Source organism: Synechococcus sp. FACHB-909 (assembly GCF_014698945.1).
Lineage (GTDB): Bacteria > Cyanobacteriota > Cyanobacteriia > PCC-6307 > Cyanobiaceae > Cyanobium.
The window spans coordinates 1-55,213 of record NZ_JACJTY010000007.1; the positions used below are offsets into that span (position 1 = coordinate 1).

Here is a 55,213-nt window from a genome sequence, read left to right on the forward strand (position 1 = left end):
CTGGTGGACGGCGAATGCCTCAAGGGGGACCTGCGGGCCCTGCTGGAGCAGCTGCCGGAACTGCAGGGGCGGGTGCTGAAGATGCGCTACGGCATCGACGGCGAGGAGCCGATGAGCCTCACCGGCATCGCCCGAACCCTGGGGATGAGCCGGGACAAGACCCGCAACCTGGAGCGGCGGGCTCTCGAAGGTATCCGCCACCACTCACGCTCCCTGGAGGCCTACCTGGTGGCCTGAGCCTCTGGGGGGCAAGGCCGGAGGCCAAGCCAAAGGCACGGCCATGAAAACGCCCCCGTTTCCGGGGGCTGCCGACCGTTTCGGCGAAACTCAGTAGCGGGCGCGACCTCCGCCGGCGCCACCGCCGCCGCCACCACCGGTGCGGGGCTGGGCCTTGTTGACCCGGATCATCCGCCCCATCCACTCGACGTCCTGAAGGTCGTCGATGGCCTTGGTTTCATCGGCCTCATTGGCCATTTCAACAAAGGCGAAGCCGCGCTTGCGGCCGGTTTCCCGGTCGAGGGGCAGGCTGCAGTTACGCAGCGCTCCATATTGCGCAAACAGATGGTTGAGATCCTCCACCTCCGCATCGAAGGAGAGATTTCCAACGTAAATCGTCATGAACAGAGAAACAATTATGTACCGATTCGTCGATAGCCCTTGCTGGACGTTGTCACTCGCCGAAGAGAAATCTTTGAATCATCAGAAGCGTACAGCCTGGATGGGCTGGCAGGCTGGGACCCCTGCGCAGGGCGAACCATGAAGGAGCAAGCAACGGCCATCGCCCTCGTGGCGCTCTGGGTGCTGGGCTGGGGCGTGGGGGGCTCGCTGATCGATGCCGGCCTCATCGGCGCCGGCGTCTACGACCTCGAAGGCGGCCAGGTGGGGACCCTGATCACCTTCGTGCTCTGGAGCCTGCTGTGGGGCGGCGTCGGCCTGAAGCTGTGGCGCCGAAGAGGCGCCGGTGGCTCCGAAGACGGAACAGCCTGAACGCCTCGGCCTACGGGCGGATGCCGAGGGCCTGGGCGCCGTAGTGCTCGCTGAACTCGGCCTGGTGCTGCCAGGCGGAAAGGAGGGTCTTGGCGACCTTGCGGAGCTCTTCGATGTCGTTGCAGTTGTCGATGGCGCGGGAGTGGACGGCGATCGAGAACTGGCGGTTAAGGGAAAGGGAGGGCTGCATGTCCTGCTTGCGATATTTCAGAACATTACGAGCGGTTGCCAGCTGGCGGGCGGCGACTCCCGGAGCGGCTATCCGTACCGGGCTTCCCATCGGGCCCAGGGCCCTTCCCGCAACCAGGATCAGAAGAACTGGTCGAAGTTGTCGAAGTCGACCGCGCGGAAGGTGCCGTCCTGCACCTGGGCCATCAGCCGCTCCAGCTGCACCCACAGGGCACCGCCGGTCAGCAGCGACAGCACGAAGGCCACCAGCAGGGCGGCACCGGCGGCGAAGCCGAACACCTGCAGGCTGGCGCCGATGAACAGCGTCACCCCGATCACCAGCCCCGCGTAAGGCATGGTCGTCTCCAGGTTGGCGATCGGCAGCAGGGCCAGCCGGTCCTGCTTCCAGCCCTCCAGCCGGTTCTGGACCATCCGGGCGAAGGTCAGCCCGCACAGCACCGCCATGGCCAGGCCGATGCCGGCCAGCATGTAGGGAGGGTAGGTGAGCGGGGCGTACTCCAGCAGGATTTCCATGGCGTCCAGATCGCCGTAGGCGCCGCTGGCCTGGTCCAGCCCCGCCTGCCGGAGGGTCACGGGAGCAGCGTCGAGGGCGGCCAGCAGCAGGGACACGGCGGGGACGGAGACAGGCGATCGCGCCCGACCCTAGGCGCCGGAGCCGCCCCATCCGAGTGACCCGTCAGCGGAACCCCTCAGCCGAACCGGCTGCGGAAACGATGGACCAGGGCGTTCAGGGCCAGCAGCAGCAGCCCGACACCGACGAACACCAGCCCCCGCAGCCCCAGGTCGGCCTGGGCCATGTCGATGGCCAGCAGCCGCAGCAGGCAGGCCCCCAGGCCAACCAGGGCCACACGGCGGAACTGGGGCTCCCGCAGCACCACCCCCAGCAGGTAGACGGCAAAGGCCTCCGCCGTCCAGAGCAGGGTCAGCAGGGCCCGGTCGTAGCCGCTGGCCAGCACCACAGCCACGGCGATGAACAGGGGATGGCCGAGCCAGAGGTTCCGCCGGCGTGCCACCCGTCCGCCGACCCAGGCCAGGGGCGGCCATCCGCCCGGATCGGGCAGCCGCTCGAGGTCGAGCCAGCGGCGGCAGGCGAGGACAAAGGCCGTCTGCAGAGCGATCGCCACCAGCCCGGCGGTCTGGGCCGCTCCAGTGGCGGCGGGGAAGGACGGCAGGTCGATGCTGAGGCCGACCATCAGCGTCGCCACCGCCAGCCAGTAGACGATCACCCCATAGACCTGCAGGCGGATGGCGAAGCGCCGCACCAGGGCCGGGCAGACCAGGAGCAGGGCCAGCAGGGTCCAGGCGACGGGTCGCCAGGGGGCGCTGATCTCCCCCTGCAGCAGCACCATCACCCCCAGCAGGACCGCCTCGAGGAAACAGGGCTGCACCGCCTTCCAGCTGGGCAGCCGCGCCAGCTCCGGCCCCGGCCGGAAGAACCAGCCGTGCAGGCCGACGGCGATCGCCAGCAGCTCGATCAACAGGCGGCCGCGCACCTGCAGGACCCCGAGCGTCACCAGCTCCTGGCTGGGCCCGATCACCACCAGGAAGGAGGCGCCGAAGGCGGCCAGGTAGGCCAGGGACAGCCCCAGGGCCACCCGCAGGGCACCGCCCCGCAGCCAGCGGGTCCCAGCCAGGGCCGCGGCGGACAGCAGCAGCCAGGCCGCCCCCGGCAGCAGCGGCGAGATCGGCTCAAGCAGCCACAGCACGGCCAGCCCCGCATCGACGCCCAGCAGCGCCATCCCCAGGCCCTGGCGGCGGCCGTCGCCAGCGGTGACCGTCAGCAGCAGGGCCAGGACCGCCAAGGGGAGTAGGCGGGCCAGCAGAAGCAGCGGGGGCCAGGGTGCCTGGGCCAGCAGGGTCAGCCAGCCGGCGCCATGGCACAGGGCGATCGCCACGGTGATGCCGTTCAGCAGGCCGGGGGGGCGCCAGCGGCGCGCCGCCACCAGGAAGGCGCCCATCACCACCAGGCTCAGGGCCGAACGCCAGTCCTCCGGCGCCACCAGGACAGTGCCCACGGCGACCAGGCCGCCGGCGAGCCAGCCGAGCAGGGGCGGCAGGGGCAGCGACACACCGCGGCGCTCCAGCAGCACCTGCATCGCCGCCATCAGGGCCGCCCCGACCGTGAGCACCGCAGCGGTCTGCAGCTGGTTCACCGGGTCGCCGCGCAGCAGTGCGGCTCCCAGGCCGCTCAGGGTCAGCACCGACCCGGCGGCGGCACTGAGCCACCAGCCGACGCGACTGAGCGGTCCGGAGCCCTCCCGCACGGCGATGGCCAGGAACAGCAGCGACTCCAACAGCACCACGCCGGCCAGCAACGGCCCGTCGGCGATCACCGGGGCAAGGCTTAGCAGGGCCGCGAGCACCAGGGTCTGGCCCACCAGGCCATCGCCCAGGGCCAGCCAGCGCGGCCCCCGGCGCCGGGCCCCCTGACCCAGCAGCAGTGCCGCCGCGGCGGCGGCCGCCAGGGCCCCGGCGCGGACGGACGCCACAGGGGGGTAGAGCAGCAGGGCCAGAGCGAGGCCGCCCCACTGGCTGAGCAGCAACGCCGCCGGCACGGCCTGCAGCCGGGGAGGCGCGGCCCCAGGGCGGTGCAGCCGCAGCAGCCCCGGGCCGAACACCAGCACCGCCGCAAGGACCGCTCCGCCGACCAGGGCGGGGGAGGCCGCCAGGGCGGGGCCGTTGCGCAGGAACCAGGCCACCTGGAAGGCGCCGAACACCCAGCTGACCACGAGCCGGTGCCGCGGCCAGCGGTGCCGCACGGGCAGCTCCGAGCCCACCAGGGCAATGGCGGCGGCGATGGCCAGGGCTGGGCCGCCCTGGAGACCGATGGCCAGGGGCACCAGGCTCACCGCCACGTGCAGGGAGGCCATCGCGGCGGTACGGGCGATGGCGGCCAGGGCCAGGTTGGCGGCCACGCCCACGGCCAGCAGGGCCAGGGCCGGGGCCGGCTGCTCGATCCACTGGAGGCCGAGCTGGGGCAGACCGCCGGCGGCGGCGCAAGCGAACAGGACCAGGGCGCCGCCACCGCTGCGCATGGCGTCGGTGAGGTCGCGCCAGCGCGGGCGCCGGCCCCAGAGCACAGAGGGCAGGGCCAGGGCCCCGCCCACCAGCAGGGTGAGCAGGAACCGCTCGCGGGGCCCCAGCTCCAGGCCCGCGTTGATCGTCAGGAAGGTGACCCCGGCCACCACCACGAGCACCCCGAGAAGGCCGCTCCAGTTCTCCACCAGCAGCCGCTCAATCCGCTTCCAGGGCCCGCCGGTCGCCGCGCGGGGCCGGGGGGCACGGGGGAGGCCGGGGGTCGTCGGGGGGCGCTGCGCGGGGGTGGCCACCGGGGCCGCCACCGCCACGGGTTCGGTTTCAGCTACGGACCTGGCTACAGCTTCGACCGCGGGCGCCGGTGGGGAGAGCTCCTCAGCGGCGGCGAGCCTGGCCGGTTCGGGTGCGGCGTCCCCGTCGAGCCGCTTCTGGAGCACCTCGCTCCACAGCGACAGGGCGAAGAAGCGCTCGCTCAGGGAGGCGGCCTGTTGCTCCAGGCGCCGGACCCGCCGCTCCAGGGCACGGACCTGCAGGACCCAGCCCGCCACCAGCAGGGGCAGGAGGATCACCAGCAGGGCCTCGTTCAAGGCGCCGCGGGGCCGTGGGGATCAACGGGCACCGGAAGGCGTCAGGCGGCGAGCGGATTCAAGCGGGCCAGCAGGCCCGTGGCCAGCTTGCGGGCCGAGAAGGTGCGCCGCATCAGGCCCAGCAGGGCCTGGAGATCATCGGTGTGCAGCCGGTCGTGGCTCACCAGGCTCAGCAGCAGCCGCTGGCGCAGGCTGGTGCCCTCCTTGCCCAGCAGCAGGCGCAGACCATCGCGGGCCACCGGCAGCAGATCGGTGGAGGCAGAACCGTTCTCGACCACGGCCAGCAGGTTCTCCAGCCGCTCCACCCGCAGGCGACCTTCACGATCGAAGATCACCTCCAGCAGCTTCTCGCGCATCTCGGCGGTGTCGCCGGCCAGCAGACGCTTCGCCACGTAGGGGTAGGCCACGCGGATGATGCGGAAGTCGGGGTCGAGCCGCATCGCCAGGCCCTCCTGGCTCACCACCGCCCGGATGATCAGGGCGAAGCGGGCCGGCACCCGGAAGGGGTAGTCGTACATCAGCTCCGAGAAGCGATCGGTGATCGCCTTGAAATTGAAGCTGCCGACGTTCTCCCCCAGGGCACCACCCAGCACCTGCTCAAGGGCCGGCACGATCGGCCCCAGGGGGGTGCTGGGATTGAGGAAGCCCAGGGCCACGAAATCCCTGGCCAGGGCGTCGAAATCCCGGTTGATCAAGTGCACCACCGCACCGGTGAGGGTGAGCCGGTCGGCATCACTGAGGGAGTCCATCATGCCGAAATCGACATAGGCCACATGGCCCAGGCCGTTGGTCTTGCCCGGCAGGGCGAACAGGTTGCCCGGGTGGGGATCGGCATGGAAGTAGCCGAACTCCAGCAGCTGCTGCAGGCCGGCGATCACGCCGGTGCGGATCAGGGCCGCCGGATCCAGGTGGTGGGCCTCCAGCTCGCGGCGACTCTGCAGCTTGGTGCCGTTGATCCAGCTGGTGGTCAGCACCCGGCGGCTGCTGAGATTGCGGACGACCGCCGGAACGGTCACCTCCGGATGGTCCTGAAAGAGGGTGGCGAAGCGTTCGGCATTGTCGGCCTCGCGCCGGTAGTCGATCTCCTCGAACAGGGTGGAGCCGAACTCATCGATGATCGCCCCGAGCCCGAAGCCCAGATTCAGCGGCAGGAACGGGGCCGCCAGCACCGCCAGCGATCGGATGATGACCAGGTCGCGGCGCAGGATGAAGGGCAGGTCGGGCCGCTGCACCTTCACCGCCACCCAGTGGCCCTCGCTCAGGCGGGCCCGGTACACCTGGCCCAGGCTGGCGGCCGCCATCGGGTAGTCGGGGAACTCCTCGTACAGCTGGTGGGCCGGGGCCCCCAGCTCCGCCTCGATCAGCGCCAGGGCGACCTTGTGGGGGAAGGGGGGCAGATCGTCCTGGAGGCGGGCCAGTTCCTCCAGCCAGTCGCGCCGCACCAGGTCCGGACGGGTGGAAAGGGCCTGGCCCACCTTGATGAAGCAGGGGCCCAGGTCGTTGAGGGTTTCGAGGATGGCGCGGGCGAGCCGCTGCTGCACCCGGGCATCGGTGCTGCTGGACTGGACCGCCAGCCGCAGGCCCAGGCCCGCCAGGCGCCACAGCACCACGATCAGCCGGCTGACCAGGACCCAGGGCCGCAGCAGCAGCCAGCGCAGGTCCGCGTTGGGGTCGTAGCGCGGGGTGGGGGTGACGTCTTCGGCCAGGGTCCTGCCCCATCGATGGCCAGACTCTAGGAACTGTGTTCCCCGGTCCATGGGCCCCTTCTGGCGGTCAGCGCCGCTGGCCCTGCACCTGCCGGCCCATGGCCGGGGCCGGGCCCTGGCCCCCGATCTGCGGCGCCTGCTGCGCCAGCCGCCGGGGAGCTGGGATCTGCCCGAACTGCCCGGCTTCGGGGGGCCGCTGGAGCAGGAGGGAACGGTGGCCGAGGCCCAGCAACGGGCGGCGGCCCTGCTGGGGGCAGAACGCTGCTGGTTCGGGGTGAACGGGGCCTCGGGGCTGCTGCAGGCGGCCCTGCTCGCCCTGGGCCCGCCGGGCTCCCGGGTGCTGCTGCCCCGCAACCTGCATCGCAGCCTGCTGCACGCCTGCGTGCTGGGGGGCTTCGAGCCCCTGCTGTACGACCTCAGCAGCGATCCGCTCACGGGCCTCTGGCAACCGCCGGAGCCCCGGCGGCTGGAGCGGGTGCTGGCGGCGACCACCGCGGACGCCGGCAGCCCCGCGGTGGCCCTGGTGCTGGTGGATCCCACCTACCAGGGGCTGGCGGCCGATCTGCCGGCCCTGGTGGCCCTGGCCCACCGGGCGGGGCTGCCGGTGCTGGTGGACCAGGCCCACGGCGGCGGCGAGGCCCTGGCCGCGGGCGCCGATCTGGTGGTGCTCTCCGTCCAGAAGAGCGGCACCGGCCTGGCCCAGAGCGCCGCCCTGCTGGCCCAGGGAGAACGGGTGGCACCGGCCGCCATCGAGCGCGCCCTGCTGTGGCTGCAGACCTCCAGCCCCAGCGCCCTGCTGCTGGCCTCGACGTCCGCGGCCCTGGAGCACTGCGCCAGCGCCGCCGGCCGGCGCCAGCGCCAGCGGGCCATGGCCCGGGCCTGCCAGCTGCGGCGGCGGCTGGAGGACCTGGGCCTGCCGCTGGTGACCAACGGCGATCCCCTGCGCCTGGTGCTGGCCACGGCCCCGCTGGGGATCAACGGCCTGGAGGCCGACACCTGGCTGCTGGAGCGGGGGGTGATCGCGGAGCTGCCGGAACCCGGCGCCCTCACCTTCTGCCTGGGGCTCAACCCTCCCCGGGGCGTGGAGCGGCGCCTGCCGCGCCAGCTGGAGGCCCTGCGCCGGGCCCTCGGCGGGCCGCCGCTGCCCCCGTTCACGCCGCCCCCCCTGCCGCTGCTGGCGGCACCGGAGCTGCCGATCGGCGTGGCCTGGCGGAGCCCCGCCGAGGCCATCCCCCTGGAGGAGGCCGCCGGCCGGGTGGCGGCGGCGCCGATCTGTCCCTATCCGCCGGGGATCCCGCTGCTGGTGCCCGGGGAGCGGATCGATCCGGCCCGCGCCGACTGGCTGCTGGCGCAACGGCGTCTCTGGCCCGGTCAGATCGCTGATACGGTGAGCGTCGTGGCCGGTTCGTGAGCCCGTTGCCGAACCCCTTCCACTGGGATTTCGTCACCCCCGGACTGCCGGACAGCGCCTTCGAGGACGCCCCGGGCTTCAGCCCCACACCGCTGGAGCTGCGGGTGATGCTGCTCGCCCACCTGCGGCCCCGGGCCGATTCCCTCGTCTGGGACGTGGGCGGCGGCACCGGCGCCCTGGCCCTGGAGATCGCCCGGCTGATGCCCGGCGGTGCGGTGCACACCCTGGAACGGGATCCGGAGGCGATCGAGCTGCTGGAACGCAACCGGCAGCGTTTCGACATCCACAACCTTCACATCCACGCCGGCGAGGCCCCGGAGGGCCTGGCCCTGCTCCCCCCCAACCCCGACCGGGTGCTGCTGGAGGTGGGGCGACCCCTGGAGGACGTGCTGCGGTCCGTCTGGGGGGCGCTGCAGCCCTCAGGACGGCTGGTGATCAGCACCGTCAACCTCGAGGGCCTGGTGAAGGCCACCGACACCCTCGCCCAGCTGGGCGCCCACGATGTGCAGGTGGTGCAGGCCACCGTGCACCGCATGCAGCGCCGCGGCAGCCAGGCCAAGCTGGCGGCCGCCGAGCCGCTGTTCGTGATCGCCGCCGAGCGCTGAGTCCGAACCCTTGCCTCCCGCCCCTCGCCCCGCCACGTCCCTCTCCCGCCTGCTGAGCGGCTGGCTGGCGGGTGGCTTCGGGCTGGTGGTGGTGGGCCTGGGCGGCTGGTGGTTCACCGTCGCCGTGGGGGTGATCGTGCACCTGGGCCTGCTGGAGTTCTTCCGCATGGCCCAGTTCAAGGGCATCCGGCCGGCCGTGAAGACCACCCTGGTGGCGGTGCAGCTGCTGCTGGTGTCCACCCAGGTGGCCGCCGGCAGCCTCTGGGGAGGGAGCGGCATGGCGGGCGACGTGGCGGCGGCCGTGCTGCCCGCCTCCGGGGCGGTGATCTGCGGCTGGCTGCTGCTCCAGCCCGTCACCGGCACCATCGCCGACATCGCCGCCTCGGTGTTCGGCCTGTTCTATCTGGGCTTCCTGCCCAGCCACTGGATCAAGCTGCGGGACCTCACAGATCCCGCCCTGGCCCCCGCCCTCGACGACCTGGGCTGGCCCTGGAGTCCGGGCATGGCCCTCACCCTGCTGGCCTGCCTGATGATCGTGGCCACCGACATCGGCTCCTACGTGATCGGCCGGCGCCTGGGGCGCCACGCCCTCTCGCCGATCTCCCCCGGCAAGACGGTGGAGGGGGCCCTGGGCGGGGTGGCCTGCGCCCTGCTGGTGGGGGGCCTGGGCGGGGTGCTGCTGGGTTGGCGCTGGGGCTGGCTGATCGGGGCGGTGCTGGGGGCGGTGGTCTCCCTGTTCGCCCTGGTGGGTGACCTGACCGAATCGATGATGAAACGGGATGCGGGCCTCAAGGACTCCGGCGATGCGATCCCCGGCCACGGCGGCATCCTCGACCGGATCGACAGCTACCTGTTCGTGCCGGCGGTGGTCTATTCCCTGGTGACCCTGGTGCTGCCCCTGCTGCAGCGGGGCTGAGGGCCCCTCAGGGAGAGACCCGCGCCTCTCCCTCCAGGTGAAGCAGTCCGGCGCCGAGCTCGGCCCGCTCGATGCGGATGCTGGGATCCATCGGCAGCCGGGCGTGGGGGGTGCCCTCGGCGCAGCGCAGTTCCACGGTGCCGCTATCGGCCCGCACCGCCACCTCCCGCTCCACCGGCTCCCGGTCGCCGCTGGCGAAGGCCCGCAGCAGCAGCCGGTCCTCCCGGATGCGCAGCCCCGCCAGGGGGGTGAGGCCCAGCAGGTCGTCGGCCAGGCCGTCGCCGAGGCTGCGCCAGGCCGGGGTGCTCAGGGAGCGGCTCAGCCCATCGCCGCTGAAGCTCACCTGTCCCTGGATGCGGAAGGGCGACTCCAGCTTCACCGCCTGGTTGCGCACCAGGGAACCCATGCGCACCTGGATGCCATCGCAGCGCAGCTCCACCTCCTCGATCTCCATCGCCTGGTAGACCACCCGCCGGGCCCGCAGCCGCACGCCGTCGAGCCGCCCCCGCAGCAGCCGCAGCCCGGAGCCCTCCAGGCGGATCTCCAGCCGTTCGATGGCGTCGCACTGCTGGCGCAGCCACAGCTCCAGCCCCCGGGCCAGCAGGCCCATCACCGGGCCGCCGGTGGTCTCGGAGGCTTCGGGCGCCATCTCCTCGCTGGGGCGCTCGCTGGGTCGCTCGCCGTCCGGGGTCTCGCTCATCCGCCACCAGGGGACAGGGCTCCCCAGATTCTCACTCCGTCCGGGCCTGGCGGGCGGCGCGGAAGGCCTCGGCGGCCGTGACCGCCGCCAGCAGCAGCAGCCCCCCCAGGCCGATCAGCTGGTCGGTGGGATCGGCGGTCGACGGGTCCGCCACGGTGCCGGCGCCCCCCAGCACCGCCCCCAGCAGGAACCAGCCCGTGGCCAGGGCCGTGGTGATCCAGTAGGCACGCCAGCGGCGCTGGTAGATGTAGCCGGTGCCCAGGCCGGGCACGACGTTGAGCAGGGCCCCCAGCCAGGGGGCGGACGCCGCCAGGATGGCTTTGTCGTCAGGCGTCATCGGGGTCGCTCCATGGCTGGATCCAGCGCTGAGTCTGGCCAGCCCCAGGGGCGACCTGCGCCCTCGCTGGCGGTGATCGGTGCCGGGGTGGCCGGCTGCGCCCTGGCCGCGGGGCTGCGCCGGGGCGGCTGGGGAGGGTCGATCGTGCTCTGGGAGGCGGGTCGGGGTCCCGGTGGCCGGGCCGCCACCCGCCGCTCCCGCCACGACCCCGGCTGGCAGATCGACCACGGGGCACCCCTGGTCAACCTGCTCGAGGGCCCCGAACCGGAGCTGGTGGCGCCCCTGCTCGCGGGGGGCTGGATCGAGCCCTGGCGGGAGCCGGCGGCCGTGCTGGACAGCGCAGGGAACCTGGGGCCGGCCGATGGGGATCCCCTGCTGCGCGGCCGCCTCTACCGGGGCCGCCAGGGCATGGACGACCTCGCCCGGGGGCTGCTGGCCCTGGCGGAGGCCCAGGGACCGGCCGGGAACCTTGATGGCCGCTACGGCACCCTGGTGCGCCACCTGGAGGCCCGGCCCGGAGGGGGCTGGCGCCTGGCCGATGCCACCGGGGCGGTGCTGGGGGAGGCCGACTGGCTGGTGCTGACCGGCACCCTGCTGGCCCATCCCCGGGCCCTTGAGCGGTTCGGCTGGCCGCAGGTGCCGCTGCTGCAGGCGTCGCAGGGCCTGGGCGACGCCGAGCTGGAGGTCGCCCTGGCGGCCATCGCCAGCATGGACATGGACGTGCGCACCAACCTGATGCTGACGATCGAGCCCGGCGCGGCGGCCCGCTGGATGGCCCTGCCCTTCCGGCTGCTGGGCATGGACGGCCCCGCCCAGCGGCGCTGGGGACTGCGGCGGCTGTCGATCCAGCCCCTGGCCGATGGCCGCTGCGCCGTCGTGGCCCATGGGGTTCTGGAGGAGGAGCCCGATGACGCTGCAGCGATCACCGCGCTGGAGGCGGCCGTCGCGGCGGCCCTAGCCCCCTGGCTGGGGGAACGGCACGGCGGCGGCGAGGCGCTGGCGGGGGTGGAGCGACGTCAGCTGATGCGCTGGGGGGCCGCCTTCCCCACGGCCCCCGGCCTGCCGGCCGCCGCCACGGTCTGCCCCCGCAGCCGGGTGGCCTTCTGCGGCGACTTCATCGCGGGGCCGGGCTTCGGCCGGATCGAGGGGGCCCTGCGCAGTGCCCAGTCCCTGACGGGCCGGCTGCTGGCCCTGGTGCTGCTGCTCTGCCTCGCCCTGGGAAGCCCGGCGACGGCGGCGGCGGCCACGGCCGTCCCCTACCGCTGCGACGGCGACCTGCTGCTGGCGACCAGCGACAACGGGGCGGTGGATGCGCCGGGGATCCCCAACACCGCCGCCGGCACGGTGCCCGGCGCCACGGTGCTGCTGGAGTGGCGCGACCTGCGGCTGCAGCTGCCGCGCACCAACAACGCCGGTCCGCCCAGCTACACCGACGGAATCTGGTGGTGGAGCCTCGAGGATCCGGCCCAGCCCCGCTTTCTGCACCGCCGCGGCGCCATCGAGAGCTTCAGCTGCCAGGCAGTTCCTGCCGCAGGGCCGCCAGCCGGCGGCCGTTGACGCCCAGGTCCGAATCCCCCAGCCGGGAGATGGAGCGAGCCTGCAGGATGCCGGCGGCGGGCTGGGCGTACAACTCGAGGTCGTCGACGAAGCCGAACAGCCGGCTGGTGGCGGTGGCGTGCAGGTAGCGGCCGTCCCGCTCGAGGATCCGCACCCCCTCGGTGGTTTCCAGGATCGGCACCAGGGCGCTCAGGGCCGCTTCCGGATCGGCGATCGGCCAGTCGGCCCGGGCGCAGTGGGCCGGCGCCGCACAGGGGGAGAGGGAGCCGCCGTGCAGGCCGAGATCCTCCGGCACCGGTCCCTCCAGGTGCAGCAGGGAGGCCTCGGCCCGGCCGGGAAGCGCCAGGGCGGGGACCCCGAGCAGCAGCACGAGCAGCAGGCCGGCGAGAAGACGCGGCAGGCAGAGGCGGGAGGCAGGGGTCATGGGTGGTGGGTGGGGATGGGGGCGCAGGGGGCGCCCAGCCAGGCGGCGGCGACCTGCTCGGGCTGGTCGATGTGGGGCAGGTGGCCGCAGGCCGCCAGCTCGGTGATGCGGGGGCCCAGCAGGGCCTGGGCGGCGCGCTTCTGCGGAGCCCGCAGGATCCGGTCGTCGGCGCCCCAGAGCACCGCCAGGGGCTGGGGGGGCAGGGGGTCGCCGCAGCCGGCGAAGCCGCCGCTGCGGGCGAAACGGCCCAGGGCGCCGGCCCAGCCCGGCGACTTCAGGTGCAGCGAGGCGATCTCCAGCTCCGCCGGACCCACATCCCGGTCGGGGTCGGCGAAGGCGCTGCGGCAGAGGCCCTTACGCACCGAGGGCAGGGCCAGGAAACGCACCCCCAGCCCGTCCAGCAGGGGCGGCAGGGGCATGGGCCGGCCCGTGAGACCGGCCGGGGCCAGCAGCAGCAGGCGCTCGAAGCGCTCGGGATGGCGACGGGCCAGGGCCACGGCCACCGCACCCCCCATCGAGGCGCCGATCAGGCCCAGCCTGCACCCGCCCGCGGGCTCCCGCTGCTCCAGCGCCTCCAGCAGCGCATCGAGGTGGGCCAGCACGGCCTGGGGCGTGTAGGCGCGCTCCGCGGGCCTGGGACAGAAGCCGAAACCGTGCAGGTCCGGGATCAGCAGCCGGTGCCGCTGGGCCAGCAGGGGGGCCAGGCGGCGGAACTCCAGGAAGGAGCTGTCAAAGCCATGCAGGAGCAGCAGGGGCGGTCCCTCCCCCAGCACGGCCACGGGCCACTGCCCGGGGTGCTGTGGCAGCTCCCACCACTGCACCTGGGCGGCCAGGTCGCGGCCCAGGGGATCGAGCAGCGACGCGGCGGCGGCCGTGACCAGGTCGCGGCCGCTGGAGGGGCCGTCCGTCACGCCTGCTGCCGCTCGGCGGTGGCGCCCACCATGGCGGCGAGCAGATCCTCGGGGGCGACCGCGAAGGGCAGCCGGTGCAGGTCGGAGCCCTCCCGGCAGGCAAAGCGACAGACCTGGCGGAGCTGGTCGAGGCTGGCGCCGGCCAGCCCCAGGGCCTCGAGATCGGTGGGCAGCCCCAGTGTGCGGAAGAAAGGCAGCAGCTGGCGGCGGGCCTGGGCCGCCAGGCGGTTGCCCGCCAGCTGCTCCTCCAGCCACAGCTGCACCAGCACCCCGAAGCCCACCTTCTCGCCGTGCAGGCAGCCGTGGGTGGCGGCGAGCTGGGTGAGTCCGTTATGGACGGCATGGGCGGCCACCGTGCGGCAGCGGGCACCACCGATGCCGCCGATCAGACCGGCGGTGAGGGCACAGCCCTCGGCCACCCGCACCCAGGCCTCCCCATGGGGGTCGGCCAGGGCGGCTTGCCCCTCCAGCAGCAGCAGATCCCGCAGCAGGCGGGCCATCTGCACCGCCTGCTGCACCAGCCCATCGCCGCTGGCGCCGCTGCTCACCGAGGCCTCGTACCACTTGGCCACCGCATCGGCGATGCCGCTGGCCAGGGTGCGGGCCGGCGCCTGCCGCACTAGGGCGTGGTCGAAGACGAGCAGGTCCGGGCAGCGGTCGAGGGCGACATCGCCCAGGAAGGCCCCCTCGGGGGTGTAGAGGTTGGCCAGGGCCGTCCAGCCGGCGCAGGTGGCGGCGCTGGTGGGCACTGTGATGCAGGGGAGACCGAGCCGCTGGGCCAGCAGCTTGCCCGCATCCAGCACCTTGCCGCCACCGGCAGCGATCACCGCATCACAGCCGGCGGCGGCGGCGTCCAGGGCCAGGGGGCCGAGGTCCTCCTCGCAGCAGTCGCGCAGACCCTGGCTGGCCACGGGGCGGGCACCGGCCTGTTCCAGATCGACCGCCAGCTGCTGGCGCAGCCCGAAGGTGGAGGCACTGCGGCCGAGCAGCAGGGGGCGGCGGCCCAGGGCGACGATGCGGGGAAGGGCCTGCGGCCAGGCACCCTCCCCACGGAGCACCACCGCCGGGGCGATGGCCTGGGTCTGCAGGGGATCCGTCATGGCCGCCATCTCATGGATGAAATGTAGAAGTCGGCCGATCCGGGTCGCGATCGATCAGGCGCTGGCGCTGGCCAGCTCCGGCAGCGGCGGGGTGATGGTCTGCTTGCGGATCACCACCTGCTTGTCGTCGTCGACATCCACCAGGCAGGCATCGCCCTCGCCGATCCGGCCGGAGAGGAATTCCTCCGCCAGCGAATCCTCGAGCAGGCGCATCACGGCACGGCGCAGGGGACGGGCGCCGTAGCTGGGGTTGTAGCCCTCCTCCACGAGGCGCTCCTTGAAGGCCTCGGTGACGGACATGCCGATGCCCTTGTCCTGCATGCGGGCGAAGACCTCCCGCAGCATGATCTCGGCGATCAGCTTCACCTCGTCGCGGGTGAGCTGACGGAAGACGATGATCTCGTCGAGACGGTTGAGGAATTCGGGGCGGAAGTACTGCTTGAGCTCCTCGTTGACCAGGGAGCGGATGCGGTTGTACTGGGTTTCCTCCACGTCGCCGCCGCCGAACTCGAAGCCGAGGCCGCCGCCGCCCTTCTCGATCACCTTCGAACCGATGTTCGAAGTCATGATGATCAGGGTGTTCTTGAAGTCGACCGTGCGGCCCTTGGAATCGGTGAGCCGGCCGTCCTCCAGCAGCTGCAGCAGCAGGTTGAAGACATCGGGGTGGGCCTTCTCGATCTCGTCGAACAGCACGACGGTGTAGGGACGACGGCGCACGGCCTCGGTGAGCTGGCCGCCCTCGTTGAAGCCCACGTAGCCCGGAGGCGAACCGATCAGCTTGCTGACGGTGTGGCGCTCCATGAACTCGCTCATGTCGAGCCGGATCATGGCGTCCTCGCTTCCGAAGAAGTAGGCGGCGAGAGCCTTGGTGAGTTCCGTCTTGCCGACGCCGGTGGGGCCGGAGAAGATGAAGCTGGCGATGGGGCGGTTGGGGTTCTTGAGGCCGACCCGCGCCCGGCGGATGGCCCGGGACACGGCCTTGACGGCCTCGTCCTGGCCGATGAGGCGCTGGTGGAGGGTTTCCTCCATGTTCAGCAGCTTCACCGACTCGCTCTCGGTCAGCTTCTGGACGGGCACGCCGGTCCAGGAGGCGACGATCTGGGCGATGTCCTCCTCGGTGACCAGGGGCGAGCGGCTTTCCTCGCTGGCGTCGTCGGTCACGGGGCCGCCCAGCAGGGCCGGGGTGTCGGTCTCGCCGGAGGAGGTGCCGGCGGGTTCGTCGTCGCGACGGGCCTGGAGGATCGTGCGGATCTGGTCGCGCAGCTCCACCTCCTTGTCACGCAGTTCACCGGCCTTGGTGAAGTCCTGCTGGCGGACGGCGTCCTCCTTCTCCTTCTGGACGCCGCGCAGCTGCTTGTCGACCTCCTTGGCCGCCGGCGGCAGCTTGGAGTTGAGCAGGCGCACGCGGCTGCCGGCCTCGTCGATCAGGTCGATGGCCTTGTCGGGCAGGAAGCGGTCGCTGATGTAGCGGTCGCCCAGGGTGGCGGCGGCGACGAGGGCCTCATCGCTGATCTTGAGGCGGTGGTGCTGCTCGTAGCGCTCCCGCAGCCCCTTGAGGATCTCGATCGTGTCGACGACGGAGGGCTCGCCCACCATCACCGGCTGGAAGCGGCGTTCCAGGGCCGCATCGCGCTCGATGTGCTTGCGGTATTCATCGAGGGTGGTGGCGCCGATGCACTGCAGTTCGCCCCGGGCCAGGGCCGGCTTGAGGATGTTGGCGGCGTCGATGGCGCCTTCTGCGGCACCGGCGCCGATCAGGGTGTGGACCTCGTCGATCACCAGGATCACGTTCCCGGCGGAGCGGATCTCCTCCATGATCTTCTTGAGCCGTTCCTCGAACTCACCCCGGTACTTGGTGCCGGCCACCAGCAGGCCGATGTCGAGGGTGAGGACGCGCTTGTCCTCGAGGATGTCGGGGATCTCGCCCTGGGTGATGCGCTGGGCCAGGCCCTCGGCGATGGCGGTCTTGCCGACGCCCGGCTCACCGATCAGGACGGGGTTGTTCTTGGTGCGGCGGCCGAGGATCTGGATCACCCGGTCGATCTCGTTCTGGCGGCCCACCACGGGGTCGAGCTTGGACTCGGCCGCCAGCTGGGTGAGGTTGCTGCCGAACTCATCGAGGGTGGGGGTCTTCGTGGAGCCCTTGCCCGAGCTGCCGGAGGCCACTTCAGCCGTCTCGCCCAGCATGCGGATCACCTGGGTGCGGACCTTGGCCAGGTCGACGCCGAGGTTTTCGAGCACCCGGGCCGCCACGCCCTCGCCCTCGCGGATCAGGCCCAGCAGCAGGTGCTCGGTGCCGATGTAGTTGTGCCCCAGCTGGCGGGCCTCCTCCAGGGAGAGCTCCAGCACCCGCTTGGCCCGGGGGGTGAAGGGGATCTCGACGGCGACGAAGCCGGAGCCGCGGCCGATGATCTTCTCGACCTCGACCCGGGCGTCCTTCAGGTTGACCCCCATCGACTTGAGGACCTTGGCGGCGACACCGGTGCCCTCGCCGATCAGGCCCAGCAGGATCTGCTCGGTGCCGACGAAGTTGTGGCCGAGGCGGCGGGCCTCTTCCTGGGCCAGCATGATCACCTTGATGGCCTTCTCGGTAAACCGCTCGAACATGGGGCGGGACCTGATGCAAGTGGATCCAACCTATCAGGATTGAAGGGCCCTGTGGGAGCTGGGGAGCACTCTCAGGCGAAACCCATGTGCCGCAGGCGCTCAGACGGACCAGAACACAAACGAAACGCCGGGAATCAGCAGAAATAGGTATAGCAATCTACGGTTATCCACACCCCTGTCACATTGTCAGGAGCACATTGTCAGGTTGATCCATTGGATCAGGGCATCCTCTCCATTGCGGTAGTAACCATGACGGATGCCGGCGGTGCGGAACCCCAGGGCCCCGTACAGCGCGATCCCAGGCCCGTTTCCGGCCGCCACCTCCAGGGTGGCGCGGGTGGCACCGCGCGCGCGGCCGGTGGCCATCAGTTCCTGCAGCACCCGGCGCCCCAGCCCCCGACGGCGCTGGTCCGGGGCCACCGCCACCAGGGTGATGTGGAGCTCGTCGACCACGAGCCAGCCACTGGCCATGGCCAGCAGCTCGGGGCCCCGGCGCAGCCCCAGGCCCGGCCGGCCCTCCTCCTCCAGCTCCCGCTGCCACTGCTCCAGGTTCCAGAGGCCGCCGAGGGCGGCCCGGTCGAGGGCCAGGCAGTCCACGGCATCGGCCGGGACCAGCGGACACAGGGTCGGGGCGGGCAGCGGTGGCGTAGGTGGTGCCGGCACGGCCGTTGGACACGAACATCCTTACGATCGGACATCCTGACCCCCTCCCCGCACAGGCCGCCATGGTGACCAGCGCCTCCCCGGCGACCGATCCGGTCGCTCCCGTCCCCGCGGCGCCGATCGCCCCCGGGGGGCCCTTCGAGCACGGCGGCGATCCGCTCAGCCCCAACCGCAACCTGGCCCCGCTCACCGCCCGCCTCGACGCCCTGGGCCGGCTGGAGGTGGGGGGCTGCCTGCTGAGCGACCTGGCCCGCACCTACGGCACCCCGCTCTACGTGCTCGACGAGGCCACCCTGCGGATCACCTGCCGGGCCTACCGGGAGGCCCTTGCCGCCCACTACCCCGGCGAGGCCCTGGCCCTCTACGCCTCCAAGGCGAACAGTTCCCTCGCCATCACGGCCCTGGTGGCCTCGGAGGGTCTTGGCCTCGATGCCGTCTCGGCCGGGGAGCTGCTCACCGCCCTGCAGGGCGGCATGCCCGCCGAGCGGGTCGTCTTCCACGGCAACAACAAATCGGCCGAGGAGCTCCAGCTCGCCGTCGACCGGGGCGTGACGGTGATCCTGGACAACTGGAACGACATCACCCTGCTCGGCACCCTGGCGGCGGGACGGCCCGCGCCGGTGCGGGTGCTGGTGCGGTTCACCCCGGGCATCGAGTGCCACACCCACGAGTACATCCGCACCGGCCACCTCGACAGCAAGTTCGGCTTCGACCCCGACCAGCTGGAGGCGGTGCTGCGGCACCTGGCCGCCTGCCCCTGGGCCCGGGTGGATGGCCTGCACGCCCACATCGGCTCCCAGATCTTCGAACTCGAACCCCACCGCGACCTGGCCGGGGTGATGGCCGAGGCCCTCGGCCTGGCCCGCTCCCTGGGCCACCCCTGCGGCGACCTCAACGTCGGCGGCGGCCTCGGCATCCGCTACGTGGGCTCCGATGACCCGCCGAGCATCCAGGAGTGGGTGCGGGTGGTGGCCACGGCGGTGGCCGAGGCCTGCGGCCAGCGCCAGCTGGCGCTGCCGCGGCTGCTGTGCGAACCCGGCCGCTCCCTGGTGGCGACGGCGGGGATGACGCTCTACACGCTGGGCAGCCGCAAGGAGATCCCCGGCCTGCGCACCTACATCTCGGTGGATGGTGGAATGAGCGACAACCCCCGGCCGATCACCTACCAGTCGCTGTACACGGCCGCCCTGGCCGACCGCCCGCTGGCGGAGGCCACCGAGGCGGTCACCGTGGCCGGCAAGCACTGCGAGTCCGGCGACGTTCTGCTCCACGACGTCCGCCTGCCGCTCACCAGCCCCGGCGACGTGCTCGCCGTGTTCGCCACCGGGGCCTACAACGCGGCGATGGGGTCCAACTACAACCGCATCCCCAGGCCGGCGGCGGTGCTCGTCCACGACGGCGTGGCGGACCTGGTGCAGCGGCGCGAGCAGCCGGAAGACCTACTGCGCTACGACGTCCTGCCCCACCGGCTCCTGCCGGTATCCTGAGCCGGTCAGGCGGCCACCCGTTGAACCGGCCTGCCCCTCCCTTGTCTTGTGATCTGGCTGCGGCTCATCGACTTCCGCCTGCTGCTGGATCTTCTGTTCGCCTCCCTGCTCGGGCTCCTGCTGCTCGGCAGGGTCACGGAGGCGCGCACCCTGTGGCTGCTGCGCGGCTACCTGTTTCTGGTGGCGCTGGCCTGGTTCGTGCAGCGCTACGCCAACCTGCCGCTGACCAGCAGCCTGGTGGATGCGCTGGTGCTGGCCTGCAGCCTGGCCTTGGCGATCCTGTGGCAGGGGGAACTGCGGCGCCTGATGGAACTGCTGGGCACCGGACGCCTCGGGGTGCTGTTCGCCGACCGCAGCCGGGACCAGCTGGCCTCGGGGTCGGTGAGCCTGCTGACCGAGGCCGCCGGCCGCCTCTCCCAGGCCCGCTGCGGCGCCCTGATCGTCCTCGACCTGGGCAGTGATCTGCGCCCGGAGGACTTCCTCAACCCCGGCATCCGCATCGACGCCCAGCTTTCCGTCGACCTGCTGCTCAACCTCTTCGCGGTGGACACGCCCCTGCACGACGGAGCCGTGCTGGTCCAGAAGAACCGCATCGTGGCCGCCGGCGTGATCCTGCCCCTCTCGCGCCAGGGCCTGAACCGCTACGGCACCCGCCACCTGGCCGCCATGGGGCTGACCGAGCGCCACGACGGCTGCTTCTGCATCGTCGTCTCGGAGGAGACAGGCACCCTCTCCCTCGCCTCCCAGGGGCGGCTGGAGCGGCCGATCACCAGCAGCCGGCTTCACGACCTGCTCACCGACGCCCTGGCCACCGCTCCCACGGGGCGTAGCGTGGCTGCGGACCCGCCGGAACATCGCGGATGAGTCGCGCCCTGGCGACCACTCCATCGTCCGATCCCGATCAGCTGCCCGCCCAGCTCGATCCGGCTCGGCTGCCCCGTCACGTGGCGGTGATCATGGACGGCAACGGCCGCTGGGCCCGTCAGCGCGGTCTGCCCAGGGCCATGGGACACCGGGCCGGGGTGGAAGTGCTCAAGCGCACCCTGCGCCACTGCAGCGACTGGGGCATCGGCGCCCTCACCGCCTATGCGTTCTCCACCGAGAACTGGACCCGGCCCGGGGAGGAGGTGGCCTTTCTGATGGCCCTGTTCGAACGGGTGTTGGCCAAGGAGCTCGAGGCGCTCGAGCGCCAGCAGGTGCGGATCCGCTTCCTCGGCGACCTCGACCCCCTGCCGGAGGGTCTCAGGGTCCTGATCAACGACGCCACCGAGCGCACGGCCGGCAACACCGGCATCCATTTCAACGTCTGCACCAACTACGGCGGCCGCAGTGAGCTGGTCCGGGCGGCCCGCCGTCTGGCCGAGCAGGCGGCCCGCGGCGAGCTCGATCCGGCCCGCATCGACGAGGAGATCTTCGCCGCCGAGCTGTTCACCGCCGGCGATGCCGACCCCGATCTGCTGATCCGCACCAGCGGCGAGCAGCGCATCAGCAACTTCCTGCTCTGGCAGCTGGCCTACGCCGAGCTGCACATCACCGACGTGCTCTGGCCCGACTTCGACACCGAGGCCCTGCTGGCGGCGCTGCTGGATTATCAGGGGCGCCAGCGCCGCTTCGGTGGCGTGCAGAGTGGCGTCCAGAACGGTGTGGAGACCACCCCATGAGCGTGCGCCACGACTGGTCCCGCCAGGAGATACAGGACCTGCTCGACCTGCCCCTGATGGATCTGCTGTGGCAGGCCCAGGCGGCGCACCGCAGCGCCAATCCCGGCTACCACGTCCAGCTGGCGTCGCTGCTGAGCGTCAAGACCGGGGGCTGCGAGGAGGACTGCGCCTACTGCCCCCAGTCGATGCACAACCCCAGCGACGTGGGCGGCCGGCCGGAGCTGGCGGTGGAGCCGGTGCTGGAGCGCGCCCGGCAGGCCAAGGCGGCCGGCGCCCACCGCTTCTGCATGGGCTGGGCCTGGCGGGAGATCCGTGATGGTGCCCCCTTCGACGCCATGCTCGCCATGGTGCGGGGGGTGCGGGAGCTCGGCCTTGAGGCCTGTGTCACCGCCGGCATGCTCACAGACGGCCAGGCGGCCCGACTGGCGGAAGCGGGACTCACCGCCTACAACCACAACCTCGACACCAGCCCCGAGCACTACGACCGGATCATCACCACCCGCACCTACCAGGAGCGGCTCGACACCCTGCAGCGGGTGCGGGGCGCCGGCATCGACCTCTGCTGCGGCGGCATCATCGGCATGGGCGAGACGCCGGACGACCGGGCCGGGCTGCTGCAGGTGCTGGCCACCATGGATCCCCACCCCGAGAGCGTGCCGATCAACGCCTTGGTGGCGGTGGAGGGCACCCCCCTGGAAGGTCTACCAGCGGTCGACCCCCTGGAGCTGGTGCGGATGGTGGCCGCAGCCCGCATCCTCATGCCCCACAGCCGGGTGCGCCTCAGCGCCGGGCGCGAGCAGCTGGGGCGGGAGGCCCAGATCCTCTGCCTGCTGGCGGGGGCCGATTCGATCTTCTACGGCGACACCCTGCTCACCACCTCCAACCCGGCGGTGGCCAGCGACCAGGAGCTGCTGCGGGCCGCCGGGGTGCGGGTGCAGCTGGCGGCCGCCGCAGGCCGCTGAGGGTGCAGGTCGCCGCCTTCTACAGGTTCGTCCCCCTGGCCAGAGAGGAATTGCCCGACTGGCAAACCAGGCTGCTGGCGCTGGGCAGCGAGGCCGGCCTGCTGGGCACCATCCTGCTGGCCACCGAGGGCATCAACGGCACGGTCGCCGGATCCGCCTCCGGCGTGGCCGCCCTGCTGGAGCTGCTGCAGGCCGACCCACGCCTGGCGCACCTGGAGGTGAAGCGCAGTGAGGCCGAAGGGCGGGTGTTTCACCGCTTCAAGGTGCGCCTGAAGGCCGAGATCGTGACCATGGCCGAGCCCTCGGCCCAGCCGTCCCGGGGAACAGGGGTTCCGGTGCCCCCCGAGCACTGGAATGCCCTGCTGGACGATCCCGGCACCCTGACCATCGACACCCGCAACCACTACGAGGTGGCCCTGGGCAGCTTCGCTGGCGCCATCGACCCCGGCACCGAGCACTTCCGGGATTTTCCCGCCTGGGTGGAGCAGCACCTGCGGCCCCTCGTGGCCCAGCAGCGGCCGCAGCGGCTGGCCCTGTTCTGCACCGGTGGCATCCGCTGCGAGAAGGCCACCGCCCACCTGCTGAACCAGGGCTTCGACAACGTGCTGCAGCTGCAGGGGGGGATCCTCAACTACCTCGAACAGGTGCCGGAGGCCGAGAGCCGCTGGCACGGCGAGTGCTACGTGTTCGACCAGCGGGTGGCCCTCGACCACCGGCTCCAGCCGGGGACGTATCACGTGTGCCATGCCTGCGGCCTGCCCCTGGCCCCCGCCGACCTGGCCCTGGAGAGCTACGTGGCCGGGGTGAGCTGCCGCCACTGCATCGGTCGCTTCTCCGACGCCGACCGGGAGCGGTTCGCCGAACGCCAGCGCCAGATGGGACGGGCGAAGGCTTCCGGCGAGACCCACATCGGCCGGGTGATGCCCGGCGTGGGCGGCTGAGCGGATGGCGCCGCGCCTGCCCATCCTGTACAGCTTCCGGCGCTGCCCCTATGCGATCCGGGCACGGCTGGCCCTGGCGGCGGCGGGGCTGACGCCGGGGGTGGATCTCGAACTGCGGGAGGTGCACCTGGGCCGCAAGCCCCCCGAACTGCTGGAGGCCTCCGCCGCCGCCACCGTGCCGGCCCTGGTGCTGCCGCCCGACGCCGGCAACGATCCCCAGGGGGCCGCCCGGGTGCTGCCGGACAGCCTGTCGGTGATGGCGTGGGCCCTGGAGCGCCACGACCCCGGCGACCTGCGGCGCCAGGGGAGCACCGAAGCCGCTGCGCGGGAGCGGGCCCGGATCGCCGCCCTGATCGCTGAGAACGACGATTCGTTCAAGCACCATCTCGATCGCTTCAAGTACCCCGAGCGCCACCCCGGCGGCGACCGGGAGCAGCACCGCCCCGAGGCGCTGGCGATCCTGCGCGGCTGGAGCGCCGCCCTGGAGGCCGGCGGCTGGCTGGTGGGGGGGCGGCCATCCCTGGCCGATGTGGCCCTGCTGCCCTTCGTGCGCCAGTTCCGGCTCGCCGATCCGGAGGGGTTCGACCGGCAGGAGGATCTGGTGCCGCTGCAGGACTGGCTGCAGCGCTTCCTGCAGGGGCCCGAACTGGCGGCGGTGATGGCCGGGCCCTGGGCGCCCCGCCGGCCCTGGCGCTCCGAGCACTGGATCTATCACCTTGCCCTGGCCAACGAATGGCGGGACGCCAAAGCCCGCGGTGTGTACGAGCGCTCGACCCGCGGCCAGTCGCTGCAGGAGGTGGGCTTCATCCATGCCAGCGGCGCCGACCAGGTGGAGGCCACCTACGGGCGCTTCTATGCCGATGCGGGGGAAGTGCTGCTGCTGACCATCGACCCCCGGCGCCTGAGCGCGCCGCTGCTCTGGGAGCCGGCCCCGGAGAGCGGCGAATGCTTCCCCCACATCCACGGACCGCTGCCGCTGGAGGCGGTGCTGGCCGCCGAGCTCTTTGCGCCACCGCCGCCGGGCGGCGCACCATGCTGAACCTGGAGGTTCTGGAGCGGCAGGCCCGGGAGCGCGGCCTGCTGCTGCGGCTCCAGGTGCAGGGGCTGGCGGGGGTGCGGGGGCTGCGGGTGGGGGTGGCCCGGGCCCGGGCGGAGCAGCCGCCCCTGCTGCTGGGGGAGCTCAAGGGCTGGTGCCTGCCGCTGGCCGATGGCCTGCGCCTCGACACGATGCGGGTGCAGGGGGAGCGCAGCGAAGCCGTGGGGCCGCTGATCTGGGCGGCCACCTTCGCCTGGGCCCTCGAGGAGACGCCCTGCCGCTCGGCGCGCCTGCTGGCGATCCGCGATGGGGAGCAGCAGCACCGGCGGCTGGTGCGCTACTTCCGGCGGCTCGGCTTCACGCCGCTGCGGGAGCTGGCTGGCGGCCCGCTGGATCTGGCCCCGCGGCTGCTGTGGGGTGGGGCGGGCCTGCTGATGCAGGGCGACTGCGACGAAGGACTGCAACGCAGCGCCCGCTGGCTGACGTCCATCCGGTGACACCTACGTTGGATCCGGGTATCGAGCTGGACCATGGCCACCGCCTCCCTGACCATCAACAACCAGTCAGGAGGCAGCCTCTATTACTACGTCGTCGGCCCAGGGTTCAGCGTTGAGCCGCTCCAGCCCGGCCAGAGCAACACCCTCTCCCCGGGTCTGAACAGCGTTCAGATCCTGGCGGCTCCTCAGATGAGGATCTATGTCTCGAGCTCCGCCACGCTGTTCGCCAACCCTGGCCAGGAACCGATCGGCTGGAACATCACAGCGCCCTTCTCCTTCTACGAATACACGATCGATGGCAGCGGTTTTTCCGCTGATATGTCGTACATCGATGACTGGGCCTATCCGATCCAGACCAACATCACCGACAGCAGCGGAAGCCTCCACAATTTCGGCTTCCTGAACGCGGCGGCGATCGCCATGGACTTCGCCGCTCTGCCGCCGGGTGGATTCGTCACCAGTGCCGCCTCGGGAACAGGTGTCGGGACGGCCTCGAATCTCTGGGATGCCCCGAACCGGCGGTTCGTCGGCCCGATGCGGCTCTGGCAGCAGCAGGTGATCATGGCCAATGCCGTTCAGTTGGGGCAACCCGCCTACTGGCCGCCGAATGCCCCCGCAGGCTGGATCCAGTTCCTCGAGGAGGTGCCCTACGGGCCCTCCCCCTTCGGGTACCCGCTCGCCGCCGGCGCCAGCAGCCTGAATCCCCAGCAGACCTATCCGGCCTTCGGTTTCGACTTCTCCACCAACACCTCCTGGACCGCCATGAATGGCAAGCAGGGGGCACTGGTGCCCCAGCCAACGGGCGAGAAATTTTATGCCCACAACTGGAATGTATGGAACTACGGCTACACGACGGCCGACCCAAGCGCGGACAAACCCAATCCGAACTATTCATTTGAATCGAATGCCTATACGACCATCCTCCGCTCCCAGGCGGCGCGGGACAAGGCGGCCGGGCAACTCCCCGACACGGCCGGAACATCACCGACGGCCGGCAACCCGAACTTCGTCGGTTTCTATACCGCTTCCAAGGACGATTACTACGGCACCTTCACAGTTGCCGCCATCGCCAATGTCAGCCTCACGATCGGAGCGCTGGCCCCGTCCAGCATCGGCACCAGCGGCAATGACGGCATCGTCGGCAGCGGCAGCGACGACATCATCTCGGGTGGCTACGGAGCTGACTGGCTGGCTGGCGCCCCTCTGGCCCCGAACTGGTCCGCCCCCAACAGCTTCCGCGACCTGGCGTTCTTCGGTCTGCCCGGCGCGCCGGCCCAGTGGAAAGGTCTGGTCGGAGGCGGCCGGGACACCTTCGTCTACGTCCGCGCCGACAGCAGCCTGAGCAGCCCGGAGCGGCGTGATGTCATCACCGACTTCGCCGCCGACGACAGGATCGACCTCTCGAGGGTGGACGCCGACAGCCGCCGAGCTGGCCTTCAGTCCTTCACCTGGATCGGCTCCAGGGCGTTCTACGGGGAGGCGGGCCAGCTGCGGCTGGAACAGAATCGCTGGCAGACCAACGCCCTCCTGCAGGGAGATCTCGACGGCAACGGCACCAGCGACTTCGAAGTGATGCTGATGGGACCCGTCCAGTTCTCGGCCTCCAACCTGATCCTGTCCTGACCCCCTGCCGAGACAGCCGATGGCCAGTTTCACCCTGATGTGCTGGAACGTGGAGAACCTGTTCCTCCCCGAGGCCGGCGCCAGCGAGCAGGTGCATGCCCGTTTCCAGGCCAAGCTCGCCACGCTCGCCGCCGTGATCGACAGCCAGCGGCCCGACGTGCTCGCCCTGCAGGAAATCGGCCCGGACGGGGCCCTGCAGGCACTGCAGGGGGCGCTGACCAACCCCCTGCCCCATGCCATCGAGGGCAGACCCGACGGCCGGGGCATCCGCGTGGCCGTCCTGTCCCGCCATCCCTTCAGCACCAGCCGCTCGATCGTGGCCTTTCCGGAGATGATCTTCCCCGTCCAGGCCAGGGATCCGGTGTTTGATGATCCCGCCACCCCCGCGGATGAGTCCCTCACCGCCTCACTGGGACGCGGCGCCCTGGAGGTGGTGGTGGAGATCGAGGGGCACCCGGTGCGGATCATCACCGCCCACTTCAAGTCGAAGCTGATCTCCTACGCACGCCAGAAGGGGCTGGTGGACGGCAGCCAGTTCGCCCCGAACGACGAGAACGAACGCTATCGCTATGCCGCCTACGGCCTGTACCGGCGCACCACCGAAGCGCTGACGCTGCGGGATCGGGTCAACCAGATTCTCTCCGGCTGCGCCGGATCATCGGATCCGGAGGAAGGGCTGGGTCGCCAGAAGGCGGTGGTGGTCTGCGGCGATCTCAACGATGCGACCGACGCCGCCACCACCCAGATCCTGCAGGGGCCGAGCGGCTCCGAACTGGGCACCGAGGGATTCCGGCGGGGCGACAAGGGCGATGGCTACCGCCTCTGGAACCTGGCACCGCTCCTCAATGTCGGGCCGAACGGAGAACCCCCGGGCGAGGCCCCCTTCAGCCGCCGCTTCCAGGGACGGGGCGAACTGATCGACCACATCCTGGCCAGCCACCGGCTGGTGAATCCCGGCAACATCCCCGTGGCGCGGACGGTGCTGGCGGGCGACCATCTGCCGTCGATCTCCGAATCACCGTCGGACCGGGTCGCCGATCCGGGCTCGGATCATGCGGCGCTGGTGGCGGAATTCGAGATCTGAGGGCCTTCGATGGAATCCGGGCGGGCGCGGTTGCGGTGGCGCCGGCAGCGTTCGGAGCAATAGCGCACCTCCTCCCAGACCTGCTTCCACTTCCGGCGCCACTGGAAGGGTCGGCCGCAGACCGGGCAGGTCTTGGTGGGGCGATCGACGTGGTGGGGCATCCGGTCAGGGAGCGAAGCAGCCAGCCTGCCAAAACCGAAGCCGTTTCCGTGACACGATGGAGCCGATGTCTGACGCCAGCTTCTATCGGATCGGCCGTACGGGCCCGGTGAAGCGGGTGGCGTCGGCGATCGAGGCGGTGAGCGTCAGCGATTTGGATGGTTTCGCCTGGTTGCATTACCGCGAGGCCAGCAGGGACGATCTGGACCAGCTCGTCGGCCTGCTGGGCCTGCATGCGCTCTCGATCGAGGATTGCTTCGATGATCATCAGATTCCCAAGATCGACGATTATCCAGATAACACCTTCATCCTGTTCAACACATTTCAGTACGGCCACCGTGTCCTTGAGGTGGGTGAAATCAACCTGTTCCTCGGTCAGCGGTTTCTTGTCAGCATCAGCCACCTGGATTCCAGTCACCGCTCCTACCTCGATGGGGTGGAAAAGATGGTCGAGAGGGGCATCGAAGAGGCCCGCCAGGGCCCGTCCCATCTCATGCACCTGATCCTCGATCAGGTCGTCGATCAGAAGTTCTTGGCCATCGAGGCCCTCGAGGATGAGCTGAATGGAGTGGAAGAAGCCCTGATGGCGGATCCGGCGAGTTTTCAGCCGGTCGAGCTGATCCGGTTCCGGCGCTACCTGCTGCGGCTGCGCAAGAGCCTGTTTCATGAACGGGAGATCCTCAGCAAGATCTGCCGGGGAGATTTCCCCCTGGTATCCAAGAAGGCGATCTACCACTATCGCGATATCTACGACCATCTGGTTCGCTTCTATGAAGTCACCGAGTCGTACCGGGACATCGTCACCAGCCTGATGGAGATGTACCTGTCGATGCTCAATAATCAGATGGCCAAGGCCGCCAACGACACCAACGCCACCGTCCGGCGCCTGACACTGATCACGACGATCTTCATGCCGCTGACCCTGCTGGCGGGCATCGGCGGCATGTCCGAGTGGACGATGATCACAGGCCCCCGCAACTGGCACATCTCCTATCCGGCCTTCATGCTCGCCATGGTGGTGATCGGCTTCGCCAGTTACCGCTTCCTCAGCCGAATGGACCGGGACCACCCCCCCCCGCGGCGTGCTCAGTTGAGCCGGCGCTGGCGCGCCTGACGGCGGGAGGCGGCCTGGACAGTCCTGAGCTCGTCGTAGTTGGTGCACTCATGCCGCAGCACCTGGGTCGGCACATGCTCCTGCGCGCCGATGCGCGGCAGGTTCTTCAGCCGGACACGGTCGTGCCAGTCATCAAAAAGCGCCTTCTGGTCGACAGCTTCGAGCATGGCGCCCACTCCCTCGTGCGTGGCCGATCGCTGAAAGACTTTAGGAACCTGATCCGTCTGGCCGGTCACGGCTGGGAGGCAAAGGTGTCACGGCGTTTCTCGAGCCGCAGGAGGCGCTGGGCGTGGAGGTCGGTCTCCGCCGACCAGCCACCCGGCAACGGCTCAGGCGGTTCCGGCTCCCTGGGAGGCGGTTCCTGGGCGGGTTCCACCGGCGGCGGGCCATCCAGGGTGGCGACCACGAACAGGGCCACCAGCAGTTGCGCCAGAAAGGGGAGATCGATCATCGGGATGGACATGGGCGGCAAGGACATGACGTCGTTCTGCAGCCACCTTCCACCGGGCATGGGGAGTTGGGGTCCATTCTCCTGCGAAGAACGAATGGACCCGCTCATCCCAGCACGCCACCCAGCCGGATCAGGGCACCCACCACCACGAAGGCGATCGCCAGGGCGGTGATGCCGCGGATGTGCCAGGCCAGGCCGCCGAGGTTGGTGTCCGTGAGGTTGGGGATCAGCAGCAGCCGGGCATGCACGGCCAGGGCGGCAGTGGCGCCCAGCAGCAGCAGCTTGGTGCCCACCAGCACACCGATCGGGCTCGCCGGGTCGAACAATCCATCGAAGCCAGGCAGCAGGATCGAGCCCATCCAGAGGCCCGTGATCACCTGGATGGCGAGGGCCGTGAGGCCGAGGGGCTCGAAGATCGCCTCGAAATCACGGATGCGTTCAGCGCTCTGCTCCCGCAGGGCCCTCGGCAGCACACCCAGATCCAGCACCAGGTGGCCGCCGGTCCACACCGTGGCGGCCAGGGCGTGGACGATCACCAGCCATGGGAAGGGGGACATGGCCTCAACGCAGGAGGAACTCCCACCCTGGTGACGCGGGCGCCCGCGGGCGAGGACCGGCAGGGCAGTGGCGTCAGAATCTGTAGCAGCAGATACAGTTGAAAGCAGAACTCCAGCAGCAGGGCACCCCCCATGGCCAGCGGTTGCTTCCCCCATCAGTTCGAGGGCAGTTTCTCCGCCTTCAAGGAGCGTCAGCTGGTGTTCTCGCTCACCCGACAGCTGGCCGACGCCCAGTTCCGGCGGGGCGACCGTTGCCTGAGCGAGCGCCTCTGGCAGGAAGCCGCCGCGGAGGCCATGGACCCGGAGCGCATCACCGGCCTGCTCTACGGCGTCCATGACCATGACGACCCGGCGGCCATGGAAGCGGTGGATCGCCCCTGGCGCGAGCTGCAGCGCGAGGCCTCGCGACGCGCCGGCACGCCCCTGGCCCGGCTGGCGCGACTCACCGGGCGTCGCCCGGCAGGTACGTCATGCGCAGTCACCGCTCATCAGAGCCTTCAGGCCACGAACCGTCCGTAGAGCCAGCGCACGAAACCTCCCACCAGCGGCACCGGGGTGAAGGTGGGGCCGACGAAGTCGAAGTAGTCACGATGGTCGACGATCCGGCCGTCGGCGCCGAGGCGGAGACGGCTGGTGCCGGGATAGATGAATTCGATGCCCCTGATCTTCAGGCCCATCGTCCATTCCACGAAGGCCACATCGCCGCTGAGGGCCACGGCACCAGGCTCGAGGAAGACGTCATCGCAGCGCTGCAGCAACCCCTCCTGGGCCACGATGTAGGCCTCGAGGCCCTGCCGTTCCTGGGTGGGGTCGGTGAAGTGGACGTTCTCGTCGTATAGCGCCCGCCACTGCTCCGGCGTGGGCCCCGGAGCGCCGTAGGGCTTGGTGAACAGGGCCCGGAGGACGTCTTCCCCCAGCGGTGGCTGCTGCACGGCGGTCATGGCGGGGTGACCTCAGGCGGCGGCCGAGCGGGGACGGGTCAGGGCCAGGGCCGCTCCGCCGATGGCCACCAGGCCCAGGGCTCCGGCTGCGGCCAGGAACACCAGGGTCTGTAGGGCCAGCAGGAACAGGCCCAGGGCCGAAGCCGCCTTGATCTGCACCCGGGCCTTGATCAGCAGGGTGAGCAGCAGAAGCACCGTGGCCTGCAAACCGGCGATCCGGGCCGCCGTGAAGGGACACAAGGGGGGAGGGAGCAGCATCGGCAGCGGAACGATCAGAAGCAGAAGGGCAGGAACTGAGTGCGGCAGGCGGCGTAGCCGTCGGTCAGGGCGCCGAGGCCGATCTGGTGGGCGATGCCGGAGCCGGTGATGGCTTCGGTGAGCACACCGATCACCAGACCGAGCATGGCAGCACGGCCGTTGAAGAGCTCCACGCGCTTGAGCTGCTCCATGTGGATGGAACGCTCACTGTCGCCCTGGAGGAAGGCGTCGTTGGCGGGGGTGTTGGTCATGGGTCGGGCAGGGAAAGGAAAGGAAAGGAAAGGAAAGGGGCTGGGCCGTCGCTTGATCAGCCGAGACCGATCTGGGTGAGGATCCCCTGGCCGGTGAGCAGCTCGGTGCCGAGGCCGATCACGAAGCCGAGCATGGCGAGACGGCCGTTCCAGGTTTCGGCGAAGGCGACGAAGCCGAAGCGGGCGGAGGAGTCGGTCATGAGTGTTTCAGTTTGTTTCGTGGATTGTAACAGGTTGTAACGGTTGGCGTCAACCATGGCCGCAGGGGCAGGCAGCGGCAGCCAGAGGCGCAGGCAGCGGCGGCCCCGTACCATCGAGATCCTCTGCGGCCCGGTGGATGTCGAGCGTCTCCCTGCCGGCCGAGCTGATGCGGCGCTACCGGCGGCTGTTCAGCTTCTACGACCGCGACGGCGACGGCCGCCACACCATCGAGGGCGACTTTGAACCGGTGGCGGTGCGGATGGCGCGGCGCTGGCAGGGCCGGCCCAGCCGCTTCCCGGATCTGCTGGGGCTGCTGCTCGACACCTACCGGCACGAGAACGCTCGCCGCGACCAGAACCACGACGGCACGGTGGATGAGGACGAGTTCCTGGCCTCCCATGGCCGGGTGTTGGCCGCCTTCGGTGCCGATCCCCAGGCCGCCCGGGAGTTCATGGCCCGCTCCGCCGGCGGCTTCTTCGATGTGCTCGACCTCGATGGCGACGGCCAGCTCGAGCTCGACGACCTGGCCGCCTTCGCCGCCGCCTACGGCCATCCCACCGCTGGCATCGCCGCCAACCTCGAGCGGATGCTGGCCGCGCTGGGGCTGCCCCCGGGCCGCTTGCCGCGGCAGGCCTTCCTGACGCTGGTGGAGCAGTACTGGTTCGATCCCTCGCCGGAGGCCCCCGGCCGCCACCTGTTCGACGGGGTGGAGCTGGGCTGACGTCAGTCCGGCAGCACAAAGCCATCCAGGCGGGTGCTGACTCCCTGCTCGCCAATCCTGGCGGCCACCGGATCGTCGTAGGCCACCCAGGCCAGCAGCTGGTCGCCATGGCGCTGCACATCCAGGCCCTCCGGTTTGTCGCTGCCCTGGCCGGGGCGACCGGGGCGGCCATCCCGGATCCACAGCAGGGGCTCCGTGGTCTCCAGGGTGATGCCGTCCTGCTGGGGTGAACCCTGCGGGCTAAGGGCGTTGCGCCAGCGGTGCAGGTAGCAGGGGCCGGCCAGGTCCATCGTCGGCCCGGCCAGCACCAGCACGTCGTCGCTGCCGGGGACCACTGCCAGATCACGCACCGCCAGGCCGCTGAGGGAGAGGTAGCGGCAGCGATGGGCCTCCAGGCTGAGGGTGGGGCCGTCGCCATCGAGGCCACCCAGGCGCAGGTCGAGCACCAGGGCGATGCCCCGCAGGACGGGCCCGCGCAGCCCCACCAGCACCCGCTCGCCACGGGCGGCGATGCCTTCGATGTCGAGTCCGTTGTCCTTGCTGGGGATCGCCAGAAACGGGGCGATCCGCCGGTCGCTCGCCAGGGCCTCGGTGAGGGCATCGCGGCCCTCGGCGGCATCGAAGGCCAGCCGCTGCCCTGCCACGGGCCGGCCCTCCCCATCCAGCCGCAGGCAGCCGAGCACATGGGCGTTGCGGCTCTGCCTGTCGTGGAGCTTCAGGGGGCCTGCCTTGGCGTCGTGCTTCCGACGCCGCAGGGAATGGGAGCCCACCATCCAAAGGCGATCGGCGTCACGGGCCAGCCCCTCGATGTCCGATTCGCCGTCGTCCTTGCCACCGGCAAGACCGAACTCCCTGAGCTTCACGGCGCTGAGGTTGCCGTAGTGGTGATCGCCGAGGCGGTCCAACCGGTACAGGCTGCGTCCCTCATCACCCCCCAGCCACAGCACCCGGTCAAGGGCCACCAGGGCGGAGAGGTTCTGCCGCAGTTCCTCGGCTTCCGTGTCCTTGGCGGGGGACACCTCCAGGAGGCGCTGGTGGGTCGGGACGGCCAGGGGCAGGTCGGCGGCCGGCTCGGGCATGGGGAAAAGGCGGGAGATTCTTTCCTTGGTAGTGGGGCGTTGGGGAGTGTCAACGTCAGCTCCCGGCGTTCGCTAGGGAGGCGGCGGGGGCAGGGGCGGCGATGTAGCTCCGCGAACCCCGGGGCCGCCAGGCTCCTGCCGACGGGGGCCCAGCATCTGGGCCAGCCCGGCGATGCGCTCGGTGGGCGGCTCGGGGCCCAGGCTCCACAGGCTCTCGAAGTAGAAGAAAGCCACCCCCAGGCCCCGGGCCCGGTTGGCGGCGACTTTCTGCGCCATCAGCGCCAGGGGGGTGGGGCGGTTGCGCTGGCCGCTCATCACGGCGATGGCGGTGGGGATGCGCTGGCGGGCCTCCTGCACCTCCGGCCGGATGAGGTGGGGCCCGTAGCTCTCCAGATCGGGCCGGTAGATCTGCACCAGCAGTTCATCGGCGATGCCGCGCCGCACCCATTCGCGCCAGTCCTGCAGCTGCAGCTTGTAGGCGAAGTCGTAGTAGTTGGGGGAGATCGAGATCAGGGCGCCGGGGCGGGCGGCGCGTATTGCCCTGGCCAGCTGGTCGAGGAAGGCGGTGATGCGGTCGGCGCGCCACTTCACCCAGGCCGGGTCCTCGGGGTTGGCCGGTGGATCCTTGCCCGTGTCCTTGCGGTAAAGCGCCCTGGTGAAGGGGTCGTAGCCGAACTCCCGCGGCAGGCTCATGTGGTCGTCGAACTGGATGCCATCGGCGCCCCAGTCGTTCACCACCTCCAGCACCAGGTCGGTGATCAGCTGCTGCACCTCCGGCCGGAAGGGATTGAGCCACAGCACCCGGCCGGCGGCACTGGTGGAGGTGAGCCCGCCGTCGCGGGTCTGGGTGAGCCAGCTGCGGTGCCGTTGCGCCAGCGGCGACTCCGGTGGCGCCATGAAGCCGAACTCGAACCAGGGGATCACCTTGAGCCCGCGGTTGCGGCCGGCGCTGATCAGCTCGGCCAGGATGTCCTGGCCCTGCAGGCCGCGGAAGCTGAAGTCCTGCAGCTGGCGCGCCTCGCTCACCCGGCTGGGGTAGTACGCGAAGCCGCCGTTCCAGACCACCGGATAGAGCCGGTTGAAGCCCAGCTCCGCCAGCTGATCCACGGCGGCCTGCATGCGGCTGCGGTCCCGCAGCACGGGCATGTCGTTGGCGGTGAGCCACACCCCCCGCAGCTCCTCCGGCTGGTCCTGGGCTTTCGCCGCTGGCGACAGCAGCGGCAGGCACGCCAACACCCAAGCCAACAGAACCCCGCAGAGGACCAGGGCGATCCCGCGGAGGGGGTCGCGTCGGTTCAAACCGGCCATGGCATCCAGGGATCGGCGCCGCTCATCCCTCCACGATGGGGGCGATTTCCCGCCCTAGCGCCCAGGGTCCGCCGGGTGAACAGGTGGCGCAGGAGGCCCGTTAGGGTCCGCGGGCGTCATGGCGACCGTGATGGGCCTGCTGGTGGACGGGGTCTGGAGAGACCAGTGGTACGACACGGGCAGCAGCGCCGGCCGCTTCGAGCGCTCGCGGGCGGCGTTCCGCAACTGGATCACCCCGGATGGATCGGCCGGTCCGAGCGGGGAGGCCGGCTTTGCCGCCGAAGCCGGCCGCTATCACCTCTATGTGTCACTGGCCTGTCCCTGGGCCCACCGCACCCTGATCCTGCGCGCCCTCAAGGGGCTGGAGGACCTGATCCCGCTCTCTGTCGTGCACTGGCTCATGGGCGAGCGGGGCTGGACGTTCCAGGCGGCGGAGGGGGTGGTACCGGACCCCAACGAGGGCGCCGAAGCCCTGCACCAGCTGTACATCGTGGCCGATCCCCACTACTCCGGGCGCGTCACCGTGCCGGTGCTCTGGGACCGGCAACGGCGCACGATCGTGAGCAATGAATCCTCCGAGATCCTGCGGATGTTCAACAGCGCCTTCGATCACCTGGGCGCCCGGGAGGGGGACGTCTATCCAACGGCGCTGCGCGAGGACATCGACCGCCTCAATGAGCGGATCTACGCCACCGTCAACAACGGGGTGTACCGCTGTGGCTTCGCCACCACCCAGGAGGCGTACGAGGAGGCGCTGGGTCCCCTGTTCGCCACGCTCGACTGGCTGGAGGGGCACCTGGCCGGCCAGCGCTATCTGCTGGGATCGGCGATCACCGAGGCGGACTGGCGCCTGTTCACCACCCTGCTGCGCTTTGATCCGGTCTATGTGGGGCACTTCAAGTGCAACCTGAAACGGCTGGTGGACTACCCCCACCTGTTCGCCTACACCCGCGATCTCTACCAGGTGCCGGGGGTGGCGGAGACGGTGAACATGGCGCACATCAAACGGCACTATTACCAGAGCCACACCATGATCAACCCCACGGGTGTTGTGCCGGTGGGTCCGGCGATCGACTATCTCCTTCCCCATGGCCGGGAGCCTGTGTGAGCCGCAGGTCGGCCGCCCCGTAGCTGCAGCGAAAGGCGCCCCAGCTGAGCCACCTTGCACACCAATAAGAAATGTGGGACCGCCTCCTGGGCGCTCTGAGGTGCCATTGAGACTGGGCCCCAGATGACGGCCTCAGACAACGCGAATGGCAGATTCCGAACGGGGCAGAACATTCAACAATATCGTCTCAGGCATCGCCGCCATCGCCGGCACCATCGGCTTGATTGTCGCCACGATCACCTCCAACGAAGTCAACAAACTGTCGCAGCAATCACGGACGGCGGGACTGGTTGGTGATCTCACCGATAAACTCACATCAAAGCAACTTGGCAGAGATATCTCCCTGCTGGCCATCGAGCACATGCTCAACACGGAGCCGGGGAAGGATAAGGCCCCGAGGGACAAGTTACTGCTCGCACGCATCTCGATCCTGCTGATCGAGGGGTCATCCGGGGAAGAGTCGATCAATGCCCAGAATAACAATTCCCGCCACGCCTCCGCCACCCAGACCCAGTTCAACCATGGCGTTGACCAGGCCGCGAGGGTGCTGAATCGTCTGGTTCAGAGTTCCGGCGAGGCCTGCAATGACTACTACCAGCAGCAGGTGTTCAACCTCCATCTGAAACTTGGTGGCCAGGATCTGACGCCGGCTGCTGACATCCAGGCCGATTGCGGTGAGGCCGGGGCGCTGGCGATCGACGCGCTGCGCAAGCAGGTGGAAGGCAAGGACAGCAATGGCGAACAGTCGGTCAGCGTCTCCCAGCTGGCCCAGGATCCGATCGTCGATCCCAGGCTGGTGGCGGGCTCCCTGGCCCAGGCCAGGGTGGTCAACCAGCTCAATGCCGTCAGGCTCGAAACGGCTCGGGCCAAAAGTGCCTACACCGAACCAAGTCTGGCCGTCGTCACCGTCCATCTGGACAATCCGTCCATCGCCGAGCAACTGAAACCCATCCTGGTCCAGCTTTCCGCCAAGCGCTGGTACATCGTCTCTGGCGTGCGCTTCGTGGAACCGTCATCGAGCAGCTGCGGTCCATACAACTCCGTTCGTTTCTTCCACAAGGCCGACAACGACCTGGCCGAGAAGCTGATCGCCCAGATCAGCGCCCTCAAGACAACCTCGCCATCGGTCCGCGCCCTTCTTGCCGGAACCGGGAATACAAAGCCCGGCATCTCTCCCATCGACCTGAGCACATGGAGGTACGCACGCTCCGTCCCCCAGGGCACCGTGGAGCTGTGGCTGGCCTCCAAAGGCACCCGCTGCCAATCGGCGCCGGCCGGTGCGTGACGGGGTCAAAGTGAGGGATGGCTGGTCATCGCTCACCCTTGGACCGCCCCCAACTGCTGAGCGCCGCCGGCCTCGAGCGGCGACTGGGGGATCGGCTGCTCTGGAGCCAGCTGGATCTCGCGCTGGCCGGTGGTGATCGCCTGGGGCTGGTGGCGCCCTCGGGGGCGGGGAAAACCCTGCTGCTGCGCACCCTGGCCCTGCTCGATCCCCCCGAGGCGGGAACATTTCACCTGCTCGGGCGTTCGCCGGCGGCCTGGGGTCTGCCGCGCTGGCGGGCCATGGTGCTGTATCTGGCCCAGCGGCCCGTCGCCGGTGGGGGAACCGTGGCGGCGAACCTTCGCGCGCCCTGGCGGTTCCGGGAGCGGCGCGGGCAGGGCAGCTGGAGCCACGGGCGCATCACCGGCTGGCTGGCGGCCCTGGGGCGCGATCCCTCGTTCCTGGACTACGACGCCGAGCGACTGTCCGGCGGTGAGCTGCAGTTGCTGGCCCTGCTGCGGGGCCTGCAGTTCGATCCCACCGTGCTGCTGCTGGATGAACCCACCGCCTCCCTGGACGGGGCCACCACCGCCGCCGTCGAGGCCCTGCTGAGCGACTGGCTGGCCACCGGTGCGCGCGCCTGCGTGCTCATCAGCCATGACGGCGAGCAGATCGAACGCTTCGCCACCCGCACCCTGGAGCTGCAGCGATGACCCCCTCGAGCGCCGGCGCCCTGACGATCAGTGATGGCCGCCTGGCCCTGTCCGGCCTGCTGATCCTGGTGAACGTGGGGCTATCGGCGGCGCTGCGCCTGGGCCTGGGCCGCAGCCTGCTGGTGGCCTCCATCCGGATGGTGGTGCAGCTGCTGCTGGTGGGGTTCGTGCTCGAGTGGCTGTTCCAGCAGGACCAGGCGCCCCTGATCCTGCTGGTGGGGGCGGCCATGGCGATGATCGCCGGCGTGTCCGCCGTCCAGCGCACCCGGCACCGCTTTGCCGGCATCTACCTCAACAGCCTGCTGTCGGTGATGGCCTCCTCGGCGCTGGTCACGGGCTTGGCGGTGACGGGGCTGATCCGGCCCCAGCCCTGGTACAACCCCCAATATCTGATCCCCCTGCTGGGGATGGTGCTGGGCAACACGCTCAACGGCATCTCCCTGGGACTCGATCGCTTCATGGACGGCCTGCGCAGCGGTCGCGATCAGGTCGAAACGGATCTGGCCCTCGGGGCGACCCGCTGGGAGGCCTGCCAGGCGGTGGTGCGCGAGGCGATGATCCCGACGATCAACTCGATGATGGTGATGGGCCTGGTGAGCCTGCCCGGGATGATGACCGGCCAGATCCTCCAGGGGGCGGCACCGGCGGCGGCGGTTCGCTACCAGATCGTGATCCTGTTCATGATCGCGTCGGCGACGGCGCTGGGGGTGTTCGGCGTCGTGGGCCTGGCCTACGCACGGCTCACCAGCGCCGACCACCAGCTGCGGCTCGACCGCCTGGTGCGGCCTCGCGGCGGCCGATGACGAGGCTGCGTAGAGTCAAACCAGCAATTGATCAGACTTGAAACAGCTCATCGGGCCACTGCGCAGGGCATCCATCTATGGCGTCATCAGCTATCTGGGTCTTGTTCTGATCAACAACTCGGAGCTGAACCTTCCCAATATGTGGATCGCCTATCTTCCGATGTTCATCGGTGTCTATGTGGCGACTCAATGGCTGGACAAGACGTTTGGGGACTGACGATCTAAGAACCGGCAGCGTTGATTCGGCGGTGTGGGCGCACCAGCAGGCCATCCCTCGGGGAGGGGCTGGGAATGACCAGCAGCGTCAGGTCCTGATCCGGCTCCAGGGCAAGACTCAGCTGCTTGAGCAGCCCCACTGCCAATAGACGGATGTCCAGCTCCGCCAGCGCCTTGCCCAGGCAGACGCGCTCACCGCCTCCATAGGGCAGCAGGGTCACCGGTTCGGCTCCCCCCAGATGCCGCTGGGGCCGAAAGGCCGCCAGATCCTCCGGGTCTGCGCCATGGCGATGGCTGGCGGTGATGCTCACCTGCACCACGCGATCGGCCGGCACCAGCACACCCGCCAATGCAATGGGCTCCAGGGTGCGGCGAAAGAAGCCCCCCACCGGCGGGGTCAGCCGCATCACCTCCTTCACCACCGCATCCAGCCGCGGGGCCCGCAGGGCGTCATAGGCGCTCACGGCGTCCCCCTCGGCAGGGGGCCAGGACAGGCCGTCGAGTTCCTCCAGCAGCCAGGCCAGCTCGGCGGGATGCAGCAGCAGGGTGAGCAGCAGGCAACTGAGGGCTGAGGCGGTGGTTTCGTAGCCGGCGAACAGCAGCAGGAGCAGCTGCTCCGCCACGTCGTCGTCGGCCTGGGGGATGCCGGCTTCATCCAGGCCGCCGGCCAGCAGATCGAGGCCGCCTGCCGCAAGGGGAGCACCGGAGGCCGAGGCGATCTGGGCCTTGCGCAGCACGGAGCCGAGGCGCTGCAGCAGGCGCTGCCGAGCCTGGCGGGCGCGGGCAAAGGGACTGCCGGGCAGGGCGAGCGGAAAGGAGAACAGGCCCCGGCAACAGATTTCGAAATCCTCGAACAGGGCGTCGCGGTCGGCGCCATCGAGCCCGAGCACCGTGGTGGCGATTACGGCAAAGGCGAAGCGCCGCAACCGGGGCACCAGGGCCACGGGCGCTGGCGCAGCCGCCAGTTCCTGGTTGAGACCCTCCACCAACGCCACGATCGCCGGGCTGTAGCGCCTCAGGGCGGCGGCGGCGAACAGCTGGCCCACCACCCGACGGCGCGCCTTGTGGTCGGCGCCGTTGCGATTGGCCAGCGACAGCAGCCCCAGCAGTTGCCTCACGCTGTCCGGCCACCAGCCCTCGACCGCGTCAGCCTGGGCGAACAGGTCGGCGATGGCCGGCCCACCACGGATGAACACGGTGCGCTGCCCGAGCAGGCTGGTTTCGTAGACATCGCCGTAACGCTCGAAACGGGCGCGGGCGAAATCCGGGTCACGAAAGAAGGCGAGGGTTTCGAGCACCCCGCTCACCGCAGCTGTGCTGGGGACGGGCCGAAGGGTGGCGGGGTCGGGGAGCAAGCAGCGTCATCCGGGGCGGTCCCCAGGCTGGCAGCCAGGTGATCGCGGAGCGACGCCGTTGGCGGCAAGCCCAGCGGCCTGCCGCCGTGGTGGCGGGTGGAAAGGCGGGCCAGAGGTACCGGGAAACGTGACGAAATGGGCAAGGAGAGTGCCAAGACATGCGTATCAGCGGTAATGCAATGGATGGAAAGGTTGATGTTCACGATGCATGATCGCCGCAGTTCATTCCGCAGCACCAGGGATCGGCAGTACGGTTAAGGAGCCCATCCCATGAGAGTTGCGATGAAAACCTTATTGATGTCTTTCCTTACGTTGGCCTTGTTGCTGGCTTCACTGTTGATCCCATCTCCAGTGATGGCTCTTTCGAATCCAATCGCTTCACCGCAGACACTGCTTGGAGCCAAAACAGAGAGCGTTCCCGCCTCAACACAGGAGACTGACAGCAAGCTTCAGTCCGCCATTGGTTCTGTGACAGATGGGGGCGGCCAGACGGAGAAGAAAGGAAACACACAGGAGCGGGCCAAGGATGGCGCGAAGATCGATCAGATGACCCAAGGCCTGATGAAGGAGAAAGGCACCTGATGGGGTTTGGCGTTTAACCCGTGGGTCGGCAACGGCTGAGTCGGCGGCGTGGATCTCAGGCACCAGCCGGCCAGCACCCTGGCCAGGGCAATGGGGCGACCAGGTGGGAAAGCGCGGCTAACCTCTGTCGGGCCTCCACCACCTGGTCGCCCCGTTCCGCCCATCCGCATCGCGCCATGAGCCCACTGACCCCTCTCAGCCAAACTCTGCTGAGCGCCAAGCGCCGTAAGGGCGTGAGCTTCGCCGCGCTGGAAACACTTCTCCAGCGCGATGAGGTCTGGATCGCCAGCTTGCTGTACGGACAGGCCACGGCCTCTCCAGAGGAGGCGGAGAAGCTGCTGGCGGCCCTGGATCTGGATCCAAACCTGGCCAGCGAGCTGACAGTCCCGCCCGTGAAGGGCTGCCTGGATCCGGAAGTTCCGACCGATCCATTGATTTATCGCTTCTATGAAATCATGCAGGTGTACGGCCTGCCACTGAAAGATGTGATCCAGGAAAAGTTTGGTGATGGCATCATGAGCGCCATCGACTTCACCATGGAGGTGGACAAAGTGGAGGATCCAGCCGGCAACAGGGTCAAAGTCACCATGTGCGGAAAGTTTCTGCCCTACAAGAAGTGGTGATCAGAACCTCGTTGGTGCTGCTCTGACGCCGCGGCAGGGGGGGGGGGGGGGGCCTTGGGAGGCCCCCCGACGATTGGCCAAGCCTTCCTTCAACGATGACCGTGGATTGAAACTTTCACCCCTTTGCGCAGATAGGGATCAGTTCCTATTGGGTGGATCGGGAGAAGTCAATCGGGGCAACAGGATTCGAACCTGCGACCTAATGCTCCCAAAGCGACAGGAGAGCATCTGATCCTATCTGTTCCAAAGTGCTCCTATCTGCTCTAAGATTTTTCATAGTCTAGGATTTCGGCATTCAACCTCGGGGCGCGGCTGCTCAGGAGTGCTCGCTTCTTCTCCGTTCCGTCCAACCCCTGTCCAACCTCTGACCAACCGGTGGCCAACCACGCACCTGCTCAAGCGACGAGGGAGCCCCTTGTTCGGGCCCATTTGCGGAAGCACCTGCCCGCTCGATGCAACCTCGGTCCCGACAAAACCGGCTAGGCACGGTTACAACAGCGATTCGCCCAAGAGGACGGGCGGATCAAAAGCGTTTAGGTCTCACTTCCCTACGCCTGGTCCATTGAGAACGAACACGATCTAATCCAGCGACCACTGGTGATTGCGAGTTATGTGACCCAGGGGGAAGAGCTTCGACCTGCAGCGACCCTCGCCAACGGGGCAAGCAGCAAAGCGTCTTACAACTGGCCGGCTACAGCCACCGCGATTGAGAAGCACAAGAGGGAGCACGGTCCTGGGGTCAATGAAACGACCTAGCACATGAAATACGCTCCCGCTGTTTGGCGCATGGTCGATGTGATGCAACGTCAGGTAGCACCGGCCGATAGTCCCAACCTGCTATGAGCAGCCGTCCGTCAATGGGATTTGGATAGCCGTAGTCGCCAGATTGCAACCCAGAACGCTGCTGCCTTTCTCCGCTATGCGGTTGAGCGGCAAAGTGTCAGCGCAAGGACCTGGGCGCTCCCGCACAACCTCGCTACGGTCGTAAAACGTCGGGCCCCCACTCGCGAAGAGTTTGCTCTTTCCGACGGCCAGGTCATACGGCTGCGGAGGCTTCGCAGGTCATTGGCTGTAAACGATTTTGAGGGTAAAGCATCTCCTGATGGCGACAACAGAACACCTGGACGTGGTTGCCGGTCAAGGGTTCGATCCGTTCGAGGTGCAAGCCCTCAGGATTTTTGTACCGGAGGTAACGGTACATGAGCAGAGGGCTTGGCAGCCTTCAGGGTTCCCGGCGCTCACCGCTCCAGTACAGCCTCACGTTCCTGCGATCCCGGTGCTGAGGCCCTGCCATCTTCGGACAAGGCATGGAGCTAGTCCATCAGCTCGACGAGGCGGGTGACGCGGATGTCGGGTCTGTAGCTGGTAAGGGGATACAGACCGAAGGTGCGGATGGTGGCATTGAGACGGTGCTGGCACATCGAGACTTGGAAGTAATAGACAGGTTGCCAGCGGAACGTATGTTAGCTAGGGTTGTATGACATCCGCTAAAGGGGCGTCACTTATCCTGAAAGCCGCTGAGAACTTATTAACAACAATATCAGCTGAAATCATTCCTAGAGGTATTTCAAATGACTAACCAACAGTTTCTACTCCTCATTAGCATTGAATGCATTTCTACCGATGATCTAACAGGAAGCGATGAGCTCATTGGAAGGTTTGCTAATTTTTCGGCTTTTGACTTTACAATCGGAAGTTTCAAGGCAAATGACAAGGTAAACCTAGATCGGCAAGTAGCTCTTCCAGTAGATTTCTCAACTCTACAAATAATTGAGAGAGATTTAACGGGAGACGATTTAATTGATACAATAGATTTAAGACAGAATATGAATGCGCAAAGGGTAGTCACTTTGAGCAATGGTGCTGCCAATTATGTATTGCGTTTCATTGTTACCTAGAGAACATCTAATCATTAGAGAACATCTAATCAAAAGAAGGAACGTAAATCCAGGCTCAAGAATGGGAATTGAAAGGATGGCCAACCCCCTCCAGTTGGGGTTTACTGAGTACACGCAGACTTACGCTAGATGATTTAAGCGTCGCTAGTGCTTCTTGTACATGACTGATGTCACGGTTTCTTGGGAGGATTTTTTGGCACTCATCCAGCCTCCGTATCACAAGCTGACCAGCAAAGAGGCTTTCCCTCTGATTTCTTTGGGTCTGGTGGTGCTGGGGTAGCGTGGCTCGATCAGCATTGACCAATACTTCCCACAGCTTCATTGCATTGCCTCAATCTCAATTAAGAACTTCTCGCGTCTCATGCGTTTCTTGGCTGTGGTCTGCTGGCAGTCGGCAAGCCAAGCTGTTTGCCACCCATAGACGGAGGCTTAGCCTGTAATCAATAGGGCAGTTTTGCTCCAAGATAAGCTAGTATTTTCCAGATTCTCCCTAGATTTCTCTTTTTTGGGGTAAGATCTTCTGAAATCTTCGGTTACGGTGGGCGGGCAGTTCCTAGGGTTGGGCGAGGCCGTGGTGCCTCTAAGATAAGTTGTCGAGTAAGCGAAAAGCGGCTCTCACTGACTTTAACCTATGATGATGACTCTAAACTTCTATGATGGTATTAAACTTTTATCCATGTAGTGCTTTCTGTAAAGTCCATTGGTAAATCACACTTTCCATCACTACTCGTCAACTCTACTTTTAAGGTGCTTTGACTAACAGCAGTTAGCCTTCCAAACATTTGGGTAACGCATCCATTCTGGTTGTTGCGTCGAGTTACAGTGTACTCAAAAAAGCTGCCATTCCATACCCCTTCAGCAATATGGTCAAATGCAGCATCTAGATGACTGGTGGTAACAAGACGATCGTCTTGTTCAAACCTAACAGCAGTGCTGCCGCCAAATTGCTTATAGAAGCCTGCAATCATTGGCCAATCTCGTTTTTTTAGAATTGGAAGATCAAATTTGGAAGTATCAAACTTTGTGAACTCGCATTCGTCTGGATCACGTGTACAAGCAGAAGCTTGTGTTTGCATGGCATTAATCGCATCTACGACATTGTCGAAATCTGCCTTCAGTTTCCCGCGATCTACTGGGGTACCATCAGTATTTTCAAAATCATCACCATTTTTCAAAATATATTTAATATCATCTCTCAAGGCTAAGAACTCAAATCGTTTCCTTGCTAAGTCCTCTAAGACTTGTTGTCGTTTTTCGATGTCAATAAAGGGAAACTCATCGCTAGGGCTTTTTAAGCCCTTATAGTCTTGCAATAAAACAGAGAACGGGAAAGCCTTATCGCCTGCTACTGAAATGGGAAATTCTCGTGCGGTTTTAATAATGTCGAGAAAGTTTTGGTCGACTGTGCTGATAGCGCCCTGCCTAGATACAAAACATTGCACTTCTAAATGAGATTTAGAGTTAGTCATTGCTGTTTGAATATCGACATCCAAGCTAGCCCCTGCTGGAGACAAAGGAGCCTTAAAAGCCGCACTCACTTTGACACCTACGCTTTCCCTCTCGATCTGATCTGTTCCTGAGATCTGATAGATCGCAAAATACTCACCACCCCTAACAATACCTGAGATAAAGCTATCTCCAAAACGTTCGTGAAAGCGTTTTGGGTTATCAAGAACTAACAACTGGTTCGCGTCTGGAGTAAAAACTGGAGAATCAATGGTTTCAATAGCGTTCTCAACGCTTACTTGGACAACGACATATGTTGAGAAACTTGAAAAGTCACATTTATTAAGGTAATCAGTCTTTGCACTTGCTGAGAAGCCCATATACGAGCCCCCTGCATCAACTGAGACTCCCAGAGTTTTGTGCAAGGCCTCTACGTCAGTTATCTTAGTCAATGAGCTCTTGACATCCTGACCACCTCCACCTTGCACTGACGAAATTGATGGACCCTCAACAGCAGGTGAGGGCCGAACAGCACCACTCAACCGGTCGTAACCAAGGCCAAACTTCATTCCTTTTGTGAACGGAACTAGATGATTTGCCACAAAACCCTCAGCAATCTAATGAAATTGATAGCACCTTGATTAGAGGGCAATGGTTACGATCTGTAGATCTTTACATTTACTGTGTCAGATTGTTGGATCTGATACGTTTCGGGTGGATCGCGGCGATCCCCAAGCATCATGCCTCCCTCTTCCTCCGGGAGCTCCTGCGCAGCCGGGAGCCGGAACGATCGATTCCGCTCACGCTGCGGCGGCAGATCACCCTCACGCAGCGACAGCGCCGACGCAACCTGCACCTCGCGCTCAACTCGCGACCCAGGGCAACGACCACAGCAGCGCCCTCCTTTTGGTGAGTGGAGCGACTCCTGGGCCCGCCAGTGAAGACCAGGACATGCTCGCCGGTGAGGGTGTCAATGCGTTCGAGGGCCATCCGTCGGCATCGAAGTGTTGCGGTAGCGGGTCATGGGAGGCTGAGCGACTGGCTAAAGCCTTCACGAGGGCGGTCAAGGTGAAGGATTCCGTCCAGTCACCCCGGAGTACGCTATCCATTTTAAGCCAGCCGTCACCCCGTGTCCCCGTGACCCCCAAGGAAGGCTGGCTGATCCATGACAGCCAGGTGCTGCGCTTTCGCCCGACCCGCTGGGAGCGCTTGGTCCAACTCCTGGAGATCACCACCGGAGAGCTGATCCCGGGACAGGAGATCCCGCTGCTGAAATCACGCCGGGAGGTGAGCCGGGCTGAGGTCCTGAAGCTCTGGGGTGAGAAGCGCAAGGAGGGATGGGCGCTCAGCAGCCCTCAGTGGTGATCTGGCTCTCTTGAAGTTGAGGCCCCAACACCTCTTTCGGCTTGCTGTACTGACAACCACGGCTGGCAGATCTATCAATGAATCAGAGGCCACGACCAGGGCAGCGCGAGCCAAGACCCTGCAACCGGCCAAAGGGCGCTCGATACGGGGCGCCCTTTTCATTGAATACGGGTTCGACCCCTGAGAAGGGACCGGACGTGCCGCTGGTGATGGCAGCGCTGCTGGAGGTCTTGGAACGCTGCAGCTCCAATGGGGTGATCTGATCAACTACCACAATTCGACGCGACTACACACCTCCTTCTGAAGCATCTTCCACTGCTCAACTGCTTGATTCAGATGGGGATGCTGCGTAGCCCATCAGGGACTGGGCGTTGCTCCAGCCTGACAAGGCTTCTCTCCAACCTCTGTCCAACCGTGGGTTGAAGCCAATCCCTGGAAAGTCAATCGGGGCGACAGGATTCGAACCTGCGACCTAGTGCTCCCAAAGCACCCGCGCTACCAAGCTGCGCCACGCCCCGCCAACAACACCCTAGTCCATGAAGTGACGACCTCCCCTCCAGTGACAGGCAGTCAGGCCCTGAGAAGGACCTTGGAGCGGCCCTGGTGGAGAGGACTGAACGGCAGCCAGATGCGGTCGAGGTGGCAGGTGTACGTCAATGGTCCCCGATCCCACAGGCTCTTTGACGGATCCGCTTCGCCGCGCTGTTGCGCTTCAGGCGTCCATGGATCGGGGCGCCATCAGAGCTCTGTCAAAGTATTGATCCAGGATGGTTCCAGGCAGCAGTGGGCCCTCGGTGAAGGCAAGACCGACAAGAGTCTTGTGATTCCAGATGTTCATCCATTGAACACAGGCAGACAAATAGACATTTCGGAACAGTCCGTAATCGCTGATATTCAGGAAGACCTGATCACTGGGCTTGACCTCAAGCAGTCCGCGACGAACGATGCAGGCTCCGGCCCTGCTGATGTCAGCCAGCGTCACGAAGCCCGTGCCTCCTGAGGACAGGTGGATGCTGGCGGGAACGCCCGACGGCAGAACCTGGCGAAGCGAACTGCGTCGATCCTTGTGCCGCTGCTGAAATTCGGAAACCTTCGGCGACATGGATCCTCTGTCAGCCATGTGACGTCAAGCCTAACTGGCAGCCCCTGCACCGTCAACGGCATGGTGTAAGCATAAATACACCATTGAGGGTCGAATAAATCCCGGCCAAGAAATGGTTAAGCCTCTGCATGGGAATCGCGGCAAAGAAGGAGCGTTCGGCATCGTGATTGGCCGCCGCTTTCCCGAAAAGAACCAAGCCCAGTCAGAAAAGGATGGAGAATGATGTCATGACCCTGACGTATCCGGAGTCCGACTTATGCAAAACACAGCAGAAAGGCATTCATGGCAAGCATTCTGCATCGAAGTCGGATCCCTGAGTCCTGGCCCCAGCTCCGAAAGTGTTCACCCCAGCAGCTTGCGACCAGTGCACTCACTCTGCTGATTCCAGGCCTGTTGAGCATGGGCCTGGTGCAACCAGCCACAGCGCAGGAGGGAAGAAGGGCGGTGAAGGTGGCTGCTGCCCAGTGACACGAAGGTTCCTCCCAACTGGGCCGCAGCCAGCCCCGCAGCAATGAACTGATGGTGCTGCCTGCGCTTTCGGGGCTGCCATCAGGTCTTGGGGCCGAAGCGATCAGGGCCCGGGCGGAGCGGCGCGGCACCATCCTTGGCCGCTACCGCGCCACCCAGCTCAGCGACTCGGTGATGGCCTGGGCCAGCCCCGGGGACGCCCCCCCTTGTGGTTCCCACACCGCTGGGCAGCATCGGGCTGGTCACGGTGGGGGATCTCGCCGTGCCGGAGCTGGTGGGCCCCACCAGACCCTGCGCACTGACCTGCTGGCCGCTCCAGCGGGTGAGCCTTCAGCGCTCAAGGGGGAGATCGACCCACGCCTGTACGCGGTGAGTGATCCGCCGACGGGCCGAGCCGGTGGTGTTCACCCTCAAGCTCACGGCGGCCGCGGGAGCTGATGCGGTGCGCCACCGCACGGTGATGCCGGCGACTGGCACCTGGATCAACCAACGGCTGCTGATCATTGGTCAGCGCAACGACCTCTACCGCCCTTTGGTCCTGGATGCTCAGAACAGCTGCTTCCAGACGTGGAAGCAAGCCGGCCACGGGATCGTGAGCTGCCCCTGACGACAAGGGCTAGAACCTCACCTTCACGCCACCTCCGTAGGTGAACTGGGAGCCATTGGAGAAGGCTTCGTAGCCGAGGTTGGCATACAGCGACGTTGTGCTGGAAACCTTGAGGTCAACACCTCCTTCAACAGCCAAGGTGTTGACGCCACGATTCTCCCCCTGGGTCTGGAAGCTTCCCGCGGCTGGCGCCGAATTGAGCGACGAGGTCACCGAACGCACCCCGGAATCATTGGCAAGAGCATCCACTTGGTAGGCAACGGCCAACCTCGGGGTGATGGACACGGTGTTGGCTTTGTTGAGGGGGATTGGACTGGAGGCCAGTTCAAAGCCAAGGGTGCCCACAAGACTGTTGGCCGCCTTGCCTTGAACAGTGAGATTCAGCGCCCCGGCGCCAGTTTCGGTGAAGGCACTTTGCTGATAACCTCCCCAGGCCACACCGACAAAGGGCTTGAGAAAGGCCTGGGTGCTGGCTGTCGGTTTGGAGAGATGAACGAGATAGTCGGCATTCAGGGCCACCGTATAGCCGCTTCCAGAGGGAGAGGCTTGTGCGGGGGAGCTGCCGCCGACGAAAACGACATTGCGACTGCCGGTGGAGTTGAAGTTGGAATACCCCACCAGGCCACGGACGCTCCACTGGCTTGAGGGCTTGTACACGCCATACAGCGAGGCGCTGTTGACCTTGGAGGTGACGCTGGCGCTGGTCAGGGACAGGTTGTTGAGGGAAGCCGTCCCGTAGCCGTAGGCCGCCCCGACGGTCCACTGAGCCGAAGGCTGGTACTCGATGCCATAGAAACTGGAGAAGATCCCGGAGTCATAGGACGAGAGACCCGCTGATCCGGTGATGCTGCTGGAGGCATTGGCAGCGCCAGCAAAGACGCAGAGGGGTTTGTGGGTCTTGGCACCCTGCTTGCCCTTGGCAGGATTGATCACCCAACCGGTGGAGGCACACGCTCCCGCCTGATTGAGCAGAAGTTCCCTCTGACGTTTGAGTGTTTCTAGGCCAACGCTTTGAAAAGCGGCGTAGGGCTCGGGGGAGAGCGAATCGATCGCGGCGGTGAGCTGGCCAGCGGAGGGAAGCGCCAGCAACTGCGATGTGGCCAGGAGGAGGTCCGGGGAGATGCCAGCCGCCAACGCCTGGCCGGTGGTGAAGCCCGTGAAGCCGATCGGGAAGCCCACGGCGTTGGCATTGTTCGCACCCGCAAAGGCCAGCGACTGGAACACGCGGTCAAACACACCGGCGGTGGCCACCTGGTTCACGCCACCCCGGCCGAGGAACTGCATCGCCGAGGTGGTCGGGCCGAAGCCATTCGTCGGCCGCCACTGGACATCAAAGGTCCTGGGGTTGCCGTCGGCCTCCTGGACCAGAACGCTGCCGGTACGCAGCAGGGCGCTGCTGATCCCCGTCTGATTCAAGATCAAACTGTTGGGGGCGGCGAAGCTGGTGCTGTTGGGGGCATCGACGATCACGTAGGAGAAACCGGGCCAGGGTCCGCCGCCGCCAAAGGCCGAAAGATCCGCGACCCCTGTGAAACTGCTGACGTTCCCAGAGACGTTGATCCTGTCGTTCTGCGGCCCTTGGATGTCCGCTTGGATGGTGCCGCCGTTGAGATTCAGACCGGCAGCCGACAGGGTTCCGATCGAATTGCCAGGCGCGATGATGCCGCCGGGAAGGATGGTGGTCGTGGGCAGGGAACCCGTCCCCCCCACCACACCGCCGGACTGGACCATCAGGCCGGAGGAGGCGGCGATGGAACCGAAGACGCGAAGGTTGGCGCCGCCGGAGACCGTGGTCGGCCCGGTGTAGGTGCTGACGCCGGAGAGGCTCAGGGAGCCGCCGCTGCCGCTGTTGATGAAGCTGATCGTCCCACCGGCGCCGGAGAAGACACCTGGGAGCGTCGCGGTGTTTCCGGCCAGATCGATGGCATTGGTGTCCTGGGTGCCGAGGGTCCAGTTCTGCGTGAACGTCCCGGGGATGTCCATCGTCAGCGTCCCCCCCGCGAAGGTGGTGGGGACTGCCGCGTCACTGATCAGAAAGGTGCCTCCGGGCACGATGGCCGCCGGCGGCGCCGGCGGCACCGGCGGCACCGGCAGTGGCGCAAAGGCCGTGGGGACGGTGACGTTGAGCAGATTGACGCCCGCCCCACCGCCGAAGAGCTGGGGGAAGAAGGTGGCGCCGGCGGGGTCTGATCCGAAAAAGAGGATGAAGGGGACGCCGCCGATCACGGCGTCATAGCGGGCATTGGCGAAGCTGACCCCTGCGGCACTGCTGCTGAAGGTGCCGAAGGTGAAGGTGAACGGCTGATTGTCCGCCGCACCCCCCGGAGAGGACAGCACCACGGGGGTGGCAACGGCGCCACTGACATTGGTGCCAGGCGTGAGGTTCAGCAGGGTCCCGGAGACCACCCCTTGGAAGGGAATGGAGCCCGGCTGCGCCGTGAAGCTCCAGAGCCAGTCGAGGGCGTGGGCCGGGGCCGGGGCCAGCAGGGCACCCGAGGCCACGACCCCGAGGGTTGCCCTCCATGGAGAACTGCGCCTCGGAAAAGTCCCTGCCGGACGAGGCGCACCCTTGAGAGCCATGCGTTTTTTCCGGGAAGGTAACGCCCTAGGGACGGGCTCGCCATTGCCGCCCCTCACCCCCAGCGCCGCTTGCGGCTCACCGCCACGCTGCCATCGAAGCCGGGAACCGGCACCTGGCACTTGCTGACCTCCACCGCCAGGGGGATCGGCCCGTAGCAGGCCTCCAGGGCGTCGAGAATCTGCTCGCTGTAGTGCTCCAGGGTGAGGCAGCAGACGGTGCGCGCCTGCTGCTGCAGCGCTGCGATGCCGCGGCCGTAGTCGTAGCCCTGGCTTAGGTCGTCGCTGCGGGCCGTGGCGGCCAGATCCGCCCCCAGGGAGAAGGCCAGCTCGAACCACTGGCCGTGGCGCCGCTCCTGCTCGTAGACCCCCACATGGGCCCACACCCGCAGGCCCCGCACGTGGATCGCCTCGGTCACAGGGGCAGGGGGCGGTGGCTGAAGCTCCGCGTGCCGTCGGCGTAGTCGGCGGCGATGTGGCCCTCGCCCCGCAGCCGGTAGCGGTAGGTGACCAGCCCCTCGAGCCCCACCGGGCCCCGCGGCGGCAGGGTCTGGGTGCTGATGCCCACCTCGGCGCCGAAGCCGTAGCGGTTGCCGTCGGCGAAGCGGGTGGAGCAGTTGAGGAACACCCCGGCGCTGTCCACTGCCCGCAGGAACCGCTCGGCCGCCACCGGGTCGGTGCTGGCGATGGCATCGGTGTGGCGGGAGCCGTGACGGCGGATGTGCTCCAGGGCCGCCTCCAGGTCCTCCACCACCTTCACATTCAGGATCAGATCCGAATACTCGGTGTCCCAGGCGCCGGGCCCGGCGGCCTGATCCACCCCCAGAGCGCAGGCGCGGGGATCGCCGCGCAGCTCCACCCCCGCCGCGGCGAAGGCCGGCAGCGCCGCCTCCAGGAAGGCGGGGGCGATGGTCTGGTGCACCAGCAGGGTCTCGATGGCGTTGCAGGCCGCCGGGTACTGGGTCTTGCTGTCGAGGGCGATGCGCAGGGCCAGGGCCGGGTCGGCGGCCCGATCCACAAACAGATGGCAGATGCCGTCGGCGTGGCCGAGCACGGGGATGCGGGTGTTGTCCTGAATGAAACGCACCAGGGCGTTGGAGCCCCGAGGAATGATCAGGTCCACCAGGCCATCGAGCCGCAGCAGCCCCAGGCTCTCCTCGCGGCTGGTGAGCAGCTCCAGGCAGCCGGGGTCGACGGCACTGCCGGCCAGGCCCCGCTGCAGGGCCGCCACGATCGCCTGGCAGCTGCGGCTGGCCTCCCGGCCCCCCTTGAGCAGGGCGCCGTTGCCGGAGCGGATCGCCAGCGAGGCGATCTGCATCACCGCATCGGGCCGGGCCTCGAAGATCACCCCCAGCACCCCCAGGGGCACGCTCAGCCGCTCCAGCACCAGCCCGTCATCGAGTTCGGTGTGCAGCTGGCGCCGACCTACGGGATCGGCCAGGGCCGCCACCTGGCGCACCCCGGCGATGGCCCCTCCCAGCTTGGGGGCATCCAGCTTGAGGCGGGCCACCAGGGCCGGAGCCAGCCCCTCGGCCTCCGCGGCGGCCAGGTCGGCCCGGTTGGCCTCCAGGATCTCGGCGCTGGCGGCCTCGAGGGCGTCGGCCATCGCCGCCACCGCGCCGGTGCGTTCAGCGTCGCTGGCCTGGCCCAGGGCCATGGCGGCCCGGCGCACCGCCGCGGCCCGCTGCAGCAGCTGGGGGTCGGGCTCCGGCACGACGCTGGCAGGAGAAGTGATGGTCTGGCTCATGGCCCCCATCATCCCAAGCGGTCCAGGGCCAGCCGCACCGCCCCCAGCCGACCGGCACCGTTGCCCAGCTCACAGCGGCGGATCGCCAGCCCCTCCCGGCTCACCGCCAGCACCCGCTCCTCCACCTCCCGCCAGACCGCCGGCAGGAAGTGGTGGCTGGCGGCACTGAGGCCACCGCCGATCAACACCAGCTCCGGGGTGAGCACGTAGAGCAGGGAGCTGAGCCCCACCCCAAGCAGCCGCCCGTAGGCCTCCCACACCGCCAGGGCTTCGGTGTCACCGGCGTCGGCGCGGCGGCAGAGCTCGCGCGGATCGAGCGGGCTGAGGCGGGCCAGGCCGCCAAGGCTGCAGAACTGCTCCAGGGAGCCCCGGTTGCCGCTGCGGCAGGGGGGCCCCTCAGGATCCACGCCGATCAGCCCAGGCTCAGCAGCCGCGCCGCCGTGGCCGGTGAACAGGCGGCCCTCCAGCATCACCGCCCCGCCCACGCCGGTGCCCAGGGTGAGCAGCAGCACGTCGCCCACACCCCGGGCCGCCCCCAGCCAGGCCTCACCCAGCAGGGCGCCGTTGGCATCGTTGCCCATGACCACCCGCCGCTCCAGCCGGGCTTCGAGCCAGGCCGCCAGGGGCACATCCCGCCACCCCGGCAGGTTGATGGAGATCCGCGCCACCCGACCCGCCGCGTCGCAGGGCCCCGGCAGGCCGATGCCCACCCGGTCGGCGAGGCGGTCGGGGTCGATGGCTTCGACCGCCTCGGCCAGGGCCATGAACACCGCCCCCGGCACCGCCGGCTGGGGCGTGGGCACCTCGGTCTCGGCGAGCACGGTGCCCTGCTGGTCGCAGCGGGCCAGCTTGATGGCCGTGCCGCCCAGATCGATGCCGATCAGCTGGGCCTCACCGGGAGGTCGTTCGCGGGACGACGCCATCGGCGCACCCTACCCAGCGGGGGGGCGCCAGCAGCGTAGGGGCGCCGTCCTTCAGAAGCGCAGGAACACCTGCAGCAGCGACTGCCAGGCCCCCTCGGTGTCGACGGAGGTCTGCAGGTTGAAGGTGTCAGAGGCCTTGTAGGTGAGGGTCACCTGGGGGGGCACATCGGAGCGGTTCGGGGCGGCCAGCACCGACATGCTGAAGCGGTTGGTGATGTCCACACCCACCTCGGCGCCGAGCACCAGCTGGGGCGGCACCCGCCGCCGGGGGGCGCCTTCCTGCTGGGTGTCGATCGCCTGGTTCACGTAGGTGGGATAGAGGGCCAGGCTCACCCGCTGGCCGAAGGCATCGCTCAGCGACGACAGCAGCGGCGAGAGAAGGGTCTGGCCCACCACCGTGGCCAGGGCGGCTCCTGCCCCGCCGCCGCTCAGGCCCGCCAGGGAGTTGCCGCCGATCAGGGCCACCAGCCGCTCCTGGGGCAGGGGCGGACTGCTGCGCAGCTTGAGGTTCTCGGCGATGCGGTCGGCGGGACCGCTCACCGACACCACCACCAGAATCAGGTTGAGCTGGTTCAGGGCCGAGAGGCCGGCCTGGTTGGGGGCGTTCTGCACCGAGGGACCCAGGTCGCCCACCCCGGACGGGGAGAGCACGCTGAGGCTGTCGGAGATGCGGGTGCGCAGGGCGATGTCGAGGTAGGGCACCAGCCCCAGGGAAGGGGTGAAGACCGCCACGTTGGGGGCGTCGGGGTCGAGGCTGAAGCTGGTGGTGAACAGGTTCAGCCGTCCCCCCAGCAGCCGCACCACCCCGGAGGCCCGCAGGGAGGGATCCAGCCGCCCGGCGATGCGCAGCTGGCCGGCCGTGGTGAAGTTGGCGATGTTGGGGATCACCACCCGCAGATCCGGCCCCAGCCGCAGGATCATGTCCTCGAAGGCCAGGTAGGGGAAGCGGGGCACCGAGGAGCGCAGGGCTTCGGCGGTGGTGGACTCCACATCGGGGCCCAGCAGCACCAGGGGCTGCTGGAAGTTCCACTTCGACTCCAGCAGCTCGGGCATGGTGCGCGGCTGGACCGGCTGGTCGGACACCGGCGCGCTGGCCGCCAGCTGGCCCGGCTGGACGTTGATGGTGCCGCGGCTGATCGCCACGTCGCCGCCGAGCACGGGGGCCAGCAGGCTGCCGCTGAGATGCAGCTGGCCGTCCCCCACCGCCGCCAGGCGCGGCACCTTGAAGGGCACCTGCTCCAGCTTCATCACCAGGGTCCGGTCCTGGGCGAGGGGCCGGAACAGCCCCAGACGGCCCTCGCCGCCCACCAGCCCCTGGGGCCCCACCCGGGCCCGGAACTCCTGCACCACCAGCTGCTCGAAGTCGAACAGGATCGTGGCGTCCACCTCCCGCACCTCCTGGCCGATGAAGCGGCAGCGCAGCTCCCGCAGCCGCAGGAAGCCGTTGGCGATCGGGTCGTCGAGGCTGCCGCGCACCAGCAGCTGCAGGTCGGCGCCGCCCTCCTGCCACTCGAAGGCCTGACCCCCCAGGCGGGTGAGGAAGCGCAGGCCATCGCCCCGGGTGGCCAGGCGCAGCTCCAGCCCCTGCTGGGAGGCCACCAGCGGGATGGTGCCTGCCAGGTCGACGCTGCGGGAAGCCCCCTCGGCCCGCAGGGCCAGATCCAGGCCGATCCCTTCGTCCTTCAGCTCCACCCTCCCCCGCTCCAGCTCCAGCGCCTGCTCCCCGAGGCGCCCCTCCACCAGGGCCAGGTCGAGGCTGAGCTCGGGGCGAGCCCCCCCCAGCCGGTAACGCCCCTTGGCGGCCAGGCTGCCGCGCAGGTTGTCCGGCAGCGGGGTGAGCAGGGCCAGCAGGGAGAGGGGCAGGTCGGCGAGGCTGAAGCGGCCGCTGCCGCCGCTGAGGGGCCCCTCCAGCCGCACCTCGAACGGCCGGCCGGCGAGGGCCTCGGCCCGGTCCCCCTGGTTGAACCAGAGGTGGCCGGTGGCCTTGAGGTCGGCCCGGGTGCGGGCGAAGTCCGGGCCGCTGAGCAGCAGATCGGCATCGATCCGGGCCTGCAACCGGTCCAGCCGTTCCGCCCGGCTGGCCCGGCTGGCCGCCTGCTCCCGGGCGGCGACGCGCTCCTCGGCCCGGGCCAGGGCCACCAGCTGGTCGGTGACCGTGCCGGCCATGGTGTCGATCACCAGGCTGCCCAGGTCACTGGCCCGTCCGCGGGCCGGGGCCGGCGCCCCGCGCCAGATGGGCCAGGCGTCGGTCAACTGGCGGAACAGCAGGGTGGAGAGCTGGCGCGCTTCGAAGCGGGCCCGGAAGGGGCCCCGCCAACGTCCCGACACCGTGGCGGCGATCGTGCCCTCGCC

58 protein-coding genes and 1 tRNA gene (1 of these 59 cut by a window edge) are annotated in these 55,213 nt (G+C 68.2%); 28 read left to right on the forward strand and 31 right to left on the reverse strand.

Translation table 11 applies throughout. From position 1 onward, the window contains the following. Positions 1-237 (forward strand): sigma factor-like helix-turn-helix DNA-binding protein (locus H6G99_RS11775; protein WP_286191124.1); only part of this gene is annotated, 237 nt, incomplete at its 5' end. Positions 238-327: 90 nt separating this feature from the next. Here H6G99_RS11775 and rbp read toward each other — a convergent pair. Next, complete coding sequence (gene rbp, locus H6G99_RS11780) at positions 328-618, reverse strand: RNA-binding regulator (RefSeq protein ID WP_094586092.1); 291 nt, start codon at positions 616-618, stop codon at positions 328-330. A 138-nt stretch (positions 619-756) separates the two neighbouring features. Here rbp and H6G99_RS11785 point away from each other — a divergent pair, with 138 nt between their 5' ends. Continuing rightward, positions 757-987, forward strand: coding sequence for a hypothetical protein (locus tag H6G99_RS11785; protein WP_190611655.1), 231 nt, complete (start codon positions 757-759; stop codon positions 985-987). Between the two features lie 10 nt (positions 988-997). On the opposite strand, the gene H6G99_RS11790 is transcribed toward H6G99_RS11785, so the two are convergent. From H6G99_RS11790 to H6G99_RS11805, 4 genes are all read right to left on the reverse strand, one after another. Further along, on the reverse strand, positions 998-1,177 hold the full coding sequence (locus H6G99_RS11790) for a hypothetical protein (RefSeq protein WP_094586094.1): 180 nt from the start codon (positions 1,175-1,177) through the stop codon (positions 998-1,000). A 119-nt stretch (positions 1,178-1,296) separates the two neighbouring features. Next, on the reverse strand, positions 1,297-1,776 hold the full coding sequence (locus H6G99_RS11795; RefSeq protein WP_094586101.1) for a hypothetical protein: 480 nt from the start codon (positions 1,774-1,776) through the stop codon (positions 1,297-1,299). 89 nt (positions 1,777-1,865) lie between these two features. Then, complete coding sequence (locus H6G99_RS11800; RefSeq protein ID WP_190611657.1) at positions 1,866-4,799, reverse strand: hypothetical protein; 2,934 nt, start codon at positions 4,797-4,799, stop codon at positions 1,866-1,868. A gap of 41 nt (positions 4,800-4,840) precedes the next feature. Beyond that, on the reverse strand, positions 4,841-6,556 hold the full coding sequence (locus H6G99_RS11805) for an ABC1 kinase family protein (RefSeq protein ID WP_286191125.1): 1,716 nt from the start codon (positions 6,554-6,556) through the stop codon (positions 4,841-4,843). On the opposite strand from H6G99_RS11805, the gene H6G99_RS11810 reads away from it, so the two are divergent. The 3 genes from H6G99_RS11810 to H6G99_RS11820 are packed head-to-tail and all read left to right on the forward strand — an operon-like array spanning position 6,555 to position 9,437. Continuing rightward, positions 6,555-7,916 carry an aminotransferase class I/II-fold pyridoxal phosphate-dependent enzyme gene (locus H6G99_RS11810; protein WP_190611658.1) on the forward strand — a complete coding sequence of 454 codons (1,362 nt, stop codon included), beginning with the start codon at positions 6,555-6,557 and terminating at the stop codon, positions 7,914-7,916. The genes H6G99_RS11805 and H6G99_RS11810 overlap by 2 nt on opposite strands. Before the next feature lie 5 nt (positions 7,917-7,921). Further along, the gene (gene cbiT, locus H6G99_RS11815) at positions 7,922-8,521 is read left to right on the forward strand and encodes a precorrin-6Y C5,15-methyltransferase subunit CbiT (protein ID WP_094585201.1); all 600 of its coding nucleotides are present in this window, start codon (positions 7,922-7,924) and stop codon (positions 8,519-8,521) included. Positions 8,522-8,531: 10 nt separating this feature from the next. Next, on the forward strand, positions 8,532-9,437 hold the full coding sequence (locus H6G99_RS11820; RefSeq protein ID WP_190611659.1) for a phosphatidate cytidylyltransferase: 906 nt from the start codon (positions 8,532-8,534) through the stop codon (positions 9,435-9,437). Between the two features lie 7 nt (positions 9,438-9,444). Here the strand turns inward: H6G99_RS11820 and H6G99_RS11825 are convergent, their stop codons facing one another. Beyond that, positions 9,445-10,137 (reverse strand): LmeA family phospholipid-binding protein, encoded by a 693-nt coding sequence (locus H6G99_RS11825; RefSeq protein ID WP_286191126.1) that lies wholly within the window; start codon positions 10,135-10,137, stop codon positions 9,445-9,447. Positions 10,138-10,168: 31 nt separating this feature from the next. Further along, the gene (locus H6G99_RS11830; RefSeq protein ID WP_094585199.1) at positions 10,169-10,474 is read right to left on the reverse strand and encodes a DUF8646 family protein; all 306 of its coding nucleotides are present in this window, start codon (positions 10,472-10,474) and stop codon (positions 10,169-10,171) included. 12 nt (positions 10,475-10,486) lie between these two features. On the opposite strand from H6G99_RS11830, the gene H6G99_RS16615 reads away from it, so the two are divergent. Further along, positions 10,487-12,031, forward strand: a complete 1,545-nt coding sequence (locus tag H6G99_RS16615) for a DUF8671 domain-containing protein (protein WP_190611660.1) — start codon at positions 10,487-10,489, stop codon at positions 12,029-12,031. On the opposite strand, the gene H6G99_RS11840 is transcribed toward H6G99_RS16615, so the two are convergent. The 5 genes from H6G99_RS11840 to H6G99_RS11860 form a co-directional block, all read right to left on the reverse strand. Next, positions 11,982-12,455, reverse strand: coding sequence for a DUF1499 domain-containing protein (locus H6G99_RS11840; RefSeq protein ID WP_286191127.1), 474 nt, complete (start codon positions 12,453-12,455; stop codon positions 11,982-11,984). The two genes, H6G99_RS16615 and H6G99_RS11840, sit on opposite strands and share 50 nt — an antisense overlap. Beyond that, complete coding sequence (locus H6G99_RS11845) at positions 12,452-13,366, reverse strand: alpha/beta fold hydrolase (RefSeq protein WP_190611661.1); 915 nt, start codon at positions 13,364-13,366, stop codon at positions 12,452-12,454. The genes H6G99_RS11840 and H6G99_RS11845 overlap by 4 nt, the downstream gene beginning before the upstream one ends. After that, positions 13,363-14,466 (reverse strand): iron-containing alcohol dehydrogenase, encoded by a 1,104-nt coding sequence (locus H6G99_RS11850; RefSeq protein WP_190611662.1) that lies wholly within the window; start codon positions 14,464-14,466, stop codon positions 13,363-13,365. Before H6G99_RS11850 ends, H6G99_RS11845 begins: the two co-directional genes overlap by 4 nt. Positions 14,467-14,520: 54 nt before the next feature. Further along, positions 14,521-17,073: an ATP-dependent Clp protease ATP-binding subunit gene (locus H6G99_RS11855; RefSeq protein WP_190611664.1), complete on the reverse strand. Its 2,553-nt coding sequence runs from the start codon at positions 17,071-17,073 to the stop codon at positions 14,521-14,523. 186 nt (positions 17,074-17,259) lie between these two features. Then, positions 17,260-17,736, reverse strand: coding sequence for a GNAT family N-acetyltransferase (locus H6G99_RS11860; RefSeq protein WP_190611665.1), 477 nt, complete (start codon positions 17,734-17,736; stop codon positions 17,260-17,262). Positions 17,737-17,798: 62 nt separating this feature from the next. On the opposite strand from H6G99_RS11860, the gene lysA reads away from it, so the two are divergent. The 9 genes from lysA to H6G99_RS11905 are packed head-to-tail and all read left to right on the forward strand — an operon-like array spanning position 17,799 to position 27,027. Then, positions 17,799-19,223, forward strand: coding sequence for a diaminopimelate decarboxylase (lysA, locus tag H6G99_RS11865; protein ID WP_199297160.1), 1,425 nt, complete (start codon positions 17,799-17,801; stop codon positions 19,221-19,223). Between the two features lie 48 nt (positions 19,224-19,271). Next, positions 19,272-20,087: a diadenylate cyclase CdaA gene (gene cdaA / locus H6G99_RS11870; protein WP_094585192.1), complete on the forward strand. Its 816-nt coding sequence runs from the start codon at positions 19,272-19,274 to the stop codon at positions 20,085-20,087. After that, on the forward strand, positions 20,084-20,884 hold the full coding sequence (gene uppS / locus H6G99_RS11875; protein WP_094585191.1) for an undecaprenyl pyrophosphate synthase: 801 nt from the start codon (positions 20,084-20,086) through the stop codon (positions 20,882-20,884). Before cdaA ends, uppS begins: the two co-directional genes overlap by 4 nt. Beyond that, complete coding sequence (gene bioB / locus H6G99_RS11880) at positions 20,881-21,846, forward strand: biotin synthase BioB (protein WP_190611667.1); 966 nt, start codon at positions 20,881-20,883, stop codon at positions 21,844-21,846. Before uppS ends, bioB begins: the two co-directional genes overlap by 4 nt. Continuing rightward, on the forward strand, positions 21,843-22,787 hold the full coding sequence (trhO, locus tag H6G99_RS11885; protein WP_190611884.1) for an oxygen-dependent tRNA uridine(34) hydroxylase TrhO: 945 nt from the start codon (positions 21,843-21,845) through the stop codon (positions 22,785-22,787). Before bioB ends, trhO begins: the two co-directional genes overlap by 4 nt. A gap of 4 nt (positions 22,788-22,791) precedes the next feature. Further along, positions 22,792-23,826, forward strand: coding sequence for a DUF952 domain-containing protein (locus H6G99_RS11890; protein ID WP_190611668.1), 1,035 nt, complete (start codon positions 22,792-22,794; stop codon positions 23,824-23,826). Beyond that, the gene (locus tag H6G99_RS11895) at positions 23,820-24,320 is read left to right on the forward strand and encodes a hypothetical protein (RefSeq protein WP_190611670.1); all 501 of its coding nucleotides are present in this window, start codon (positions 23,820-23,822) and stop codon (positions 24,318-24,320) included. Before H6G99_RS11890 ends, H6G99_RS11895 begins: the two co-directional genes overlap by 7 nt. 33 nt (positions 24,321-24,353) lie before the next feature. Next, the gene (locus H6G99_RS11900; RefSeq protein ID WP_190611671.1) at positions 24,354-25,943 is read left to right on the forward strand and encodes a M10 family metallopeptidase C-terminal domain-containing protein; all 1,590 of its coding nucleotides are present in this window, start codon (positions 24,354-24,356) and stop codon (positions 25,941-25,943) included. A gap of 19 nt (positions 25,944-25,962) precedes the next feature. Beyond that, positions 25,963-27,027 (forward strand): endonuclease/exonuclease/phosphatase family protein, encoded by a 1,065-nt coding sequence (locus H6G99_RS11905; RefSeq protein WP_199297161.1) that lies wholly within the window; start codon positions 25,963-25,965, stop codon positions 27,025-27,027. Here the strand turns inward: H6G99_RS11905 and H6G99_RS11910 are convergent. Continuing rightward, positions 26,994-27,188, reverse strand: a complete 195-nt coding sequence (locus H6G99_RS11910) for a DUF2256 domain-containing protein (protein WP_190611673.1) — start codon at positions 27,186-27,188, stop codon at positions 26,994-26,996. The two genes, H6G99_RS11905 and H6G99_RS11910, sit on opposite strands and share 34 nt — an antisense overlap. A gap of 116 nt (positions 27,189-27,304) precedes the next feature. On the opposite strand from H6G99_RS11910, the gene H6G99_RS11915 reads away from it, so the two are divergent. Further along, positions 27,305-28,300: a magnesium transporter CorA family protein gene (locus H6G99_RS11915; RefSeq protein ID WP_353617242.1), complete on the forward strand. Its 996-nt coding sequence runs from the start codon at positions 27,305-27,307 to the stop codon at positions 28,298-28,300. Here H6G99_RS11915 and H6G99_RS11920 read toward each other — a convergent pair. From H6G99_RS11920 to H6G99_RS11930, 3 genes are all read right to left on the reverse strand, one after another. After that, a complete protein-coding gene (locus H6G99_RS11920) occupies positions 28,273-28,536 on the reverse strand; it encodes a hypothetical protein (RefSeq protein WP_190611676.1) in 264 nt (87 codons plus the stop codon). The two genes, H6G99_RS11915 and H6G99_RS11920, sit on opposite strands and share 28 nt — an antisense overlap. After that, on the reverse strand, positions 28,533-28,763 hold the full coding sequence (locus tag H6G99_RS11925) for a hypothetical protein (RefSeq protein WP_190611677.1): 231 nt from the start codon (positions 28,761-28,763) through the stop codon (positions 28,533-28,535). The genes H6G99_RS11920 and H6G99_RS11925 overlap by 4 nt, the downstream gene beginning before the upstream one ends. Before the next feature lie 92 nt (positions 28,764-28,855). Continuing rightward, positions 28,856-29,308: a CopD family protein gene (locus H6G99_RS11930; RefSeq protein ID WP_190611678.1), complete on the reverse strand. Its 453-nt coding sequence runs from the start codon at positions 29,306-29,308 to the stop codon at positions 28,856-28,858. Between the two features lie 132 nt (positions 29,309-29,440). Here H6G99_RS11930 and H6G99_RS11935 point away from each other — a divergent pair, with 132 nt between their 5' ends. Continuing rightward, a complete protein-coding gene (locus tag H6G99_RS11935) occupies positions 29,441-29,827 on the forward strand; it encodes a hypothetical protein (protein WP_190611680.1) in 387 nt (128 codons plus the stop codon). Here H6G99_RS11935 and H6G99_RS11940 read toward each other — a convergent pair. From H6G99_RS11940 to H6G99_RS11955, 4 genes are read right to left on the reverse strand one after another with little or no spacing between them, the layout of a single operon-like run. After that, complete coding sequence (locus tag H6G99_RS11940) at positions 29,806-30,249, reverse strand: nuclear transport factor 2 family protein (protein WP_190611681.1); 444 nt, start codon at positions 30,247-30,249, stop codon at positions 29,806-29,808. The two genes, H6G99_RS11935 and H6G99_RS11940, sit on opposite strands and share 22 nt — an antisense overlap. A 12-nt stretch (positions 30,250-30,261) precedes the next feature. Beyond that, entirely contained in the window at positions 30,262-30,507 is a 246-nt protein-coding gene (locus H6G99_RS11945; protein ID WP_190611683.1) for a hypothetical protein, read from the reverse strand. A gap of 14 nt (positions 30,508-30,521) precedes the next feature. Further along, positions 30,522-30,758, reverse strand: a complete 237-nt coding sequence (locus H6G99_RS11950) for a chlorophyll a/b-binding protein (protein ID WP_094585176.1) — start codon at positions 30,756-30,758, stop codon at positions 30,522-30,524. 56 nt (positions 30,759-30,814) lie between these two features. Further along, positions 30,815-30,958, reverse strand: a complete 144-nt coding sequence (locus H6G99_RS11955; protein WP_094585175.1) for a CAB/ELIP/HLIP family chlorophyll-binding protein — start codon at positions 30,956-30,958, stop codon at positions 30,815-30,817. A 137-nt stretch (positions 30,959-31,095) separates the two neighbouring features. Between H6G99_RS11955 and H6G99_RS11960 the strand changes: the two genes are divergently transcribed. Next, entirely contained in the window at positions 31,096-31,680 is a 585-nt protein-coding gene (locus H6G99_RS11960; protein WP_190611684.1) for an EF-hand domain-containing protein, read from the forward strand. 2 nt (positions 31,681-31,682) lie between these two features. Here H6G99_RS11960 and H6G99_RS11965 read toward each other — a convergent pair whose 3' ends face one another. Beyond that, positions 31,683-32,759 (reverse strand): DUF3616 domain-containing protein, encoded by a 1,077-nt coding sequence (locus H6G99_RS11965; RefSeq protein WP_190611686.1) that lies wholly within the window; start codon positions 32,757-32,759, stop codon positions 31,683-31,685. Positions 32,760-32,831: 72 nt separating this feature from the next. After that, positions 32,832-33,995, reverse strand: coding sequence for a glycoside hydrolase family 10-like protein (locus H6G99_RS11970; protein ID WP_353617247.1), 1,164 nt, complete (start codon positions 33,993-33,995; stop codon positions 32,832-32,834). Between the two features lie 202 nt (positions 33,996-34,197). Between H6G99_RS11970 and H6G99_RS11975 the strand changes: the two genes are divergently transcribed. The 5 genes from H6G99_RS11975 to H6G99_RS11995 all read left to right on the forward strand — a co-directional run bounded on the left by H6G99_RS11975 (position 34,198) and on the right by H6G99_RS11995 (position 38,169). Then, positions 34,198-35,175 (forward strand): glutathione S-transferase family protein, encoded by a 978-nt coding sequence (locus H6G99_RS11975; RefSeq protein ID WP_190611689.1) that lies wholly within the window; start codon positions 34,198-34,200, stop codon positions 35,173-35,175. Between the two features lie 145 nt (positions 35,176-35,320). Then, complete coding sequence (locus H6G99_RS11980) at positions 35,321-36,460, forward strand: hypothetical protein (RefSeq protein ID WP_190611690.1); 1,140 nt, start codon at positions 35,321-35,323, stop codon at positions 36,458-36,460. Positions 36,461-36,498: 38 nt separating this feature from the next. Continuing rightward, positions 36,499-37,149, forward strand: a complete 651-nt coding sequence (locus tag H6G99_RS11985) for an ABC transporter ATP-binding protein (protein ID WP_190611694.1) — start codon at positions 36,499-36,501, stop codon at positions 37,147-37,149. After that, positions 37,146-37,952 carry an ABC transporter permease gene (locus H6G99_RS11990; RefSeq protein WP_190611695.1) on the forward strand — a complete coding sequence of 269 codons (807 nt, stop codon included), beginning with the start codon at positions 37,146-37,148 and terminating at the stop codon, positions 37,950-37,952. Before H6G99_RS11985 ends, H6G99_RS11990 begins: the two co-directional genes overlap by 4 nt. A gap of 37 nt (positions 37,953-37,989) precedes the next feature. Further along, positions 37,990-38,169 (forward strand): hypothetical protein, encoded by a 180-nt coding sequence (locus H6G99_RS11995; protein WP_094585167.1) that lies wholly within the window; start codon positions 37,990-37,992, stop codon positions 38,167-38,169. Positions 38,170-38,173: 4 nt separating this feature from the next. Here H6G99_RS11995 and H6G99_RS12000 read toward each other — a convergent pair whose 3' ends face one another. Continuing rightward, a complete protein-coding gene (locus H6G99_RS12000) occupies positions 38,174-39,523 on the reverse strand; it encodes a cytochrome P450 (RefSeq protein WP_199297162.1) in 1,350 nt (449 codons plus the stop codon). A gap of 270 nt (positions 39,524-39,793) precedes the next feature. On the opposite strand from H6G99_RS12000, the gene H6G99_RS12005 reads away from it, so the two are divergent. The 3 genes from H6G99_RS12005 to H6G99_RS12015 all read left to right on the forward strand — a co-directional run bounded on the left by H6G99_RS12005 (position 39,794) and on the right by H6G99_RS12015 (position 42,626). Further along, positions 39,794-40,105, forward strand: coding sequence for a hypothetical protein (locus tag H6G99_RS12005; protein ID WP_190611697.1), 312 nt, complete (start codon positions 39,794-39,796; stop codon positions 40,103-40,105). A gap of 176 nt (positions 40,106-40,281) precedes the next feature. Then, positions 40,282-40,728 (forward strand): cyanase, encoded by a 447-nt coding sequence (cynS, locus tag H6G99_RS12010; protein ID WP_190611698.1) that lies wholly within the window; start codon positions 40,282-40,284, stop codon positions 40,726-40,728. A 1,571-nt stretch (positions 40,729-42,299) separates the two neighbouring features. Further along, complete coding sequence (locus tag H6G99_RS12015) at positions 42,300-42,626, forward strand: hypothetical protein (RefSeq protein ID WP_190611700.1); 327 nt, start codon at positions 42,300-42,302, stop codon at positions 42,624-42,626. Between the two features lie 662 nt (positions 42,627-43,288). Here the strand turns inward: H6G99_RS12015 and H6G99_RS12020 are convergent. Continuing rightward, positions 43,289-44,641 (reverse strand): hypothetical protein, encoded by a 1,353-nt coding sequence (locus H6G99_RS12020; protein ID WP_190611702.1) that lies wholly within the window; start codon positions 44,639-44,641, stop codon positions 43,289-43,291. A gap of 382 nt (positions 44,642-45,023) precedes the next feature. Here H6G99_RS12020 and H6G99_RS12025 point away from each other — a divergent pair, with 382 nt between their 5' ends. Continuing rightward, positions 45,024-45,437: a DUF1651 domain-containing protein gene (locus H6G99_RS12025; RefSeq protein ID WP_190611703.1), complete on the forward strand. Its 414-nt coding sequence runs from the start codon at positions 45,024-45,026 to the stop codon at positions 45,435-45,437. Between the two features lie 444 nt (positions 45,438-45,881). On the opposite strand, the gene H6G99_RS12030 is transcribed toward H6G99_RS12025, so the two are convergent. Both H6G99_RS12030 and H6G99_RS12035 read right to left on the reverse strand, forming a co-directional pair. Continuing rightward, positions 45,882-45,955, reverse strand: a tRNA-Pro gene (locus H6G99_RS12030). 194 nt (positions 45,956-46,149) lie between these two features. After that, on the reverse strand, positions 46,150-46,539 hold the full coding sequence (locus H6G99_RS12035) for a PilZ domain-containing protein (RefSeq protein WP_190611705.1): 390 nt from the start codon (positions 46,537-46,539) through the stop codon (positions 46,150-46,152). Positions 46,540-47,380: 841 nt separating this feature from the next. Here H6G99_RS12035 and H6G99_RS12040 point away from each other — a divergent pair. Next, positions 47,381-47,614 carry a hypothetical protein gene (locus tag H6G99_RS12040; protein WP_190611707.1) on the forward strand — a complete coding sequence of 78 codons (234 nt, stop codon included), beginning with the start codon at positions 47,381-47,383 and terminating at the stop codon, positions 47,612-47,614. Between the two features lie 9 nt (positions 47,615-47,623). On the opposite strand, the gene H6G99_RS16620 is transcribed toward H6G99_RS12040, so the two are convergent. The 5 genes from H6G99_RS16620 to H6G99_RS16625 all read right to left on the reverse strand — a co-directional run. Next, on the reverse strand, positions 47,624-50,020 hold the full coding sequence (locus tag H6G99_RS16620; protein WP_190611709.1) for an autotransporter family protein: 2,397 nt from the start codon (positions 50,018-50,020) through the stop codon (positions 47,624-47,626). Between the two features lie 227 nt (positions 50,021-50,247). Then, on the reverse strand, positions 50,248-50,610 hold the full coding sequence (locus H6G99_RS12050; protein WP_190611710.1) for a dihydroneopterin aldolase: 363 nt from the start codon (positions 50,608-50,610) through the stop codon (positions 50,248-50,250). Then, the gene (locus tag H6G99_RS12055; protein ID WP_286191129.1) at positions 50,607-51,938 is read right to left on the reverse strand and encodes a glutamate-5-semialdehyde dehydrogenase; all 1,332 of its coding nucleotides are present in this window, start codon (positions 51,936-51,938) and stop codon (positions 50,607-50,609) included. The genes H6G99_RS12050 and H6G99_RS12055 overlap by 4 nt, the downstream gene beginning before the upstream one ends. A gap of 8 nt (positions 51,939-51,946) precedes the next feature. Further along, positions 51,947-52,861, reverse strand: a complete 915-nt coding sequence (locus H6G99_RS12060) for an ROK family protein (RefSeq protein ID WP_190611714.1) — start codon at positions 52,859-52,861, stop codon at positions 51,947-51,949. Positions 52,862-52,912: 51 nt separating this feature from the next. Then, positions 52,913-55,213, reverse strand: the 3' portion of a protein-coding gene (locus H6G99_RS16625; RefSeq protein ID WP_190611720.1) for a translocation/assembly module TamB domain-containing protein. Its footprint extends 1,989 nt past the window's final position; 2,301 of the gene's 4,290 nt are visible here — the last part of the coding sequence; its start codon lies off the right edge, out of view — the gene reads right to left on this strand; its stop codon occupies positions 52,913-52,915.

Excerpts from the sequence above, each read along its gene's own strand:
- rbp (WP_094586092.1), bottom strand. The coding sequence starts at position 618 with ATGACGATTTACGTTGGAAATCTCTCCTTCGATGCGGAGGTGGAGGAT.
- H6G99_RS11785 (WP_190611655.1), top strand. The coding sequence starts at position 757 with ATGAAGGAGCAAGCAACGGCCATCGCCCTCGTGGCGCTCTGGGTGCTG.
- H6G99_RS11790 (WP_094586094.1), bottom strand. The coding sequence starts at position 1,177 with ATGCAGCCCTCCCTTTCCCTTAACCGCCAGTTCTCGATCGCCGTCCAC.
- H6G99_RS11810 (WP_190611658.1), top strand. The coding sequence starts at position 6,555 with ATGGGCCCCTTCTGGCGGTCAGCGCCGCTGGCCCTGCACCTGCCGGCC.
- H6G99_RS11805 (WP_286191125.1), bottom strand. The coding sequence starts at position 6,556 with ATGGACCGGGGAACACAGTTCCTAGAGTCTGGCCATCGATGGGGCAGG.
- H6G99_RS11825 (WP_286191126.1), bottom strand. The coding sequence starts at position 10,137 with ATGAGCGAGACCCCGGACGGCGAGCGACCCAGCGAGCGCCCCAGCGAG.
- H6G99_RS11830 (WP_094585199.1), bottom strand. The coding sequence starts at position 10,474 with ATGACGCCTGACGACAAAGCCATCCTGGCGGCGTCCGCCCCCTGGCTG.
- H6G99_RS16615 (WP_190611660.1), top strand. The coding sequence starts at position 10,487 with ATGGCTGGATCCAGCGCTGAGTCTGGCCAGCCCCAGGGGCGACCTGCG.
- H6G99_RS11840 (WP_286191127.1), bottom strand. The coding sequence starts at position 12,455 with ATGACCCCTGCCTCCCGCCTCTGCCTGCCGCGTCTTCTCGCCGGCCTG.
- H6G99_RS11850 (WP_190611662.1), bottom strand. The coding sequence starts at position 14,466 with ATGACGGATCCCCTGCAGACCCAGGCCATCGCCCCGGCGGTGGTGCTC.
- H6G99_RS11855 (WP_190611664.1), bottom strand. The coding sequence starts at position 17,073 with ATGTTCGAGCGGTTTACCGAGAAGGCCATCAAGGTGATCATGCTGGCC.
- lysA (WP_199297160.1), top strand. The coding sequence starts at position 17,799 with ATGGTGACCAGCGCCTCCCCGGCGACCGATCCGGTCGCTCCCGTCCCC.
- uppS (WP_094585191.1), top strand. The coding sequence starts at position 20,084 with ATGAGTCGCGCCCTGGCGACCACTCCATCGTCCGATCCCGATCAGCTG.
- bioB (WP_190611667.1), top strand. The coding sequence starts at position 20,881 with ATGAGCGTGCGCCACGACTGGTCCCGCCAGGAGATACAGGACCTGCTC.
- H6G99_RS11890 (WP_190611668.1), top strand. The coding sequence starts at position 22,792 with ATGGCGCCGCGCCTGCCCATCCTGTACAGCTTCCGGCGCTGCCCCTAT.
- H6G99_RS11895 (WP_190611670.1), top strand. The coding sequence starts at position 23,820 with ATGCTGAACCTGGAGGTTCTGGAGCGGCAGGCCCGGGAGCGCGGCCTG.
- H6G99_RS11900 (WP_190611671.1), top strand. The coding sequence starts at position 24,354 with ATGGCCACCGCCTCCCTGACCATCAACAACCAGTCAGGAGGCAGCCTC.
- H6G99_RS11905 (WP_199297161.1), top strand. The coding sequence starts at position 25,963 with ATGGCCAGTTTCACCCTGATGTGCTGGAACGTGGAGAACCTGTTCCTC.
- H6G99_RS11910 (WP_190611673.1), bottom strand. The coding sequence starts at position 27,188 with ATGCCCCACCACGTCGATCGCCCCACCAAGACCTGCCCGGTCTGCGGC.
- H6G99_RS11925 (WP_190611677.1), bottom strand. The coding sequence starts at position 28,763 with ATGTCCATCCCGATGATCGATCTCCCCTTTCTGGCGCAACTGCTGGTG.
- H6G99_RS11930 (WP_190611678.1), bottom strand. The coding sequence starts at position 29,308 with ATGTCCCCCTTCCCATGGCTGGTGATCGTCCACGCCCTGGCCGCCACG.
- H6G99_RS11935 (WP_190611680.1), top strand. The coding sequence starts at position 29,441 with ATGGCCAGCGGTTGCTTCCCCCATCAGTTCGAGGGCAGTTTCTCCGCC.
- H6G99_RS11940 (WP_190611681.1), bottom strand. The coding sequence starts at position 30,249 with ATGACCGCCGTGCAGCAGCCACCGCTGGGGGAAGACGTCCTCCGGGCC.
- H6G99_RS11945 (WP_190611683.1), bottom strand. The coding sequence starts at position 30,507 with ATGCTGCTCCCTCCCCCCTTGTGTCCCTTCACGGCGGCCCGGATCGCC.
- H6G99_RS11950 (WP_094585176.1), bottom strand. The coding sequence starts at position 30,758 with ATGACCAACACCCCCGCCAACGACGCCTTCCTCCAGGGCGACAGTGAG.
- H6G99_RS11955 (WP_094585175.1), bottom strand. The coding sequence starts at position 30,958 with ATGACCGACTCCTCCGCCCGCTTCGGCTTCGTCGCCTTCGCCGAAACC.
- H6G99_RS11960 (WP_190611684.1), top strand. The coding sequence starts at position 31,096 with ATGTCGAGCGTCTCCCTGCCGGCCGAGCTGATGCGGCGCTACCGGCGG.
- H6G99_RS11965 (WP_190611686.1), bottom strand. The coding sequence starts at position 32,759 with ATGCCCGAGCCGGCCGCCGACCTGCCCCTGGCCGTCCCGACCCACCAG.
- H6G99_RS11975 (WP_190611689.1), top strand. The coding sequence starts at position 34,198 with ATGGGCCTGCTGGTGGACGGGGTCTGGAGAGACCAGTGGTACGACACG.
- H6G99_RS11980 (WP_190611690.1), top strand. The coding sequence starts at position 35,321 with ATGGCAGATTCCGAACGGGGCAGAACATTCAACAATATCGTCTCAGGC.
- H6G99_RS11990 (WP_190611695.1), top strand. The coding sequence starts at position 37,146 with ATGACCCCCTCGAGCGCCGGCGCCCTGACGATCAGTGATGGCCGCCTG.
- H6G99_RS12005 (WP_190611697.1), top strand. The coding sequence starts at position 39,794 with ATGAGAGTTGCGATGAAAACCTTATTGATGTCTTTCCTTACGTTGGCC.
- cynS (WP_190611698.1), top strand. The coding sequence starts at position 40,282 with ATGAGCCCACTGACCCCTCTCAGCCAAACTCTGCTGAGCGCCAAGCGC.
- H6G99_RS12015 (WP_190611700.1), top strand. The coding sequence starts at position 42,300 with ATGACTAACCAACAGTTTCTACTCCTCATTAGCATTGAATGCATTTCT.
- H6G99_RS12020 (WP_190611702.1), bottom strand. The coding sequence starts at position 44,641 with ATGAAGTTTGGCCTTGGTTACGACCGGTTGAGTGGTGCTGTTCGGCCC.
- H6G99_RS12025 (WP_190611703.1), top strand. The coding sequence starts at position 45,024 with ATGCTCGCCGGTGAGGGTGTCAATGCGTTCGAGGGCCATCCGTCGGCA.
- H6G99_RS12035 (WP_190611705.1), bottom strand. The coding sequence starts at position 46,539 with ATGTCGCCGAAGGTTTCCGAATTTCAGCAGCGGCACAAGGATCGACGC.
- H6G99_RS12055 (WP_286191129.1), bottom strand. The coding sequence starts at position 51,938 with ATGAGCCAGACCATCACTTCTCCTGCCAGCGTCGTGCCGGAGCCCGAC.
- H6G99_RS12060 (WP_190611714.1), bottom strand. The coding sequence starts at position 52,861 with ATGGCGTCGTCCCGCGAACGACCTCCCGGTGAGGCCCAGCTGATCGGC.